48 protein-coding genes and 2 pseudogenes (2 of these 50 running past the window's edge) are annotated in these 57671 nt (G+C 59.7%); 27 read left to right on the top strand and 23 right to left on the bottom strand.

The window, feature by feature from the left end:
* From OYW20_RS17015 to acnA, 4 genes are all read right to left on the bottom strand, one after another.
* Positions 1–601, bottom strand: partial view of a hypothetical protein gene (locus OYW20_RS17015; RefSeq protein WP_268797107.1) — the 5' portion only. It extends 65 nt beyond the left edge of the window; only the first 601 of its 666 coding nucleotides appear in the window; the start codon lies at positions 599–601; the stop codon falls past the left edge of the window.
* A gap of 295 nt (positions 602–896) precedes the next feature.
* Positions 897–2462 carry a methyl-accepting chemotaxis protein gene (locus OYW20_RS17010; protein ID WP_268797106.1) on the bottom strand — a complete coding sequence of 522 codons (1566 nt, stop codon included), beginning with the start codon at positions 2460–2462 and terminating at the stop codon, positions 897–899.
* 102 nt (positions 2463–2564) lie between these two features.
* A complete protein-coding gene (locus OYW20_RS17005; protein WP_268797105.1) occupies positions 2565–3356 on the bottom strand; it encodes a CPBP family intramembrane glutamic endopeptidase in 792 nt (263 codons plus the stop codon).
* Positions 3357–3595: 239 nt separating this feature from the next.
* Positions 3596–6337, bottom strand: a complete 2742-nt coding sequence (acnA, locus tag OYW20_RS17000) for an aconitate hydratase AcnA (RefSeq protein WP_268797104.1) — start codon at positions 6335–6337, stop codon at positions 3596–3598.
* Positions 6338–6572: 235 nt separating this feature from the next.
* On the opposite strand from acnA, the gene rlmM reads away from it, so the two are divergent.
* The 3 genes from rlmM (at position 6573) to OYW20_RS16985 (ending at position 10240) form a co-directional block, all read left to right on the top strand.
* Positions 6573–7640 (top strand): 23S rRNA (cytidine(2498)-2'-O)-methyltransferase RlmM, encoded by a 1068-nt coding sequence (gene rlmM, locus OYW20_RS16995; protein WP_268797103.1) that lies wholly within the window; start codon positions 6573–6575, stop codon positions 7638–7640.
* Between the two features lie 498 nt (positions 7641–8138).
* The gene (locus tag OYW20_RS16990) at positions 8139–9554 is read left to right on the top strand and encodes an FAD/NAD(P)-binding protein (RefSeq protein WP_268797102.1); all 1416 of its coding nucleotides are present in this window, start codon (positions 8139–8141) and stop codon (positions 9552–9554) included.
* A 197-nt stretch (positions 9555–9751) separates the two neighbouring features.
* Entirely contained in the window at positions 9752–10240 is a 489-nt protein-coding gene (locus tag OYW20_RS16985) for a hypothetical protein (protein ID WP_268797101.1), read from the top strand.
* On the opposite strand, the pseudogene soxR reads toward OYW20_RS16985, so the two are convergent.
* Positions 10231–10693 (bottom strand): annotated as a pseudogene (gene soxR / locus OYW20_RS16980) (redox-sensitive transcriptional activator SoxR). The gene OYW20_RS16985 and the pseudogene soxR sit on opposite strands and share 10 nt — an antisense overlap.
* 205 nt (positions 10694–10898) lie before the next feature.
* Between soxR and OYW20_RS16975 the strand changes: the two are divergent.
* Positions 10899–11231, top strand: a complete 333-nt coding sequence (locus tag OYW20_RS16975) for an antibiotic biosynthesis monooxygenase family protein (RefSeq protein ID WP_268797100.1) — start codon at positions 10899–10901, stop codon at positions 11229–11231.
* A gap of 53 nt (positions 11232–11284) precedes the next feature.
* On the opposite strand, the gene OYW20_RS16970 is transcribed toward OYW20_RS16975, so the two are convergent.
* From OYW20_RS16970 to OYW20_RS16925, 10 genes are all read right to left on the bottom strand, one after another.
* Complete coding sequence (locus OYW20_RS16970; RefSeq protein WP_268797099.1) at positions 11285–12385, bottom strand: sigma-54 interaction domain-containing protein; 1101 nt, start codon at positions 12383–12385, stop codon at positions 11285–11287.
* Positions 12386–12390: 5 nt separating this feature from the next.
* A complete protein-coding gene (gene ssuD / locus OYW20_RS16965) occupies positions 12391–13527 on the bottom strand; it encodes an FMNH2-dependent alkanesulfonate monooxygenase (RefSeq protein ID WP_268797098.1) in 1137 nt (378 codons plus the stop codon).
* A 192-nt stretch (positions 13528–13719) separates the two neighbouring features.
* Complete coding sequence (locus OYW20_RS16960) at positions 13720–15336, bottom strand: inorganic phosphate transporter (RefSeq protein ID WP_268797097.1); 1617 nt, start codon at positions 15334–15336, stop codon at positions 13720–13722.
* A 132-nt stretch (positions 15337–15468) separates the two neighbouring features.
* Positions 15469–16485: a transporter gene (locus OYW20_RS16955; protein ID WP_268797096.1), complete on the bottom strand. Its 1017-nt coding sequence runs from the start codon at positions 16483–16485 to the stop codon at positions 15469–15471.
* Between the two features lie 251 nt (positions 16486–16736).
* Positions 16737–17558, bottom strand: a complete 822-nt coding sequence (locus tag OYW20_RS16950) for an aldo/keto reductase (protein ID WP_268797095.1) — start codon at positions 17556–17558, stop codon at positions 16737–16739.
* Between the two features lie 139 nt (positions 17559–17697).
* Positions 17698–19137: an efflux transporter outer membrane subunit gene (locus tag OYW20_RS16945; RefSeq protein ID WP_268797094.1), complete on the bottom strand. Its 1440-nt coding sequence runs from the start codon at positions 19135–19137 to the stop codon at positions 17698–17700.
* Entirely contained in the window at positions 19134–20048 is a 915-nt protein-coding gene (locus OYW20_RS16940) for an efflux RND transporter periplasmic adaptor subunit (protein ID WP_268797093.1), read from the bottom strand. The genes OYW20_RS16945 and OYW20_RS16940 overlap by 4 nt, the downstream gene beginning before the upstream one ends.
* Entirely contained in the window at positions 20045–20254 is a 210-nt protein-coding gene (locus OYW20_RS16935) for a DUF1656 domain-containing protein (protein ID WP_268797092.1), read from the bottom strand. The genes OYW20_RS16940 and OYW20_RS16935 overlap by 4 nt, the downstream gene beginning before the upstream one ends.
* Positions 20251–22266 (bottom strand): FUSC family protein, encoded by a 2016-nt coding sequence (locus tag OYW20_RS16930; RefSeq protein WP_268801167.1) that lies wholly within the window; start codon positions 22264–22266, stop codon positions 20251–20253. Before OYW20_RS16930 ends, OYW20_RS16935 begins: the two co-directional genes overlap by 4 nt.
* 128 nt (positions 22267–22394) lie before the next feature.
* Positions 22395–22847: a MarR family winged helix-turn-helix transcriptional regulator gene (locus OYW20_RS16925; RefSeq protein ID WP_268797091.1), complete on the bottom strand. Its 453-nt coding sequence runs from the start codon at positions 22845–22847 to the stop codon at positions 22395–22397.
* Between the two features lie 353 nt (positions 22848–23200).
* On the opposite strand from OYW20_RS16925, the gene OYW20_RS16920 reads away from it, so the two are divergent.
* The gene (locus tag OYW20_RS16920; RefSeq protein WP_408005420.1) at positions 23201–23782 is read left to right on the top strand and encodes a polysaccharide lyase family 7 protein; all 582 of its coding nucleotides are present in this window, start codon (positions 23201–23203) and stop codon (positions 23780–23782) included.
* A 150-nt stretch (positions 23783–23932) separates the two neighbouring features.
* Here OYW20_RS16920 and OYW20_RS16915 read toward each other — a convergent pair whose 3' ends face one another.
* A complete protein-coding gene (locus tag OYW20_RS16915; protein ID WP_268797090.1) occupies positions 23933–25327 on the bottom strand; it encodes a heavy metal sensor histidine kinase in 1395 nt (464 codons plus the stop codon).
* Positions 25300–25995: a heavy metal response regulator transcription factor gene (locus OYW20_RS16910; protein ID WP_268797089.1), complete on the bottom strand. Its 696-nt coding sequence runs from the start codon at positions 25993–25995 to the stop codon at positions 25300–25302. Before OYW20_RS16910 ends, OYW20_RS16915 begins: the two co-directional genes overlap by 28 nt.
* A 255-nt stretch (positions 25996–26250) precedes the next feature.
* Between OYW20_RS16910 and OYW20_RS16905 the strand changes: the two genes are divergently transcribed.
* From OYW20_RS16905 to OYW20_RS16895, 3 genes are all read left to right on the top strand, one after another.
* Complete coding sequence (locus tag OYW20_RS16905) at positions 26251–26856, top strand: hypothetical protein (protein WP_268801166.1); 606 nt, start codon at positions 26251–26253, stop codon at positions 26854–26856.
* A 132-nt stretch (positions 26857–26988) separates the two neighbouring features.
* Positions 26989–27612: a cytochrome b/b6 domain-containing protein gene (locus tag OYW20_RS16900; protein WP_268797088.1), complete on the top strand. Its 624-nt coding sequence runs from the start codon at positions 26989–26991 to the stop codon at positions 27610–27612.
* On the top strand, positions 27605–28375 hold the full coding sequence (locus tag OYW20_RS16895) for a molybdopterin-dependent oxidoreductase (RefSeq protein WP_268797086.1): 771 nt from the start codon (positions 27605–27607) through the stop codon (positions 28373–28375). Before OYW20_RS16900 ends, OYW20_RS16895 begins: the two co-directional genes overlap by 8 nt.
* A 372-nt stretch (positions 28376–28747) precedes the next feature.
* Here OYW20_RS16895 and efeO (OYW20_RS16890) read toward each other — a convergent pair whose 3' ends face one another.
* The 4 genes from efeO (OYW20_RS16890) to efeU form a co-directional block, all read right to left on the bottom strand.
* Complete coding sequence (gene efeO / locus OYW20_RS16890) at positions 28748–29572, bottom strand: iron uptake system protein EfeO (protein WP_268797085.1); 825 nt, start codon at positions 29570–29572, stop codon at positions 28748–28750.
* Positions 29573–29602: 30 nt separating this feature from the next.
* Positions 29603–30919 (bottom strand): iron uptake transporter deferrochelatase/peroxidase subunit, encoded by a 1317-nt coding sequence (efeB, locus tag OYW20_RS16885; protein WP_268797084.1) that lies wholly within the window; start codon positions 30917–30919, stop codon positions 29603–29605.
* Between the two features lie 65 nt (positions 30920–30984).
* Positions 30985–32196 carry an iron uptake system protein EfeO gene (efeO, locus tag OYW20_RS16880; protein WP_268797083.1) on the bottom strand — a complete coding sequence of 404 codons (1212 nt, stop codon included), beginning with the start codon at positions 32194–32196 and terminating at the stop codon, positions 30985–30987.
* An 8-nt stretch (positions 32197–32204) separates the two neighbouring features.
* Positions 32205–33074 carry an iron uptake transporter permease EfeU gene (gene efeU / locus OYW20_RS16875; protein ID WP_268797082.1) on the bottom strand — a complete coding sequence of 290 codons (870 nt, stop codon included), beginning with the start codon at positions 33072–33074 and terminating at the stop codon, positions 32205–32207.
* A gap of 562 nt (positions 33075–33636) precedes the next feature.
* Between efeU and OYW20_RS16870 the strand changes: the two genes are divergently transcribed.
* Entirely contained in the window at positions 33637–35820 is a 2184-nt protein-coding gene (locus OYW20_RS16870; protein WP_268797081.1) for a TonB-dependent siderophore receptor, read from the top strand.
* A gap of 150 nt (positions 35821–35970) precedes the next feature.
* Here the strand turns inward: OYW20_RS16870 and OYW20_RS16865 are convergent, their stop codons facing one another.
* The gene (locus OYW20_RS16865; protein WP_408005419.1) at positions 35971–36513 is read right to left on the bottom strand and encodes a cytochrome b; all 543 of its coding nucleotides are present in this window, start codon (positions 36511–36513) and stop codon (positions 35971–35973) included.
* A gap of 684 nt (positions 36514–37197) precedes the next feature.
* On the opposite strand from OYW20_RS16865, the gene OYW20_RS16860 reads away from it, so the two are divergent.
* From OYW20_RS16860 to OYW20_RS16810, 11 genes and pseudogenes are all read left to right on the top strand, one after another.
* Positions 37198–38211 (top strand): transaldolase family protein, encoded by a 1014-nt coding sequence (locus tag OYW20_RS16860; RefSeq protein WP_268797079.1) that lies wholly within the window; start codon positions 37198–37200, stop codon positions 38209–38211.
* A complete protein-coding gene (locus OYW20_RS16855) occupies positions 38208–38942 on the top strand; it encodes a sulfotransferase-like domain-containing protein (RefSeq protein ID WP_268797078.1) in 735 nt (244 codons plus the stop codon). The genes OYW20_RS16860 and OYW20_RS16855 overlap by 4 nt, the downstream gene beginning before the upstream one ends.
* Before the next feature lie 3 nt (positions 38943–38945).
* Positions 38946–39677, top strand: a complete 732-nt coding sequence (locus tag OYW20_RS16850) for an SDR family NAD(P)-dependent oxidoreductase (RefSeq protein WP_268797077.1) — start codon at positions 38946–38948, stop codon at positions 39675–39677.
* A 38-nt stretch (positions 39678–39715) separates the two neighbouring features.
* On the top strand, positions 39716–40954 hold the full coding sequence (locus OYW20_RS16845) for a hypothetical protein (RefSeq protein ID WP_268797076.1): 1239 nt from the start codon (positions 39716–39718) through the stop codon (positions 40952–40954).
* Positions 40863–41636: a class I SAM-dependent methyltransferase gene (locus OYW20_RS16840; protein ID WP_268797075.1), complete on the top strand. Its 774-nt coding sequence runs from the start codon at positions 40863–40865 to the stop codon at positions 41634–41636. Before OYW20_RS16845 ends, OYW20_RS16840 begins: the two co-directional genes overlap by 92 nt.
* 35 nt (positions 41637–41671) lie before the next feature.
* Positions 41672–42310: an adenylyl-sulfate kinase gene (cysC, locus tag OYW20_RS16835; RefSeq protein ID WP_268797074.1), complete on the top strand. Its 639-nt coding sequence runs from the start codon at positions 41672–41674 to the stop codon at positions 42308–42310.
* A gap of 89 nt (positions 42311–42399) precedes the next feature.
* Positions 42400–43071 (top strand): CGNR zinc finger domain-containing protein, encoded by a 672-nt coding sequence (locus OYW20_RS16830; RefSeq protein ID WP_268797073.1) that lies wholly within the window; start codon positions 42400–42402, stop codon positions 43069–43071.
* Between the two features lie 278 nt (positions 43072–43349).
* Positions 43350–43478 (top strand): annotated as a pseudogene (locus OYW20_RS16825) (DUF72 domain-containing protein); the annotation flags it as partial.
* Positions 43479–43615: 137 nt separating this feature from the next.
* The gene (locus tag OYW20_RS16820) at positions 43616–44410 is read left to right on the top strand and encodes an endonuclease/exonuclease/phosphatase family protein (protein ID WP_408005418.1); all 795 of its coding nucleotides are present in this window, start codon (positions 43616–43618) and stop codon (positions 44408–44410) included.
* Positions 44407–45660, top strand: coding sequence for a cardiolipin synthase ClsB (gene clsB, locus OYW20_RS16815; protein WP_268797072.1), 1254 nt, complete (start codon positions 44407–44409; stop codon positions 45658–45660). Before OYW20_RS16820 ends, clsB begins: the two co-directional genes overlap by 4 nt.
* 5 nt (positions 45661–45665) lie before the next feature.
* Positions 45666–46661, top strand: a complete 996-nt coding sequence (locus tag OYW20_RS16810; RefSeq protein WP_268801164.1) for a lysylphosphatidylglycerol synthase domain-containing protein — start codon at positions 45666–45668, stop codon at positions 46659–46661.
* A gap of 116 nt (positions 46662–46777) precedes the next feature.
* On the opposite strand, the gene OYW20_RS16805 is transcribed toward OYW20_RS16810, so the two are convergent.
* Positions 46778–47713: a MurR/RpiR family transcriptional regulator gene (locus OYW20_RS16805; protein WP_268797071.1), complete on the bottom strand. Its 936-nt coding sequence runs from the start codon at positions 47711–47713 to the stop codon at positions 46778–46780.
* Between the two features lie 286 nt (positions 47714–47999).
* Between OYW20_RS16805 and OYW20_RS16800 the strand changes: the two genes are divergently transcribed.
* The 7 genes from OYW20_RS16800 to OYW20_RS16770 all read left to right on the top strand — a co-directional run.
* A complete protein-coding gene (locus OYW20_RS16800; protein ID WP_268797070.1) occupies positions 48000–49937 on the top strand; it encodes a bifunctional 5-dehydro-2-deoxygluconokinase/5-dehydro-2-deoxyphosphogluconate aldolase in 1938 nt (645 codons plus the stop codon).
* Between the two features lie 52 nt (positions 49938–49989).
* Complete coding sequence (iolE, locus tag OYW20_RS16795) at positions 49990–50910, top strand: myo-inosose-2 dehydratase (protein WP_268797069.1); 921 nt, start codon at positions 49990–49992, stop codon at positions 50908–50910.
* A 2-nt stretch (positions 50911–50912) separates the two neighbouring features.
* Positions 50913–51722: a 5-deoxy-glucuronate isomerase gene (iolB, locus tag OYW20_RS16790; protein ID WP_268797068.1), complete on the top strand. Its 810-nt coding sequence runs from the start codon at positions 50913–50915 to the stop codon at positions 51720–51722.
* 164 nt (positions 51723–51886) lie between these two features.
* Positions 51887–53386 carry a CoA-acylating methylmalonate-semialdehyde dehydrogenase gene (locus OYW20_RS16785; RefSeq protein ID WP_268797067.1) on the top strand — a complete coding sequence of 500 codons (1500 nt, stop codon included), beginning with the start codon at positions 51887–51889 and terminating at the stop codon, positions 53384–53386.
* Between the two features lie 175 nt (positions 53387–53561).
* Positions 53562–55499, top strand: coding sequence for a 3D-(3,5/4)-trihydroxycyclohexane-1,2-dione acylhydrolase (decyclizing) (gene iolD / locus OYW20_RS16780; RefSeq protein WP_268797066.1), 1938 nt, complete (start codon positions 53562–53564; stop codon positions 55497–55499).
* A 138-nt stretch (positions 55500–55637) separates the two neighbouring features.
* Positions 55638–56657, top strand: a complete 1020-nt coding sequence (locus OYW20_RS16775; RefSeq protein WP_268797065.1) for a Gfo/Idh/MocA family protein — start codon at positions 55638–55640, stop codon at positions 56655–56657.
* Between the two features lie 553 nt (positions 56658–57210).
* Positions 57211–57671, top strand: partial view of a sugar ABC transporter substrate-binding protein gene (locus OYW20_RS16770; protein ID WP_268797064.1) — the start only. Its footprint extends 469 nt past the window's final position; the window shows 461 of its 930 coding nt (coding positions 1–461); its start codon is at positions 57211–57213; the stop codon falls past the right edge of the window.

The following is a 57671-nucleotide window of genomic DNA, read 5'->3' as shown; positions in this document are numbered from 1 at the left end:
CAAAGTATTCGATCAGTACACTTTCACTTGCCAAGCCCTCCAGATAAGCTCGACTGAAAACAATGGAAATGGGTTTTTCGAGGGTCTCCTCCATTGTCACAGTATGACCAGGACCCATCACGCCATTGCATAGTGTCCGTATAGAGTCTCCGATTTGCATATCTGAGTAACCCGCGATCTTGCCAATCAAGTCTTCTCCTAGTGTGACGTTGGGGAAAATAATAGGGGCTAGCATCGCTGCGCCTGGTGGGGTACGGTCGACTTTCAGTTCGATAGATTCGGAGACAACATGCTGTTCACTAAAGGGACTTGATGCTCGGAACGCCAGCTTATAAATGCCGTTAGATTCAAGCAGCTTTTCAGGCAGCTCGAAAGTCATTGTGTCGCCGGGTGCGTCGCTTTCTGTGATAGTCCTTGCATCTCCAATCAGCTGATCATCCAAGACAAGCTGGGCATAATAATGTGGCTCCGCTGCTTTCCAGACTTCGACATTAACCAGTATTGGCTGTGAAAGATCGACAGTCTGCAGTAACCCATCCTCTGGGTCGGAGCTTGGAACAAAAACCAAGGGTAATGGATATGATGTTTTAGCTGTATTCATGAGTTTTCCTCATTGGCACACACAAGCCTCACTCACAGTGCCATGCGTACCAAAGCCATTAATAATGAAGATCAGACAAGTACCGTCTCTGCGCGGTAACTATGTATCTAATCTGTATTTCAAATAATAGGAATGCGGCTGGGGTGTCAACCCTACATTTCACTGATCGAACAAAAAAAGCTCTAAGCACCAGCATCGTTACCAGCTACGCAAGCACTAATTCCTTCATTTAAAGCAGGCAAAAAAAAGCCCCGGCACAATCAGATGCCGGGGCTTTTGGTTTCTGCGTTGAGGCCTATCGATTAAACCGTTCTACCAACGAGTATTGGGTGTTGGCGGTTGCGGCCAGTTCGGCGCTGAGTGTGGCGGAGCGGCGAGCTTCCTCGGATGTCTGATCGGACAGTTGGGCAATGGTAGTGATGTTGCGGCTGACTTCTTCGGCCACCGAGCTTTGCTCCTCGGTCGCTGCAGCGATCTGGGTTGTCATTTCAGTGATGTTCGCAACGGCGTCGCTGATGCCCACGAGCGCCTTGTCCGCTTCCAGCACCCGTTCAACGCCTTCTTCGGCCTGGCGGTGTCCGATGCTCATGGTCTGCACGGCCGCGTTGGCAGTGTGTTGCAGCTTGGCGATCAGGCTGTGGATCTGGACAGTTGAGGCCGTGGTGCGTTGTGCCAACTGGCGCACTTCATCGGCAACGACTGCAAAACCGCGGCCCATTTCCCCGGCACGCGCGGCTTCGATGGCCGCGTTGAGTGCCAGCAGGTTGGTCTGGTCTGCAATGCCTTTGATGACATCCACCACACCGCCGATTTCGTCGCTGTCCTTGGCCAACTGGGTGACGGTCAGTCCGGTCTCGCCTACGGACGCAGAGAGCCGCTGAATGGCTTCACGGGTTTCGCTGGCGATGTCACGGCCTCGGCGGGTGAGGGCGTTGGCCTGCTGCGTGGCATCAGCGGTGCGTTGCACGTGGCTGGCAACCTCTTGAGTGGTCGCGGCCATTTGATTGATCGCGGTGGCAACCTGTTCGGTTTCCACACGCTGGCGCTCCAGCCCCGTGGAGCTGGCATGTGCGAGGCTGTCGGACTGTCTGGCTTGATCGGTGAGGTGTTCCGCCGTGTCCTGCAGGCGAGTCAGGCAAGTTTTCAAACGCGCCTCCTGGCTGAGGATCGACATCTCAAGACGTGCCTGCGGACCTCGGCTGTCGGTGTACATCTGGGCGATCAGCGGGTCAGAGGTGGTTTGTTCGGCAAGACGCAGCAAGCGCTTGATTCCGCGTTGTTGCCAGCTCAGGCCCAGCAGCCCCAGCGGCACTGACAGCACAGCAGCGAGCGCAAAGCCCCAGTGAGAGTTCAGGAATGCCCCAATCAGAAAGCTCAACTGGCTCACGAGAATAAACGGAAGCCAGTTCTTTACGACCGGTAGCCATTTGTCATGCCCAGGCACTGCCGGCTTGCCGCTGTTGATACGTGCGTAGAGCGCTTCAGCGCGGCGGATCTGTTCCGCCGTGGGTTTGATCCGTACCGATTCATAGCCCACCACCTGCTGTTTTTCGAAGACCGGCGTCACGTAGGCGTTCACCCAATAATGATCGCCGTTCTTGCAACGGTTCTTGATGATGCCCATCCAAGGCTGGCCCTGCTTGAGCGTGACCCACATGTGCTCGAATACTGCCGACGGAACGTCAGGGTGGCGCACGGTATTGTGGGGCGCCTTCAGCAACTCTTCGTAGGAAAAGCCGCTGATCTCAACAAACGCATCATTGCAGTAAGTGATCACGCCGCGTACATCGGTGGTAGAGATCAATCGTTGGTTGGCGGGAAACGTGCGGTCGCGTTGGGTGACGGGCTGGTTGTTGCGCATGAGCTATCTATCCGGGAAGGCTTTGAGTGGGTATCGGCGTGTCCTGACAAAAATTGAGGTTATTGTGATGAGCAGCCGTCAGCGCAGGCTCTGGCTCAAGCGTCATCGATTGAACATGGGGTAAGTGAACAGCGTCAAGTGCACCAGATTCAGGCCGAAGTGTGTCAATACAGCAGCCGTCAAACCTCCGAGCTTGAAGGCGATTCCGTAGCCAGCTCCGGCAAGTCCAGCCAGCACGACCCACTCCCAGCCTGCGCCGAAATGCGCCAGGCCGAATAATGCGGACGCCACAGCGATCGCCAGTACGTCACCGCCGGGGACGCGTTCAAAAAGTCGGCTCAAGCCTCCCTGAATGTAGCCCCGGAACAACAACTCCTCCGTCAGCGTAACAAGCAGTAGATTGTTGAATATCCAGATTCCAGCGTGCTCAGGCCATTTGGGTGTCCAGGCGATCATGCCAAGCCCCACTGCGGTGGCCATGCATATACCGGTGGTAATCAGCAGCACCACTGCGGTGGATAGCAGTGAGCGGCCCGTCGCGGCACGGTAAAACACCCACGGACAGGCGAGCACGACCCAAAAGCCTATCAGCGGTTTATCCAGATTGAGAAACATCGAAAACGGCGCTGCGTCCGGGCTCATGCGCACGGCCGCGATGGCGCGGGCGTTGAGAAAGCCCGGTAGCCAGTGACTCGCCAGGCCGATTGCTACTGCTATAAACAGGGCGTGGCCAAAGGCGAGAACGGCCCAGTGCCGAAAATGATTGACGCAGATGCCGGCCATGATCAGCAGACCCAGCGTCACTACAACAGGCAGGCTCAACTGCCCATAGATCAGTGCAACAACGTAGCCCAGCGTAAGCAGGGCAAGCGTCGTCCAGCGTAGCGCCGGCATGGCAACGTCCTTAAGCAGTGAAATGAGGCGGGGATTCTAGCGTTTAATAAACAGGCATGGCTGTCAGATGTGGATGAAAGTCGGCAGCAATTTTAGCCAGCCGTATGGCGACGCGCTGTAGGTTATTTCCGACGCAAAAGAACAGGGCCACGAGCGGGCCCTGAAAGGACTGGCTTTGCCAGCGATGCATGTCTGCGGCCAAGCGGTCCTCGCCTTGTGGGCAGGCGAGGACCGTTACCTCAAGACGCGATCAATTGGCGCAACACGTAGTGCAGAATTCCGCCGGCCTTGAAGTACTCGACCTCATTAAGGGTGTCGATCCGGCACAGCACATCGACATCCTCAGCCGCACCGTCTTCGCGCTCGATCTTGAGCTTGAGCGTCATGCCAGGCTGCAGGGTCGCACCGCTAAGGCCTGCGATGCTGATCGTTTCGCGTCCCGTCAGTCCCAGTGTTTTTCGGCTTTGGCCAGACGTGAACTGCAACGGCAGCACGCCCATCCCCACCAGATTCGAGCGATGGATACGCTCGAAGCTTTCAGCGATCACCGCCTTGACGCCCAACAGATTGGTGCCTTTGGCCGCCCAGTCACGGCTGGAACCGGTGCCGTATTCCTGTCCGGCGATGACCACCAGCGGCGTGCCTTCTTGCTGATAACGCATGGCGGCGTCGTAGATCGGGAGTTTTTCGTCCGTTGGCACGTGCAGCGTAAAGCCACCTTCTTCATTACCGAGCATTTCGTTGCGAATGCGGATATTGGCGAAGGTACCGCGCATCATCACTTCATGGTTGCCGCGGCGCGAACCGTAAGAGTTGAAGTCCTTGGGCTCGACGCCTTTGCTGCGCAGGTAACGTCCTGCCGGGCTGTCGGCCTTGATGTTACCGGCAGGGGAGATGTGGTCGGTGGTGACCGAGTCACCCAGAATCGCCAGCACACGGGCTTCTTTGACATCGCTGATAACCGGCAGCGGCCCTGCCACGTCATCGAAAAACGGAGGATGCTGGATGTAGGTCGAGTCTTCCTGCCACACGTAAGTCGCTGCCTGTGGCACCTCGATTGCTTGCCACTGCGCATCGCCGGCGAACACTTCTGCGTATTCCTTGTGGAACATCGCGGTGTCGACTTTCTGGACCGCGTCGGCGATTTCCCGGCTGGTGGGCCATATGTCACGCAGGTATACCGGTTGGCCTTCGCTGCCTTCGCCCAGAGGCTCCGAGCTCAGGTCAACCCTCACTGTGCCTGCCAGTGCATACGCGACGACCAGCGGCGGTGAAGCCAGCCAGTTTGTTTTGACCAGCGGGTGGACGCGGCCTTCAAAGTTACGGTTGCCGGACAACACCGAGGCCACGGTCAGGTCAGACTGCTGGATGGCTTTCTCGATGGGATCACGCAGCGGCCCCGAGTTGCCGATGCACGTGGTGCAGCCATAACCCACCAGGTCGAAACCCAAGGCGTCGAGGTATTGAGTGAGCCCGGCCGCGTTGTAGTAATCGGTGACCACTTTTGAGCCTGGCGCCAATGAGCTCTTGACCCAAGGTTTTCGCTGCAGGCCTTTCTCCACCGCTTTTTTAGCCAGCAAACCTGCTGCCATCATCACGCTGGGGTTGGAGGTGTTGGTGCACGATGTAATGGCAGCGATGACCACGGCACCGTTCTTGAGACGGTATTTATTGCCGTCGTATTCGTACTCCGCTTCGCCCACCTGATCGGCATTGCCGACCGCAACGCCGCCGCCACCTTCGCTTTCAAGACGGCCTTCGTCATGTTTGCTGGGCTTGAGTTGCAGACCCAGGAAATCATCGAACGCCTGGCCGACATCCGGCAGCGCAACGCGGTCCTGCGGGCGCTTTGGCCCTGCAAGGCTTGCGACAACCGTGCCCATGTCCAGCTCCAGCGCGTCGGTGAATACCGGCTCCTGGCCGGGCAAGCGCCACAGACCTTGAGCCTTGCAATAGGCTTCGACCAGTTGCACGGTTTCAGCGGGACGGCCGGATAGCCGCAGGTAATCCAGGGTCACATCGTCCACTGGGAAGAAGCCGCACGTCGCGCCGTATTCCGGAGCCATGTTGCCGATGGTGGCGCGGTCAGCAAGCGGCAGATCCGCCAGCCCGTCGCCGTAGAATTCGACGAACTTACCGACCACGCCTTTCTTGCGCAGCATCTGGGTGACGGTCAGCACCAGATCGGTGGCCGTAATGCCCTCATTGAGCTTGCCCAACAGTTTGAAACCGATCACTTCGGGGATCAGCATCGACACCGGCTGGCCGAGCATCGCCGCCTCGGCCTCGATGCCGCCGACGCCCCAACCCAGAACGCCCAGGCCGTTGATCATGGTGGTGTGTGAGTCGGTGCCCACCAACGTGTCGGGAAATGCGTAAGTACGGCCGTCTTCTTCTTTGGTCCAGACTGTTCGGCCCAGGTATTCGAGGTTCACCTGATGGCAGATGCCGGTTCCGGGTGGCACCACGCTGAAGTTATCGAAAGCGCTCTGGCCCCAGCGCAGGAAGGCGTAACGCTCGCCGTTTCGCTGCATCTCGATATCAACGTTTTCGCCAAACGCGTTGGCATCTCCGAACTTGTCGACCATCACCGAGTGGTCAATCACCAGGTCGACCGGCGACAGCGGATTGATTCGCTGCGGATCACCGCCGGCCTTGGCGACGGCGGCGCGCATGGCAGCCAGATCGACCACTGCCGGCACGCCGGTAAAGTCCTGCATCAGCACCCGTGCAGGACGGTATTGAATTTCGCGGTCGGATTTGCGTTCGGTCAGCCACGCAGCAATCGATTTAAGATCGTCGCCAGTGACCGTCTTGTCGTCTTCCCAGCGCAGCAGGTTTTCCAGCAGCACTTTGAGCGACATCGGCAGCTTGTCCAGGTCGCCGAGGGATTTGGCGGCGTCTGGCAGGCTGTAGTAGTGGTAGGTCTTATTATTGATGTCGAGTGTTTTTAGACTTTTCAGGCTATCGATGGAAGGCATGAATTAACTCCTTGACGAGTCCGCACGGCACGGACTTGGGGGAATCGGGCTAACCGGAACAGCGTTACAGGGGTGTGCGCGAACGCACTGGCCAGCGGCTGGTGTAGTACTGGACCCGCACGACGCGCCAGTGGTTCCTGATTGGGCTATCATGCGCCGCTTTTGCGTCGCTGAGGTTTGGCCTCACGTCATCGCTTGCGTCACGCGCCATCGCGGCCTGTGCAGAGGACCTCCAATGAACACCCTGTTTATGCACTGTCGACCTGGTTTTGAAGGCGAAGTCTGTTCGGAAATCAGTGAGCACGCAGCACGCCTTGATGTGTCCGGCTACGCCAAGGCCAAAACCAGCGCAGCCTGCGCCGAGTTCGTCTGCACCGAAGCAGACGGCGCCGAGCGTCTGATGAACAGCGTGCGGTTTGTCGACTTGATCTTCCCTCGTCAGTGGGCGCGTGGCGTGTTTCTGGAGCTGCCGGAAACCGACCGTATCAGTGTGATCCTCGCGCACATGCAGGACTTCGCTACGTGCGGCAGTCTGTGGCTGGAAATAGTCGACACCAATGACGGCAAAGAGCTGTCCACCTTTTGCCGCAAGTTCGAAGCCCCGTTGCGCAAGGCCCTCACCCACGCTGGCAAGTTAGTAGACAACCCGAGTCTGCCGCGCCTTTTGTTGACCTTCAAAAGTGGTCGCGAAGTGTTTCTCGGGCTCGCGGATGCGGACAATTCGGCGATGTGGCCGATGGGCATTCCACGCTTGAAGTTCCCACGTGAAGCGCCGAGCCGCTCCACCCTCAAACTTGAAGAAGCCTGGCACCATTTCATCCCCCGCGATCAGTGGGACGAGCGCCTGTCGGGTGACATGACCGGCGTCGATCTTGGCGCAGCACCGGGCGGCTGGACGTACCAGTTGGTAAGGCGCGGCATGCTGGTGACGGCTATCGATAACGGTCCGATGGCCGAAAGCCTTATGGACACCGGTCTGGTGCAGCACTTGATGGCTGATGGGTTTACCTACAAGCCGCGTCAGCCTGTGGACTGGATGGTGTGCGACATTGTCGAGAAGCCCGCCCGAAATGCCGCGTTACTGGAAACCTGGCTAGGCGAGGGTCTGTGTCGTGAAGCCGTGGTCAATCTGAAACTGCCGATGAAACAACGTTATGCCGAAGTTCGACGATTGCTGGACCGCATCGAAGAAGGCTTCAAGGCGCGGGGGATAAAGGTGGCCATTGGCTGCAAACAGCTTTATCACGATCGCGAAGAGGTCACCTGCCATCTGCGCCGGCTGGATATGAAGCGCAAGACATAGGTTGAGCCAGACAGCCTTGGCCGAGAAATGCTGCTTTGTCAGGAATGTGGTGATCTGACGCGTTTGCAGGCGCCGGTGTTGCCCAGGCGACAGCGGAACAGCGTTTTGCTGGCTTGTCGGTGCAAAACTCCCTGCCAAGCGGCGCTGAAACCAGGGGGCGAGGTTGTACCTGATCCACCGCGTTCGCAGGCGGAATCAAAAATCCCGAGAACGCCCCGAATCCCTGCCGCAAATCCCCTGTAGGAGCGCACGAGCACCGCGAGGCCGCGATGGGGCGCGTAGCGGCCCTGAAACCAGCCCCCCCCAAAAACTTAGCGACACGTCCCGGTTTTCAGGCACGCCATGTGCAGGGCCATCGCCGCCGCATCCTTTATACCGCAGCGGTTCAAGGCGACTTGTCTGAAACCTGCTCCACGCTCACCATGTCCAGACAGTCGATGATCAAACACATGAACAAACAGTCGCACCCCTTCCCAGACGCAGCCAGGGCACACGCCAATGACCTCCGACCACCTTCGACCTGCCGTTGACATTCTCATCGTTGGCGGCGGCCTGAGCGGGACGATGCTGGCCGTGCAGTTGCTGCGCCGGCCTGGCAAGCGCCGGATTCTGATCATCGAGCCGCGCAGTGAAGTTGGGCGCGGAGAAGCGTATAGCGCCACCGAACTGGGCCACACGCTGAACGGCAATGCGGCGCGCATGAGCGTCGACCCCGACAAGGTGGACGACCTCACGCAGTGGCTGACGGGTTTCATTGCCGATGGCGGCTGGCCTCAGTCTGATGAGCAACACCTGCCGGTCGCTGAACTGTTCCCACCCAGAGGCATTTTCGGTCTGTACGTGCAGCAGCGTCTCGCTGAAGCTGAGGCGGTTGGAGCCGTCCATGGCTCGACGGTCGAGCACATCAGGAGCGAGGCCGTCGACCTGAACGTTGATGACTCGGGCGTGCAGATCACCTTGGCTGACGGCACTCGCCTGAGCGGCAAGCGCGGCGTACTGGCCACCGGCATGTTCGCCGCAGCGCGTACTCCGCAGCGTGATGGCAATGAATTGAACGCGGCAGCGGTTGATCCTTGGGACGTCAGTGCGATGCGCCTGCTTGATCCTCAGGGCCGGGTGTTGATCATCGGTTCGGGATTGACCATGGTCGATGCGCTGGTGTCTCTTGATCAGGCCAGGCATCTTGGGCCGGTGGATGTGTTTTCCCGTCATGGCCTGCTGCCCCACGTGCGCAGGCAGCCTCCGTCCTGGCCCGACTTTCTGGGTGCCGATGACTCGCTTCGCAGCACGCGACAACTGATGCGGGCGCTGCGCGAGCAATGCGCCCTGGCGGTTGCGCAAGGCATCGACTGGCAGGCGCCGCTGGACACCGTGCGGGTGCATATTCCCAGGTTATGGAGTCAGGCGACTGACGCGCACCGGCGACAGTTCGTACGCCATGTGAGGCCATGGTGGGAGAGTCATCACCACCGTTCACCGCCGCCAAGCGCAGCACTGTTGTCGCGCTGGCTGGAAGAAGGGCGCCTGACGATTCATGCGGCGTCATCGCTGGGCGTTGAGCCAGCCGAGCCCGGTCATGTGAGCATTCGCGTACGCCACCGGGGCGAAACTGCTTCGACCCTGATCGGCGGCGCCGCGCTGATCAACTCCACGGGCATTCAATACGACTGGCGGCGGGTTGACCGTGCGCTGCCCCGGCAACTGCTGGCGCGTGGGCTGATTCAACCGGGCCCCTTGGCGCTGGGCATCGCTGCCGATCCGGGTGGTGCCGTGCTGGATGCCCACGGCAATGCGTCTGCGCGCCTGTTTGCAATGGGCCCTCCGCTGCGCGGCTTGTGGTGGGAAAGTACGGCCGTCACCGATGTTGCCCTGCAAGCCAAGGCGCTCGCCTTCAGGCTGGCTGAGCTGAATTAAACCCGGGTTGGACGCTGATAGATCGCGGATTAACGCGCGCAGCACCGACGCCCATTAAATGTGGCGCGATTGACACACTGTGCGCGCAGATCCTCAAGCGCAGCCTTCAGATGCCGACATGATGGGTTCAACCGGTCAATTCGTGGCGACCTTGCCGCGCACTCTGACCCGATGACGACAATGCTATGGAGGCGATCATGTTGAGCTTGAGCTTCAGAAATCCGGCGGAGGCCGCGACGCTCCTCACACCCGCAAAAGGACAGCAGACTGCAACGGACAACGCAGACCCCAAGGTCTCACCGGCTATCGAGCAGATCCGCGAAAGCGTCAAGGTCATGCTATCTGCCGAGTCGCAGCGTGAAGCAATCAGCACCGACAAAAACGCCGACATAGACGCCAGCGACTTGCCTGAGCGGGTCAAGGATCAGCTGAAACTCATTCGTGACCTGCAACAGAAGATCGCCAGAAAAATGCAGGAAATGCAGGTCTTCATGAACGATCACTCGCTGTCCCCAAAATCGCGGGACGCCAAGATCCGGCAATTGCAGATGGAGGCCATGGCCATGACCAATTCGCTGATCCAGGCCACCAACGGGCTGAATCAGACGATGCAACAGATGAAGTTGTCGACGTCCGATCGCGCCCTGGCCGGGACGTTGGTCAGCCCGCAGAACCTTCAATCCTGATAGAGCAGGCGTGGCCCCGCGCCTTCCGCCCCCAGCGCGTCGCCGCTGTTGCGCAGTGGGCATGCGCTCATCGACAGACAGCCGCAACCGATGCATCCCGATAATTGATCACGCAGGGCGGTCAGCTTGTTGATGCGCTCGTCCAGGTCTGCTTTCCAGCGCAGCGACAGGCTGCCCCAGTCTTCCAGTGTCGGGGGGGCGGTCTTGCGGCAGCGTCTCGAACGCCGCCTGAATGCTCGCCAGCGCAATACCCAGTTTCTGCGCGGTCTTGATCAACGCCACCCGGCGTAACACGTCGCGGGAGTAACGGCGTTGGTTACCGCTATTGCGCTGGCTGCTGATCAGGCCCCTTGCTTCGTAGAACCGCAGGGCCGTAATCGCCACGCCGCTGCGCGCCGCCAGTTGGCCGACCGTCAATTCGCGCACGATGACGGCTGAATCTGTTTTGCCCATAGGCGTCCCTTTCGATGGCGATCGGTGCTTGACCTCCAGTTAAGTGGAGGTTTTACCCTGCGCGGCGCATGACTGCAAACATGCTGAAGACAGCAGTCCGGCAATTAACCAGAGACGCCCGCGCCGCAACACACACACGTAGTTCGCGAAAGCTCGCGCAGGCAGTCGGGTGGTTCGTACAGAACGCCAATCATGGAGAACCCTCATGACGTCCCAGGACTTCAATCCTTTCAGTCAGTTCGTAGAGTTTGTGGTGGATTCACGGCATCAATCCGCGCTGGTCGCTGCGCTGGCCGAGCGTACCGAGCGTTTGACGCGCACGTCCCCAGGGTTTATCAGCGCCAGTGTTCAGGTGAGCGAAGACCGCGAGCGGGTGCTCAGTCACGTGCTCTGGCAGTCCAGAGCCGATTGGGAGCATGCGGTGGAAGATGTCGAGCGGGGAGGCGAGGATTTCTGGAACCTGATCCGTCAGCACCGGGCGACGGCGTTGACGTTCAATGCCTACCAGATGGTGAGTGAAACGGTTGGGCGCCGTTGAGCGAACGGTCAGGCGCGCATCCGGCGCATCCCGTCGAAAAGCTGCGCCCATCGCTAAACCGAGACCTGCACCACCCGGTCGCCCTGCAAGTGTTCTCCGGGCCTGCGTTTGTTGACCGCCAGTTCGCCGATCTTGATCAGTCGCGCGCGCGTGACGTTGCGGCTCAGGCCCAGCAGGCCTGCGGTGTGCACCTGATTGCAGTGGCTGAAACGGTAAGCGGCGCGAAGCAGGGCGTCCTCGACCTTCTCATGCAGCGCGCCGGCCTGTTCTTCGAACAGCTTCTGAAACGCCCGGTCCAGTAACGCCTGGGTTGATTCATCCACCGCAGGCGTCTCGTCCGCACGCTCTATGCGCAGGTTGGACAAGCGCAAGTCATCGCGCTGGATCACCCCGTCGCGGCAAATCAGTAGCGTGTGGTGAATCACGTTTTCCAGTTCGCGAATGTTGCCTGGCCAACTGTAGGTTTTGAGCTTGTGTTCGGCCTCCGGGCTGATGCGAATCGGCCCGTAACCCATGCGCTGGCTGTAGACGCCGATGAAATGCCGGGTCAACGGCATGATGTCGCCGGGGCGCTCGCGCAGGGTGTGCAGTTCGAGATTGACCACGTTCAGGCGGTAGAAAAGATCCTCGCGAAAGTGCCCTGCATTGATCGCGCGTTCCAGTTGCACGTTGGTGGCCGCCAGGACGCGCACGTCAATCGGCGTACTTTTGCGCGAGCCCAGACGCACCACCTCACGCTCCTGCAACACGCGCAGCAATTTGACCTGGATGGCCATCGGCAGATCGCCAATTTCATCCAGAAACAACGTCCCGCCGTTGGCTTCCTCGAACCAGCCTGCCTTGGCGTTCAAGGCGCCGGTGAAGGCGCCTTTTTCGTGGCCGAACAACTCGGCTTCAACCAGCGATTCGGAAAACGCCCCGCAGTTGACCGCCACGAACGGCCTGTGCCTGCGCGCGCTGAGATTGTGGACATGGCGCGCGATCAGCTCTTTGCCCGTCCCTGTTTCACCAATGATCAACACGCTCGCCTCGCTGGGCGCAACCTGCTGCACATGGGCCAGCAATGCCTGGGATTTAGGGTCTTCGAAGACCTGCGCGGTGGCGCGGATCGAAGTCGCCAGCGCGGGCGAGGGCGGTAAGGTCAATAGCTGCATGGGGATCACTTCTGCGGAGGCAAATCGTTGGCAATCATTTCGCCGAACGGGCCGGTCAGGTTGGTGATGCCGCGACCGGCGAGGCTGCGGTACGGCTCGGGCAGCAGCGGGAATACCAGCTCGGCGAAGCGATACGCTTCTTCCAGGTGCGGGTAGCCCGAGAAGATGAAGCTCTCGATGCCCAGATCAGCGTATTCCTTGATCCGCGCAGCAACTTCTTCGGGGTTCCCGACCAGTGCCGTGCCGGCGCCGCCGCGCACCAGGCCGACGCCTGCCCATAGATTGGGCGCGATTTCCAGGTTGTCGCGACGCCCGTCATGCAGTGCCGCCATGCGCCGTTGCCCCTCGGAGTCGAAACGCGAAAACGACTTTTGCGCGGCAGCGATGGTGTCGTCGCTGATGTGTTCGATCAGATGGCTGGCGGCTTTCCAGGCCTCTTCGCTGGTCTCGCGCACGATCACATGCAGGCGAATCCCGAACTTCACGGTGCGACCGTTGCGGGCAGCACGCTCGCGGATGTCGGCGAGTTTCTCCGCCACGGCGGCGGGCGGTTCGCCCCACGTCAGGTAAACGTCCACTTGCTCGGCAGCCAGTTCATGCGCCGCTTCCGAGGAGCCGCCAAAATACAGCGGCGGGTAGGGTTTCTGGATCGGCGGGTACAGCGCCTTGGCGTTCTGCACGCGCAAATGCTTGCCCTCGAAATCCACTGATTCCCCTTGCAGCACGCGGCGCCAGATTTTCAGGAATTCATCGGTCACTTCGTAGCGCTCGCTGTGATCCAGGAAGCTGCCGTCGCCACGGTTTTCGTCAGGGTCGCCACCGGTCACGACGTTGATCAACAGGCGCCCACCGGACAGTCTGTCCAGGGTCGCCGCCATGCGCGCGGAAACGGTGGGAGAAATGATCCCTGGGCGTATCGCCACCAGATAACGCAGCCGTTCGGTCAGCGGCACCAGCGCCGAGGCGATGACCCAAGAGTCTTCACAGGAGCGACCGGTCGGGATCAGTACACCGTGATAGCCGAGGTCGTCGGCGGCTTGGGCCACTTGTTTCAGGTAGTTCAACGTGACCGGGCGCGCGCCCTTGGTAGTACCCAGAAAATGGCCATCGCCGTGTGTCGGTAGAAACCAGAAAACATCCATGACGCATCCTTCAAGCAGAATCGGTGGCTGTGTATGTGGGCCTATTTATAGAGCGTGGGATTTATTCCGTAAAAGAACTGAATTCCATATTTTTAGATCGTTTGGAGATATGTCACGCAATGTGTCGCTTGAGCGGGCGGTACGCAGACGCAAAAAAGGGCGCCGAAGCGCCCTTTGAATGCACTGCCTGAATCAGAAAATCTGCGTGAACAACCAGTACAAACTCCCCGACAGAACAATGGCTGCTGGCAAGGTCAACACCCAGGCAAGTGCGAGGTTGCGCAGCGTGCGCATTTGCAGGCCGGAACCGTTGGCCGTCATGCTGCCCGCGACTCCGGATGACAAAACGTGCGTGGTAGAAACCGGCAATCCGTAGACGTCCGCTGCGCCGATGGTAAACATCGCCACCAGCTCCGCCGACGCGCCCTGGGCGTAGGTCATGTGGGTCTTGCCGATTTTTTCGCCCACGGTGATCACGATGCGCTTCCAGCCCACCATCGTCCCCAAGCCCAGCGCGATGGCCACCGCAATTTTCACCCACAGCGGAATGAAGCGTGTGGCATTGTCGATCTGCTGCTTGAAGAGCTGCACCTTGCTTTGCGTGTCGGCGTCGAAATTACCGATCTTGTCCTTGTCCATCAGGCGGATGGCCTCGGAGGTGAGGTACATGTCGTTACGTACGTTAGCCATGGCTTCTGCAGGCACTTTGGCCAGCGAACCGTAGCCGCCGACCTGAATGCCAATCTTGCCGGCCATGACCGCCAATGCCGGAACCAGGTCCGGGCTCGGCTTTTTATCGCGGATGTATTCAGAGAGTGTCAGGCGCGGGTCAGCCGGGGCGGGCTGTGTGGAATGGCGACTGAGTGCTTGCTGGGTGACTTCAGCCACGGCCGCAAATTGCGCCGACTGATCGGCTGGCATGGTGCGGTTCAGCGCGTAGGCCATCGGCAGGGTGCCGACCAGGATCAACATGATCAGCCCCATGCCTTTCTGGCCATCGTTGGAACCATGGGCGAATGACACGCCGGTGCAGGTCAGGATCAACAGGCCGCGAATCCAGAGCGGTGGTGGCGCGTTGCCTTCGGGCGCTTTGTACAGCGCGCGGTTCTTGATGAACAGGCGCATCGCCAACAGCAGCAGCGCGGCGCAGACAAACCCCACCAGTGGCGACAGCAGCAGCGAGTAACCGACTTTGGTCGCCTGCGCCCAATCCACTCCGCTGGTGCCGTCACGCCCGTGCATCAGCGCGTTGGCCACACCCACACCGATGATGGAGCCGATCAGTGTGTGCGACGAGGAAGCCGGCAGCCCCAGCGCCCAAGTGCCGAGGTTCCAGATGATGGCGGCGATCAGCAGCGCAAAAATCATCGCGAAACCTGCTGACGAACCCACTTGCAGGATCAGTTCCACAGGTAGCAGCGCGATGATGCCGAACGCCACCGCGCCGCTGGAAAACAGCACGCCCAGAAAGTTGAACAGTCCGGACCAGGCCACCGCAAAATTCGGCGGCAGTGAGTGGGTGTAGATCACCGTGGCGACCGCGTTGGCGGTGTCGTGAAAACCGTTGACGAACTCGAAGCCCAAGGCAATCAGCAGTGCCACGCCCAACAGCAGGAAGGGCGTCCAGGTCAGCACCACGACGCCCAGGTCGTCGACGTCTTGCTTGAGGCTGTACGCAGTGAACAACAGCCCCATTGCCAGTACGGCAAAGAAGATCACCATCGTCAGTGCGCCAGGCTTGCGCCCGAATTGGGAGCTTAGCCCCGGGCCGCTTGATGGAAGGCCCGAAGCCAGTGAAGGGGTCGCCATGATGCACAATCCTGTTCAGATGGAATGACCGCCATGATCATTTCAAAATGTTACAGAAGTGCGACATGGGTCAATAAAGCCGGATGTGTTGGGGTTTCTGGATACGGGGCGCGTCAAAATTCAGTCGAGCCATCAATAATCGCCGCGCTTCCTGAATGCCCATCGCCCGGCAATAAACGTGAATGTCGCGACCAGTGCCACTAACACCCAAAATCCGTGGGGGTCGCTGGCCAGTGGAATGCCGCCCACGTTCATCCCGAAAAAGCCCGCGACGATATTGATCGGCAGCGCCAGTACGGTGACCACGGTCAGCGTGAACAGGGTGCGGCTGCTCTGTTCGTTAAGGTTGGCAGCGATTTCTTCTTGCAGCAGTTTGATCCGCTCGCCCAGGGCCATGAGGTCGCTGATCACCAGCGCCGATTCCTCTGTGGATTGGCGCAACTCCTGTAAATCTTCCTCCAGTAACCAGTGCGGCGGTTTGTGCAGCAGGCGCATGAGCGAGCCCGGTTCCAGCGCGAGCAAGCGTTGCAGGCGCACCAGTACCCGTCGCATGGCGCCCAGCTCCGAGCGGTTATTGCTCAGCCTTTGAGACAGCAGCTGGTCTTCGATCTTGTCGACGCTGAGGCTTGTCTTGCGCATGAACTGCGTCAGCACTTCGCTCTGGTCGCGTAGCAGGTGCGCCAGCAATTCCAGTGGCGAGCGAAACAGTTCGCCGTGCTTGACCGAAGACCGCAGTTTGTCCACCGAGCGCAGCGGATGGTGCCGCGCGGTGATAAGCACGCCGCTGCGCACGCAGACCCACAGCGTGGCGATGTCGGTAGACACCCGGTTAAAGTCGAAGACCACGTCGTTGACCACCGCCAGCAGCGCCGAGTCGACGTGCTCGATGCGGGTCGAGCGCGAACCCTCATGCAAGGCTTCGAAGAACTCGTCGGGCAATTCCAGATGGGTCTTTAGCCAGCGTTCGCAGCCGGCGTGGGCGAGGTTGAGGTGCAGCCAGACAAACTCATCAGGATCGCCGGGGCTTTCCAGGCACTGCAGCGCGAGGGTAGACGAGATTTCACGGCCCGGCTCATCCGGACGAAAACGAAACGCGTAAAGCAATCCGAACAGGTCGGAGTCCTGATGATGGGCAATGCTTTGGTTCATGAAGGCTCGCAGGCGACAGGGTGCCAGTCCGTGGCACAGGATCGAAATCCGCATCATCGCAAGCGCGTTTGACAGTTATGTGACAGTTTGTGTCAGGGCAACGCTTTTCAAACGTACCCCTGCCGATGCAGCCGTCACGCTGCGGTTTTGTAGGGCGCAAACCTGTTGGCGAGGCGTCGTAATGGGTTCAATCAATCCCGACGCCCCGCGAATGAATTCGCGTCTACAGCTGCACGCCGTCGCTCAGGCGCCTAAACCATCGACAGTCGTTGCTTGCGATGTGGCGCCGGCCAGGCTTTGTCGATCAGCAGCTCATCATCAATGCTCAGTTCGATCTGCGCCGCCTTGGCGTTCAGCGCGATGTGAGCCGGGGTGGTGGCTTTCGGGATGGCGATCACGCCGTCCTGGCGCAACACCCAGGCGAGGCAGATTTGCGCAGCCGTCGCGTCGTGGCGGTCAGCGACTTCCAGCAGCGCAGGGTTGCTCAGCAAGTGTCCGGCCTGACCAATCGGGCAGTACGCCATCAGCGGCATATTGGCGGTTTGCAGCCACGGCAGCAGGTCGTACTCGACACCGCGCGCCTCGGGGTTGTACAGCACCTGATTGGTGGCGCAGGCAGTGTTGTCGAGTTCAAGCATGTCGGACACGTCGAAATTCGAGACGCCCCAACGGCCAATCTTGCCGGCTTCACGCAGTCGCTCGAAGGCTTCAACGGTTTCTTCCAGCGGGTACTGTCCGGGCCAATGCAACAAATACAGATCGATGTAATCGGTTTTCATACGCTTGAGGCTGCGCTCACACGCCTCCGGGATGCCTTTTCGGCTGGCGTTGTGCGGGTAAACCTTGCTCACCAGCATCACCTGATCACGCTGCCCGGCGATGGCGTGGGCGACCACTTCCTCGGCGCCACCTTCGGCGTACATTTCGGCGGTGTCGATCAGCGTCATGCCCAAGTCGATACCGAGCTTGAGGGCGCAAACTTCCGCCTCGCGCTGACGCGGATCTTCGCCCATGTGCCACGTCCCCTGACCGATGACGGGGACGGTTTTATCTGCCAGTTCTAGCGTGCGCATGGTCGCTCCTGCAACGATGGGGTGATGAGGAATCTGGCAGCAGATGGGCGTGGGGGTTCAATTGAATGGGGCAGCGGCAAGTTGCAAGCTTGAAGCTTCAAGCTGGAGCCTTGCTCCAACAAGGTCTTGGCAGCACGCACTATTTGCGTTGCGCCACCGCATCACTCCCTTCCCAACCGCCACCCAGCGCGAGAAACAGATCGATCTGTCCCATTGCCACCTGCGTGTCGGCGGCTGCCAACTGTGCGCGGACGTCGGTGTAGACGCGTGTGGCTTGCAGGTCGGCGAGGAAGGATTCGCGCCCTGCCTCAAAGAAACGGTGCGTCTGTTGCGCCGCTTGTTGGGCCGATGCCTGCGTGTCGGCCAATGCATCGCGGCGCTCAAGCAGCGCGGTGTATTGCGACAGGCCGGTCTGTGCTTCGCGGACCGCGTTCAGCACCACGCCGTCAAAACGCGCCAACGCTGCCTGACTGGAGGCTTCGGCGATGTGAATACGGGCGCGGGCGCCGTTGGACGGGATGGTCCAGTTGATGACCCCGCCGAACCCCCAGCGATTGGTCGATGGATCGCCCAGCTCATCCAGAATACCCACCGTCCCGACCGTCGCACCGATGCTGATGTCCGGGTACAGCTCGCCGGTGGCGACGCCAATGCCCGCCGTTGCCATCGCCAGCTTACGCTCGGCCTGACGCACATCCGGGCGGCGTTTGAGCAAGGCCGCGCCGTCGCCCACCGGCATCACCTGCGCGATGTGTGGTAGCTCGGCGCAATCGGCCACGCCTTGAGGCAACTGGTTCAGTGGCTTGGCCAGCAGCATCGACAAGCGATACAAGCCTGACTGACGCGCTGCCTGATAACGGGGCAAGTCCGCGCGCAAGGAGCGGAATTGCGTTTGCGAGCGTGTGACCTGGGTTTCGTCGCCACGGCCCGCGTCACGCAGGCGCTGGGTCAGGCTCAGGCTCTGCTGCTGCAGATTGACCGACTCCAGCGCAATGCCGTGCTCTTCGTTGGCGGCACAGACTTGCGTGTAAGCCCGGACTACATCGGCCACCAAGGTGATGCGTGCTGTGTCAACGGCCGCCTGCGCGGCGTCGGTGTTGGCTTGAGCCGCTTCGATGCCTCGTTGCAGCACGCCGAACAGATCGAACTGATAGGACGTGGTCAGGCCGACATCACCGACATTGGCGACCGGGACTTTTTCCGGCAGCAAAAACGCCTGACCTGCTTCCTGCAAGCGCTGCGCACCGGCCTTGGCGCTGTTGGTGAACCCGCCCGCAGCATCCGCTTCCTGGGACTGATACCGCGCACGTTGCAAGTTGGCCGCAGCCACGCGCAGGTCAGTGCTCGACACCAGCGCCTGACGCACCAGCTCATTGAGTTTCGGATCCTGATAGAGCTTCCACCAGTCCTGAGGAACCGGTGCGGACACCACATTCGACGACTCACCGGCCAGTTCGCCTTGCAAGTCCGCACGGTTGACGGCGGCGTCCCCGGGCAATTGGTAATCGGGGCCGACCACCGTACACGCCGACAGCAACAGGCCAAGGCCGACCGTCAACACGCGGGCGCTGTGTTTCATTGCACGGCTCCTTTGGCGGCGACCGCTTTGTCGCCGTGCAGGTCCGCGTCATCAATGATCGACACAGTGGCAGTGCGACCGGCAATCATGCGGAAGTCTGCGGGCACCTCGTCGAAGGCGATCCGTACCGGAATACGTTGCGCCAGACGCACCCAACTGAACGCTGGGTTGACGTTGGGCAGCAGGTTCGAGCCGCTGCTGCGGTCGCGGTCTTCGATACCGGCAACAATGCTCACCACATGACCGCGAAGGCGTGCGTTGTCGCCGATTACCCGGATGTCGACGCTGGAGCCGATATGAATGCCGTCCAGCTTGGTTTCCTCAAAGTAGCCGTCAATGTGAAAAGACTGGCCGTCCACCACCGACAACACCGGGCGCCCGACGGTGACGAATTCATGATCACGGGGTGCGCGGTCGTTGAGGTAGCCGTCCACCGGGCTGCGGATCACCGAGCGATCAAGATTCAACTGCGCGGCATCCACCATCACCTGCGCTTCATTGAGCGCCGACAACGCACGGGCTTCCTTGGACTGACTCTCTTCGAGCTGCTCGCGTGCCACCAGATTGCCCAGACCACGATTACGCTTGTTCTCGCGTTGCGCCTGCTGCCAGGTTTCCTTGCGCTCGGCCACAGTGGCTTGCGCCTGGCGCAGGGCGAGGCGGAAACGGTCCTGATCGATCACGAATAACACCTGGCCTTTGCTCACCACCTGGTTGTCGGTGACCGAGACTTTTTCGATCAGCCCGGACACATCCGGCGCGATCTGGATCACGTCGGCGCGGATATGGCCGTCACGCGTCCACGGGGCGTACATGTAGTACATCACCATGCGCCAGACAACGATGGCAGCGAAGGTGACAACCAGCAGAGTCAGGACCACGCGGCCCAATGTCAGTAAGGGTTTTTTCATTTCATCAGATATCGACTTAGCGTATCCACGGCGCCGAGCAACAGGGCGTATAGACCGACGTTGAACAATGCCCGGTGCCAGACCAGGCGGTAGAAGTGGGTCCGCGACAACACGGCATGCACCACCAGAAAAATCAGATAAGCGATGCCCATCAGGGCCAGGAACGTGGGCAGGAAGATCCCGCTGATATCCAGATCACCGATCATAGAGGCGCTCCGTCGATGCCATAGGGCGGTTGTTCTTCCTGCTCGGCTTGCGCATCGACAATCTCGACGCCGGGCAGCAAAGCCAGGCGCAGACCGCTCAACGCGTGCAGCAAATGCAGGCGGGGTGCCTCATCGCCCAAGGCGTCAAAGGTCAGCGCGCGGCGTGCACGGTCCATGGTCATCAGCAGACCTTTTGGTGCGGGCAGGCGTTCACGCGCCGTGAGGCACGCGTTGAAGTAGGCGCCGACCTCCGTCGTGACCTGACGCAGCAACTGCCGCGGTACAGCTGGCACGCGAGGCATATAAGCGAGCAGGTCGAGCATGTTCAGCGCCACCCGCAATTCGCGCACTGCGATGCCGGTGTCTTGTGCGGTTAGCGTCAGGCGCGGCAATTGCTGCATCAGCCGGTCGAGCATCTTCACGCCCATGCGCCGATGTTCGGCCAGGCTGGCTTGCTCGCCGAGGGAAACGATGTCACGCCAACTGAACCGCGTCAGGCGCTTGGAGGCCATCTCGGTGCCGAACGGCCGCACGATCAGCGTCCAGACGAATGCGAACGCAAGACCCGCAGGCCCGGCCAGGTTGGAATTGACGAAGTTCAGGAAGTCGGCGTCGTAGGCGCTCTGAATGCTGATGAATGACGAGGTGTTGACGATGGTCAGCAGCGTGCCGAGGTAAAACCGCGGCTGCACCGTCAGCGTACCCACGCAGATGAACGGCAGCGCAAAGGCCAGCACCAGCATTGGAAAGTCGTGCAGATTGGGCAGCACCACAAACAGATAAAGGCTGGCGAACAACACCGAGAGCATGGTCCAGAAAAAGAACCGGTAAATCTGCGGCGCCGGGTCGTCCATCGCTGCAAAAAAGCTGCACGACACCGCCGCAAGAGCCACAGCGCTGGCTCCGTCCTGCCAGCCAAGCAAAATCCACAGCACCGAGGCGACGATGATCGCGCTCACCGAGGTCGCGACCGAATACAACATCATGCCCTTGTCCAGAAACGGCGACAGCCGGCCCAGCCGCCAATGGCGGTAGACCGCTTTCCATGACCTGTGATCGTCAGTGACGATGGCGTGTTGCAGGCTGCGGCAGTCTTGCCACAGATCGATGAACTCGCCCAGGCGGTACAGCGCGTTCGACAACAGCAACTGACGACGATCATCCAGCTGCGCAGACGTCGGTTGCAGGCGTTCAAGCTCGCGGTGCAGCACTTGCCAGTAGGGGAGCGGCGCGCCATGGGAGGTTCGTTCGAGCCAGTCGCGGGTTTCGATCAGCAAAGGTCCCAGATCCGCCACCAGCTCCGGGGTACGGCGCTCCAGCGCCCACAGCGCATCGTCCAATGCATCAATGACGGGCAACAAGTGGATCATCCGCCCGCGCAGTTCCTTGGCGTTGCGCACGCGCTGCTTGTGCGCGCCTTCGTGCGGCAACTGGCCGATCATCAGCTCAAGGCTGTTGAACGTGCCGACCATCGCGGTGCGCAACGTGCCCACGGCCTCCGGGTTGGCGCTGCGCGACAAAAAGAGATCGCTGTAGGCCGAGGCGTCGTTGAACCACTTGCCGAGGGAGTCCACCAGCACCGGGGCCAGGCGACGGGGCCAGAACATGCTGCCGACCACGGCTGCGCAGACGATGCCGAGAAAGATTTCCTCAGTCCGCGACACTGCGATGTCGAACACCGCTTGCGGGTTGTCGACCACCGGAAACGAGATCAGCGGCATGGTGTAGCCCGCCAGCATCAGCGCGTAACTATTGGCCGTGCGCAGGTGCAGGGACAGATAAAGCAGGGTGCCGGTCCACAGGGCAATCACCACAGCGAGCAAGAATGGCGTCTGCACGAACATCGGCACCAGAATGACCGAGGCCGCTGCACCGAGGAACGTCCCCGCCGCGCGATACAAGGCTTTGGAGCTGGTGGGCGCGACGAAGGGGCTGGACACGATGTAGACCGTGGCCATCGCCCAGTACGGACGCGGCAGCTCCATCATCAGCGCGATGTACAGCGCCAGCATGGACGCGGCAAAGGTGCGCACGCCGTAGAACCAGTCGAGGGCAGGGGGAACGCCCTTGAAAAAATCGCTGCTGAAAAAACCCTGCGAGGTCTGGCCGTTGCCGGGGCTCTGCCTGTTGGAAGTCGTGCTCAAGACGGTGCCACCGCCAGCGCAGGCTTCGCGTCGGCGAACGCCTTGATCACGCGCAACGCCGCCTCAAGATCGGCGGGGTCCAGGTGGCCGAACACATCGCGACGCAGGCGGATCAGTTCGGCTTCTATCGATTGCGCCAGTGCCCGGCCATCGTCGGTGAGGCTCAGAGACTTGGCGCGTCGGTCGGTGGGGTCTTCGGTGCGGCATACCAGGTTGGCCGCGCATAGCTGATCGAGCAGGCGCACCAGCGAAGGGCTTTCAAGGCCGCACGCCTGGGCCACAGTCACCTGGCGCACGCCGTCGCCGATCCTTGCAACCATCAACAATGGGCCGGCGCAGGCTTCGGTGACGCCGTAGCTGCTGAGCGTGGTATGGCACACGCGGCGCCACTGACGCGAGGCTGCGACCACGCCGCCGGTGATGTGCATTTGCAGGGAGTCGAGAGTCATAAAAGGACCACTGAGTGCGTTCGATGTCTGGAGTGATAGGCGATGAATGATTAGGCTCAGTATTATTAGCTTGCTAACTATTAATATCCTGTAACAAAGCTTCTTCGTCAAACGGAAATATGCCGAACGGTGGTGGTGCGGTCGTCGCATCCGCGAGAGCGGGGGACGTTATGTTGGGGTCATCAATTCTGAGCAGTGCCAGGCGTTACCGCCCGTCAGCCAGTAGGTTTAGTTACGGAACTTGATCAATTAAGCGCCAAGGCCTGCCGATAGCAAGGATGACATGGACGGGCTGAAAGCACTGTTCCAGACACTTCCTTTGCTGGTGTGCAAGCCGCACCCATGAGCGCCGCATGATCGACCTCGCCACTTGGAATCTGTCCATCCCTGTCGGCACGCCTGCCACCATCATCGACACGCCGTCACTCTTGAACGGTTACGAGGATGGGTATTTTCGGTCAGGCAGCACGTTGTTCTTCTGGGCTCCGGTGACCGGTTCAAAAACCGAAAACGCTATGTATCCACGCACCAAACTGCGCGAAACCAACGCCAACGGGTCGGTCAAAAACTGGGCGTATTCCCAGGCGGATAACTTTTTGCGGGCCGCGCTGGAGGTCGATCAGGTGCCCTCCACGGGCAAGATCGTGATCGGTCAGATTCACTGCTACGGCAGCACTGAGCCGCTGATCAAGCTTGAGTGTCAGTACAAGGAGAAATTGGGCACGGGCAACCTGGTGGTGAAATTTCGCCTTACGCCGACATCAGAGCCCGAGGTCATTCAGGTCGCGACTGGCGTGCTGCTTATTCACTCGCGTGGCGGCGGGATCGGTTTGACGCGGAAAACGCTTCGCCAACAAGTTGGCTCCTACAGAGGCGTGAGGACGCCAAACATCTGTAGGCGCGAATTCATTCGCGCGGCGTTGGGATTGGTTTAACGCGGAAAACGTTTCGCCAACAAGTTGGCTCCTACAGGGCTGCGCGGTGCTGCAATCTGTAGACGCGAATTCATCCGCGCGGCGTTGGGATTGGTTTAACGCGGAAAACGCCTCGCCAACAAGTTGGCTCTACAGGGCTGCGCGTAGTGTTCAGGCGTGCGTGAACACTAGCGCAAAGCAGATACGCCCCGGTCTGGGCTGTTTCACGCTGACTTCACCGCCGTGCAATTGCATGATCGCGGCGACAATCGCCAGGCCCAGACCGTTCGAATCAGAACTCTGGTGACGCGAGGCATCGCCTCGGTAGAAACGGTCGAACAGCTTGCCAAGCGCCGCATCGGTCAGCACCGGACCCTGGTTTTCAACTTCGATTCTGCACTGGCCTTGCGCAAGGACCACACGCATCAGAATTTCGCTGCCTTCGTCTGCATACCGAATGGCGTTGGCCACCAGATTGCTCAGCGCCCGGCGCAGCAACAGCGGGTCGGCGCTGAGGGTCGCGTCCCCCGTAATATGCAAGGTCATGTGCCGTTCTTCGGCCAGGCCTTCGAAATAGCCGGCGATGCGTTGCAGTTCGTCCTCCAGCGACAAGGGCTGGCGCTCAAGCACCGCTTGCGCTTCGTCGGCACGGGCGAGGAACAAAATGCTCTCGATCATCCGTGAAATCCGCTCCAGCTCCTCAAGGTTCGAGGCCAGCAGCGCCTGATATTCATCCGCGCTGCGAGACTGGCGCAAGGCGACCTGACAATGCCCCATCAGCGAGCCCACCGGCGTGCGGATCTCATGCGCCAGATCGGCCGAAAACTGCATCAGCCGTTGATACCCGTTCGCCAGCCGATCCAGCATCGCGTTATAGGCGTCGCTCAATTGCTGCAACTCCACCGGCGTGTTTTCGCTGTCCATCCGGCTGTCGAGGCGGGCCGGTGTGATGTCCGACGCGTGCGCCGCCATTTGCCGCAATGGCTTCAAACCCCGGCGCAGCAGCACATACCCCAGCAGCGCTGTGATCAGAAACGCCAAGGCCACGGCCAGGTAAATGCGCTGACGAAACTCCGCCAGCATGGCCATTTCCTTGACCATCACGTGCGCGGCTATCAGGTGCACCTCGCGCCCGTCCGACACGGTTTGCACGCTGGCCACACGCAACGGCACGCCAGAGGGGGACACGCCGCTGCGCAAATCATTGACGCTCAAAGGTACGTTTTGCTTGACCAGCGGCATGTCCGGCAACTGCGCACGCAACGGATTGACGTTGATCACCGGAGCCTCGCCCGGCTCGGCGATGACAAAAATATCGTCTTCGCTGTCGAGCATGTTTTCGAAGATCTGCGGGCTGCGTTGTAGCTTGTCCAGCGTCAGGTCGTAATGCAGCAACTTGCGGAAATGGTCGAGCCGCGCCAGTACCGCGTGATCGCTGCGCTGCATCACCGAGGCTTTCATCGACTCGTACAAATAAAGCCCGGCACCGGCCACGGTGAGCATGGCCACCAAGGCGAAAGCCAGGGTCGAGCGCAGTGTCAGGGAAGGGGGGCGTCGGGTCCGCATGGCCGCACCTCGCACACATAACCGATGCCGCGCACGGTATGAATCAGCTTGGCGGGGTAGGGCAGGTCGACCTTGCTGCGCAACCGTTTGACTGCCACGTCCACCACGTTGGTGTCGCTGTCGAAATTCATGTCCCACACCTCAGAGGCGATCTGCGCACGGGACAGCACATCGCCCTCACGGCGTAAAAACAGATGCAGCAGGGCGAACTCCTTGTTGGTCAGCACGATGACCTGTTGCTGGCGCGTGACGCGACGGCGCAGCAGGTCAAGCTCAAGGTCGGCCAGGTGGAAGTGATCGGCTTCGCGCACGACACCCCGGCGCAGAATGGTGCGGATGCGCAACAGCAATTCGGTGAAAGAAAACGGCTTGACCAGATAATCGTCTGCGCCCAGTTCCAGCCCCCGGATGCGGTCCTGCAACTGGTCACGCGCGGTGAGGAACAACACCGGCACATCTTGCCGGGCACGCAGCACTTCAATGATCTGGAAGCCGTCGATGCCGGGCAGCATCACGTCCAGCACGATCAGGTCATAGCGCGCTTCCAGGGCCATGTGCAGACCGTCTGCGCCGTGCTGGGTCCAGTCGACTTTATAGCCGGATTCGCCAAGACCCTTTTTCAGGTACTCGCCGGTTTTGGTGTCGTCTTCGATCAGCAGGATGTGCATCGTCTGGGTTCGCTCGGGTCACACCGTTGTGGGTTTGCTGGGCGTGGTATGTGCAGGTTCCGGCGGCTGCCGGACCGCTGCACGCCGCGTCGGATGTGGAGTTTAACCAACGGCGCTCAATGCGTCGGTTACATTTTTGTCATTGATCGGCGGCGTTTCGCGAATGACAAAAATGTAATCCACCGGTCATTGTGCGGTGCCGGTTACGGGTGGAGGATGGCACCACATCCACCGCAAGGAATTGTGACAATGAAGATGAAGACTGCACTGTCCACCACGTTCGGCATGCTCATGCTCAGCGCCGCTGTCATGGCCGTGGCGGCCGATATGCCCATGGTCAAGCCACTGCGCGGCACGGTCGACAGCGTTGACAACAATACCCTGACGTTCACCACCCGTGCAGGCGCTCACCAGACCATCGGCCTGACCGACAAGACCGGCATTCGCCTGGTATCGAAGACCGACATTGATTCGATCAAGTCCGACAGCTTCATCGGCTCGGCCGCCATTCCGCAGGCTGACGGTTCGCTTAAAGCGCTGGAAGTCACCGTGTTCGAGCCAAGCCTCAAAGGCAGCGGCGAAGGTCACTACGGCTGGGAAAACGCTGACGGCACCACCGGCACCATGACTAATGGCACCGTGGGCAAGCTGGCAAAAGCCAACGGCCGCACGCTGACCGTGGGCTACAAAGGCGGCGAGAAGCAGTTGGTCGTACCGACCGATGTGCCGATTGCTTATGTAGAGCCGGGTAAAACCGAGCAGTTGGTCAAGGGCGCCAAAGTGGTGGTGTTCCCTGCCGATGATGGCAAGACCGCACGCGGTGTAGCGGTTGGCAAAGACGGCTTCCAGCCGCCGATGTAAAGGTTTTTGTTGGAGCCAGGCTTGCCCGCGATTGCAATATGTCTCACAACACAACGTTGGAGGACACAACGCTTTCGCGGGCAAGCGCGCTCCTACAGGCTTCACGCCGTTCTGTGGGATATGAGTAAAAAAATGAAAAAAACACGCATCCATCCCTGGCCCGTCCGCCTCACGCATTGGCTCAACGCCTTTGGCATGACCTGCATGTTCATGAGCGGCTGGGCGATCTACAACGCATCGCCTTTGTTCCCCTTCCGCTTTGCGCCTGAGTTGACCGTGGGTGGCTGGCTGGGCGGGGCACTGGCCTGGCATTTTGCAGTGATGTGGTTGCTGTTCTTCAACGGCCTTATCTACGTGCTTTACGGCATTTTCAGCCGCCATTTCAAACGCGACTTGCTGCCCATTACCGCCAAAGCGGTGAAACAGGATCTGGGTGACGCGCTGCGCTTCAAACTGGTTCATCAAAAGGGCGTTTATAACGCGGTGCAACGGCTGATGTACTGGCTGGTGCTGGCGGCAGGCGTGCTGATCGTTGTCTCCGGACTGGCGATCTGGAAACCCATTCAACTGCAAGAACTGGTGGCGCTGTTGGGCGGCTATGACGTCGCGCGCTACGTGCATTTCGCTGCCATGGCGGCTATCGGTGCGTTTGTCGTGGTGCATCTAGCGCTGGTGCTGCTGGTGCCCAAAACCCTTTTGCCGATGATCACTGGCGGCGTGCGGCCGATGCAAACCGGGAACCCCGATCATGATTGAGCCAAAAAAACGCGCCATTGCGCGCATCAAGCTGGAGCCTGCGCAACAGATTCAACTGGAGAGCATCCAGCGCCGAAACTTCCTGCGCGGCGGCCTGACCGTTGGCGCCATGGCGATGCTGACCGGCTGCAACCTGCAGGACGGCGACCAGGTGGACAAGGTGCTGTGGGCAATGTCGCGCTGGAATGACCGGGTCCAGGCCTGGCTGTTCAGCGGGCAAAAACTGGCGCCGACCTTCACCAAGGCGCAGATGACCACGCCGTTCCCGTTCAACGCGTTTTACGCCGAGGACGACATCCCGGAGGTCGATCTTTCCGATTACTCGCTGGCGGTGTCCGGGCTGGTTCGTGACAAAGCGCCCTGGACTCTGGAAGGACTGCGCAAGTTGCCGCAGCGCACCGACATCACGCGTCTGATCTGTGTCGAAGGCTGGAGCGCCATCGGGCAGTGGGGGGGTGTGCCGCTGAAGACATTCCTGGAGCACATCGGCGCTGATACCACGGCAAAGTTCGTCGGTTTCAAATGCGCGGATCGTTACTATTCCAGCCTCGACATGCCCACCGCGCTGCACCCGCAAACGCTGCTGGCGCTGGACTATGGCGAAGTCGCGCTGCCACCCGAATACGGTTATCCGTTGCGGGTTCGGGTGCCGACCAAGCTGGGCTTCAAAAACCCCAAGCACATCGTCGAGATCTTCGTCAGCAACGACTATCCGGGCGGGTATTGGGAGGATCAGGGGTACAACTGGTTCAGCGGGATTTAAGGCCCGTCGAGAGCTGCTTCTGGCCGCAGGCCGTGGGAGCCTTGCTTGCAGGCGATCTGCCGGGAACCGGCAGCCAATCCTATGACTGGGATGCTCTTGAAGCACCGCGTAGGGTGAATTCACGACCGGTTCCCGGCCGATCGTCAGCAAGCTGGACTCCCACGCCTTCGGCAGAAGCGGTCTGCGGGAGGTGACGCCTTTGGCGGAATCGGTGTGCAGGAAGTGACGCCTTTGGCAGAAGCGGTCTGCAGAAAGTGGCGACTTTGGTAGAACCGTTCCGCTTAATGGCATGCCTTTCAGAAGGGAATCGCTGACCCACAAAAAAGCCCGTCTACCGGTAATCGGCAGACGGGCTTTTGGTTGTAGCAGGGCTTAGTTCAGGCCGAGCTTGCCGCGCATTTGCGACAGGTCTTCAGCCAGTGTGTTGACTGGGCCGATCAGTGCTTTGCGGTCGTTTTCTTTGACTTTGTCGTAGGTCTCGTAGCCGCCGTCCTTGGTTTTGTACTTGGCCAGGATCTTGTCCACGGTGGCGAAGTTCTTGTCGACCTTGGCGACGAACGCCTTGTCCGACGCTTCCAGTTGCGGCTTGAACAGGTCGACGATTTTCTTCGCGCCGTCAACGTTGCCCTGGAAGTCATACAGATCGGTGTGGCTGTAACGGTCTTCTTCGCCGGACACTTTGGTCGCGGCCACTTCTTCGAGCAATGCAGCAGCGCCGCCGACGACTTTCTCAGGCGGGAAGGTCAGTTCGGCGATGCGCGCCTGCAAGTCCTTCACGTCAACCAGCAGTTTGTCGGCCAGTGCTTCCTGACCTTTGGTGGTGTTCTTCTCGAACAGCGCGTGCTCCAGGCGATGGAAGCCTGTGAAGTCATCGGCGTCTACGCCTTTCTCGTGGTCGTCCACGCGCGAATCGATCGAGGCGTCAAGGTCGCTGAACAGCTCGGCAATCGGCTCGATGGCTTCATAGCTGACACGTGTCGGGGCGTACAGCTTCTTGGCCGTGGCCAGGTCGCCCTTCTTGATTGCGTCAGTGAACTTCTGCGTATCGGTGGTCAGCTTTTCGACGTTTTCGGTGACGTAGATTTTGTAATCCGACACTGGAGTCACCAGGTCGAGTGGGGCGGTGACGGCAAATGCTGACATCGAGGTCTGCAACACACCAGCGCTGAGCAACAACGCGATAGACGACTTTTTCATAAAAAAACGCTTCCTGTGAGTAGAGAGTTGTCAGGCATTTATTGTTTTGGGAGCTGATGCAGCCAGCAGGGAACGGCCAATGAAATCCTGGTCGTCAACTACCCCTGGCAAGGTAAAGAAATAACCGCCACCCACCGGCTTGAGATACTCCTCCAGCGGCTCGCCGTTGAGGCGGGTCTGTACGGTGATGAAGCCTTTTTCGAGGTCCGACTGGTAGCAGATGAACAGCAGGCCCATGTCCAGCTGGCCGTTCTTGTTGACGCCGTTCGAGTAGTTGAAAGGACGGCGCAGAATCAGGTTGCGCTGGGTTTCGGCGGTGCGCGGATTGGCCAGGCGAATGTGCGCGTCGAGTTTAGTGATCTTGCCGGCCGGGTCTTTGTGGAAGTCCGGCACGTCGGTCTCGGCTTTGCCGTCCATCGGTGCGCCGGTAGGCTTGACGCGGCCGATGATCTCCTCCTGTTCTTGCAGCGGGGTGCGGTCCCAGCGTTCGACGAAATTACGAATGATCCGTACTGCTTGATAGCTGCCGTTGGCGGCCCAGACCGGCTCATCGCTGTCTGGCTGGACCCAGACCAGCGTGTTCATGGCTTTCTGATTATTGGAGTCGGGGTTGGCCGAGCCGTCACGAAAGCCCAGGAAGTTACGCGCGCTCTCGGCCGGTTGGCCCGGTTTCAAAGGTGCCTGGGCCGGCACGGTGCCTTCCTGTTTCCAGCGAACCAGCAACAGGTCCGGGAGGTTTTTGACGATGTCGCGCAGGGCGTGGATGTTGCTGTCCGGTGCGTTCGAGCAGAGCTGAATGCTCAGATCGCCGTGGCAGCATTCAGCTTCCAGCGCGTCATTGGGGAAACCGACCATGCGTTGCAGGCGCTTGGGCTTGACCGCTTCCAGGCCAAAGCGTTCGTCGAACAGCGAGTCGCCGACCGACACCGTAATGGTCAGGTTGTCCGGCGTCACAACCGGCCCGAGAATCCCGGAGTCCAGTGGCGGCAACTTGGGATCGACTTGCGGCACGGCGCCACCTGTCATCAAAAAGCTGATGCGTTCGTTCAGGGTTCGGAAAAGCCGCTCCAGGTCTTCGCGGTCCTGGGCCAGCACATCGAACGACACCATCATGCCGGCAGCCGGGCGCGGGTTGACGATGCCCGTCTGGTGCTCGCCATGGAACGCGTTGCGGTCCTGGGTTTTTTCGCTTTTGGGCGCGTCAGTCACTTGTGCGGGGGAAGGCGCGGCCAGCACGTTGGCGCTCAGGCTGCTGCCAGCGATGGCAGCGCCCGCTGCGCCGATGCCCATGAGTACACGGCGGCGCTGAGCGGAAATCGGGGCGTTGGACGGATCTAAGTCTTTCATGTGAGTTAGCTCTTCGCTCTGGTTCAAGGGCCAGGCGGGCGCGTTCTGCACCCGCCAGCGCACGCTTACAGGCCTGAAAGGCCCAATGCCGGATCGATTCCATCGAGTGCGTCGGCCAGTACCTTGGCCTTTTCTGCAATCTGCTTTCTTTGTTCGGTGCTGACCTGGTCGTACGGCATGTAGCCGTTATCGGTCTTGAGCAACAGCAACTGGTCGTCCAGCGCAGTGCTGGCCGCGTCAATTTTCTTCAACAGATCGGCGGAGGTTTTGGCCAGCAGCGGGCGCATTAGATCAATGACCTTGCGCGTACCTTCCAGGTTGGCGGCAAAACCGTTGACGTCCAGATGGCTGTAGCGTTCTTCTTCGCCGTTGCTGCGACCGTCAGCCAGGTTGCGCATGTTGCGCACCACCATGCTTGCCAGTTGCTCGGGCGCGATGCTGTTGGCCAGCAGGGCTTGCTTGAGGCTGGTAATGTCGGTTTGCAGACGCTCGACCACAGGTGTCAGGCCTTCGACCGAATGCTGCTGGAACAGGCCGAACTCGATGCGGTGGAAGCCGCTGAAGTCCGGGTCCTGTTCGCGTTTTTCGTAATAGTCGGCGCGGGCGTTGACGGCATTGTCCAGTTCGGCCAAGCGCTGTGCGGCCGGGGCGATACGCTGGTACGCCGCACGTGCCGGCGCATACGCGTCCTGTGCGGCCTTGAGATCGCCGCTTGCAATTGCTTGTTGCAGGTCACCCACTGCGCGCAGCAGAGCGCTGCTTTGCGTGCTCAGATAGACGCGGTATTCAGACAGCGGCCCAATGAACGCCACCATTGACGGGCGGGCCTTGGCAGCGGCATCGGACGCCGCGGTCGGCGTGACGTGCAACGTGCCACGCGGGTTGCTCAACAGGCCGCAGGTGATGACATAGTCGCCCGGTTGCAGGTTGGCGTTGATGACCTGGCTCAGGCCGGGCGCGATATTTTCACGCTCTTCGATCACCAGCACGCCGTCGAGGATCTCCCATTCCACCGCGCGTTCCGAGCGGTTGACGATGCGAAACGCATTCTTGCCGGCGGCCACAGTGATTGCATTCGGTTCGCAATTTTTGGCGTGAATGGTCACCACGGTTTCGCTGCTGTTATTGGCCTGGCGTTTTTTCTGCGCGCTTTGCGAGGCGTAATAAAACAGCCCGCCAGCGGCGACCATCAGGATCACTGAACCGGCAACGGCCAACCGCAAGGCGCGAGGAGGCTTGGCTTTCTTGGGAGGAAGCCCTTTGGGACTGATGGTCATGGGAGCCCTTATTTATGCGTAACTGAAGAAGAGTGACCGTGTTCGTGTGCCGGTCGGGTGGGCAAGCTCACCACCCGCGGCGCCGGCATGAAGAACAGCACCAGCGCGAAGATCAGGTACGCCAGATACACGGACAGCACGCTGACGGTCGGCGCATCCTGGTAGCCGAACATGCCTGCCAGCACCGAACCGGCGGGGCCGTCCATTGGCAAGGTCGAGCTGATATCGAAGACCACGGTCTGGAAGTGATTCCACACGCCAGCCTCGTGCAACGCCTGCACGGAGTTGGCCATAATGCCCGCCGCCACCACGAGGATGAACAGGCCGGTCCAGCGGAAGAAACGGGCCAGGTTCAGACGCATGCTGCCGCTGTAGATGGCAAAGCCTATACCCACTGCGATCAGCAGGCCGAGCAAGGCACCGATTGGCGCGTCTGTACCTTCGCTTTGCTGGAAGATCGCCAACAGAAAGAACACGGTTTCCAGCCCTTCGCGGGCCACGGCGAAAAACACCATGGCGATCAGCGCGTACGTCTGGTTTTTCGATCCGGCCAGGGCGGCATCGAGGGAGGCATGCAGTTCATGCTTGATGGAGCGGGCGACTTTGCGCATCCAGAACACCATCGAGCTGAGGATGATCACCGCGAGCAGTCCGACCAGGCCTTCGAACAGTTCCTGTTGCTTCTGCGGGAATTCAGCGCTGACCATTTCCAGACCGCCACCGACCAGCAGGGCCAGTGCGCAGGCGAGGAACACGCCGATCCAGACGGCTGGCATCCATTCGCCACGGCCGGTCTGTCTCAGGTAGCTGGCGATAATGCCAACGATAAGCGCGGCTTCAATCCCTTCGCGCAGCATGATCAAAAAAGGAACGAGCATGGATCACCGAATAAAGACTGATAAGGTGTTCGCCTGAATGCGTCATGGAGTCATTCGCATTCAAGCAATTTGTAACATAATGATACTCATTATTGAATGCGCATACTGGTTTTTTTGCAAAACCCGGGATTTGTGCAGGTGTTCAGGTGGCGTTCAGCCACATCTAGTTTTCGTTCAGCTCCCCGCGCTGTAGCAGCTGGCTTTTTGGCGAGGCTCTGGCGGTGTGAACCGCTCCGGCGCCTCGCGAATGAATTCGCTCCTACAGATGCGGTTCTGTGTGGGCCAGTTTGTTGGCGAAGCGGCTTGATGGGTCAATCCTGTCCCGGCGCCTCGCGAATGAATTCGCTCCTACAGACGGATGCGGTTCAGTAGGAGCCAACTTGTTGGCGAAGCGGCGTGATGGATCGAACCCATTCCGCCGCCATGCAGATGAATTCACGCCCGCTGCGCAATTATTTTCAACATTCGTGTGAGGTAAAAGGCCTCGGCTTACGTGTAGTGAGAATCAGATTCGTTTCCTAACGACCGTTTCTCCTTATAGACAGCCCAGGTTTACCTTGTCATGACAGCTCAATCCGGTGTTCGCAGGCCTATTCTTCACGCTTGTCCTGTTTCATTTCTCGGTGTGTGCTCGGCCACTGCGCTGCTGTGTTCGCTAGGGCTGGCATCAGGCGCTTATGCCCAAGAGCTGCAGCTGGATGCGGTCAACATCGACGCTGCCTCGCAACCACCGGAGCCTAGCGACGTCGAGCAGAGCAAAACCAGCTATCAGGCACGCCGCGCTTCGGTCGCCACACGCACCAATACGCCGCTGGTTGAAACCCCAGCCACGGTGAACGTGGTGACCAATCGGGTAATCGAGGACCGTTCGCCCAACAGCCTCGACGAGGCGATCAATGCGGTCAGTGGCGTCAAGGCGGGTAATACGCTGGGCGGCACTCAGGACGCCATTCAGAAGCGCGGCTTTGGCACCAACCGAGATAACTCGGTCATGCGTGACGGCATGCAGTCGGTGCAGGCGCGTAACTTCACGCCGACGACCGAGCGCATCGAGGTCCTCAAAGGCCCCGCATCCATGCTGTACGGCGTGCAGGATCCGGGTGGCGTGATTAACGTAGTGACCAAAAAGCCTCAACTGATGGCCGCGCATTCCGTTTCTGCGTTCGGCAGCAGCTTCGGCGGCGGTGGCGAGCAAATCGATTTGACCGGCCCGCTGGGCAGCAGCGGCCTTGCTTATCGCTTCATCGCCGACAAGCAGAATTACGATTACTGGCGTAATTTTGGCAGCATCGATCAGTCGGTGATCGCGCCATCGCTGGCCTGGTATGGCGACGACACCACGGTCTCGGTCGCCTACGAACACATGGAATACTCGGTGCCCTTCGACCGCGGCACGCAGATCAATCCCAAGACTGGCAAAGTCCTCGACATCCCGCGCAACCGGCGTCTGGACGAGCCGTTCAACGTCACCACCGGCCGCTCTGACGCGCTGGACCTGCGCGTCGAGCATCGCCTCAACGACATCTGGACCTTGCGCACCGGCTACGGCTACAGCCGCAACTATTACAACGACTACCAGTCGCGTTACATCTCGGCCAACTACAACACGGGTGCGGTCACCCGCCGGGGCGATGCCACCCGCGACGCCGTGCAGGTCGCGCACACCGCCACTGTCAATGCGCTGGGCGACCTTTACTGGGGCGGCGTCAGGCACGAGTTGTTGATCGGTGCCGACACGATGCAAAACGAACGCGACCTGGGCGATCTGTACCGCAGCACCAACAAGGCTGATTTCAACTACAACCGACCGGTGTATGGGGTTACGCAGCAACCGAGCACGGTCAGTGCCGCCAACAGTGATCAGAGCGATCATCTGCGCACCCACGCCTTCTTCATTCAGGATTCCATGCACCTGGGTGAACACTGGATCTTCCAGGCAGGCCTGCGTTACGACGCGTTCGACGAGATCACCGGCAAGGGACGACCGTTCGTGGTCGGTGCCGACGTCAAGGACAGCAAAGTGGTGCCACGTCTGGGCCTGGTCTACATGATCCAGCCGGACTGGTCGGTGTACGGCAGCTACACCGAGTCATTCCGCCCCAATACCTCGATTGCCGCACCGATCGGCGATTTGCCGCCGGAAGAGGGCAAGGCGTATGAGATCGGCACCAAGTTTCAGAATAACTACCTGACCGCGACGGTGGCGCTGTTCAACATCAATAAGAAGAACGTGCAGACCAGCGAGCAGTGCGGCACCGAGACGTGCACACGCGTCTCGGGAGAAGTGCAGTCACGTGGACTGGAGGCGGACATCACCGGGCAGATCAACGAGAACTGGAGCCTGACCGGCAGCTACGCCTACACCGATACCGAGGTGCTCGAGGATCCGATTCTCAAGGGCCAGCCGCTGGACGGCGTGTCCAAACACACGGCGGCGCTGTATCTGACGCGTGACTTCGGGCACGTCGGCATTGGCAACCTGCGCGCAGGTGCAGGCGCACGCTATGCGAGCCGCTGGGGGGTGAACGACGGTACGGGCGTCGAGTATTACTTGCCGTCCTCGAAAGTCGCCGACGCGTTTGTGGCTTACAAAATGAAGTTCGAAGAACGGGACCTGACGTTGCAGCTCAATCTCAAAAACATGTTCGACGAGCGCTACTACACCTCCGCCAGCGGCCTCGGCTCGCCCGCCATTGTCATCGGCGAACCCCGGCAGTTGGTGGCGCGGGCCAGGCTTGATTTTTGACCTCCCCGTGAAACGCAGAAACCTGCGCACAGGGCTTGGCAGGGATGACCCTGTGTCTGGTTATGGGGCCGCTGCGTGCCCCATCGCTGCCTCGCGCTGCTACAGGGTTTTACGGTGTTCCCGGTATGTGATCACCGTAATCCCCCGCCGTTACACCATCCGCTTGAGGGTGTTGTCCTTGCGCACGAAGTGATGCCAGACCGCCGCTATCACGTGGAGCCCAATCACGTAATAAAAGATCGTGCCCAGCAGCACATGGTAGTGCTCAAGGATTTCCGCAGTGTCTTTGGACAAACCAAAAGGCGACGGTATCGACAATTGCGTCAGCGGGATCGGCACTGCGCCTTTTTCCAGCAATACCGTAAACAGCCCCATTAATGGCTGTGCGAACAGGAATGCGTAGAGCGCGTAGTGCGAAACCGTCGCTGTCAGGCGCAGTACACCTTCGAGCGGTGGCGTGATGCCGGGCGGGGTGTGGCGATGGCGTTCGGCAATTCTGAAAAACGCCATGATCAGGATCACGATGCCCACCCAGAAGTGGCTCTGAACCACCAGCATTCGCAGATCGGAGCCACGGGCGAACTGGCTCCTGCTCAGGATCAGGATGTAAGCCAGCACGATCAGGCCAGCCATCACCCAGTGTAACCATCGGGCTTTTGAGCTGTAGCGTTGTGCGGTGGAAGGTGTTGTCACGTTCATGTCCTCACTTTTTTTAGTAGATGTCAGGCTGTTGGCAAGGTTAACCCAGTCGTCTGCTGCCTCTGAATGAAGAAATCCTCTGATCATCTCGCTAGCCGAGGCCCGCAGCACGCTGCCTGCTGATTGAAACAGCGGTATGAAACCAGCAGGCTCGACCGCCAACAAAGCTTGAAAGTCTGTGGGTTAGTTAATTTATATGCTTTTGAACTCATTCAACTGGAGGAAAAAATCGATTCAGTCAGCACGATTTTTAAACAGATATTAAAAATATTATATTAATAACAATTCGTGATAAATAAACCGTTAAAGTGCATTTGACAGGTATTGCTGTTAGATCCATCTTGTCGTCTGCGATTCATCTTTCCGATGAATGGCATAGAGCCATCAAGTGCCTGTTTCCAATTTTTGTACCTACATGCAGTTCAATAGGAAGTTTTCTCAAAGGGACCATTGAATATGGAAAATCAGGATTTCGTGCGCGTTTTAAAACACCAAAACCCCGATTCGCAAGTGTGGTTCGACGACTGCCCTGTGAGATATTCGGAATTCAGAACGTTAATGCTGAACCGTTATCCGCAACTTTCCGGTTATATATACCGTTTGTTGCCGGAATCTTTTTTCGATAGTCAAACAGGTATTAGCGGGGGCACGACCAACCCGAGGCTGGTGGCGCGAGCAGTGCTGGAATGCCCCAGTCATTGGCACGAGCAGGTGTCCGCCCTTGAGCCGCATCTGTTCACGAATGAAAAGTCCCGGGCTGTTTACGATCAAGTAATTGCTGAAAGCGCACGCCACTTTCACCCTTTATGGACATTGTCCCGACACAAGTACGGCTGGCTTTCTGCGCAAGTCGAAACAACTCATCTGCACAGTGTCGACACTGTCGTTGCCCGAGGTCTGGAACTGGCGCGCCTATCGCCCAATGTCATGGTCAAGGTGCCTGGAAGTCAGAACGGCTATCGGGCCATCGAGCGGCTCGTCGCCAACGGGTGTTCGATCAACAACACGCTGTGCTTCACCGTATCGCAGTTCAATGCCGCAATTGCTGCAATCCAGAGCGGTCGTTTGCTGGCGCGGCGCAAACACGTCGATTTGAGCAATGCGCAATACGTCATCACTTTCATGATCGGCAGATTTGGTGACGAGCCTGAGTTCGACCTTCAGGCCAGGCAGCGTGGCATTACCCTCACAGCGTCTGACAAGCGCTGGGCTGAAGTCGCTATTTATCAGGCGCTTCAGGCCTCGTTGCAATGCCGGTATACGCAGGTACAACTGCTGCTTTGCAGTGTGCGCGTGGACATTGACGAGGTCGGTTATGAACATTCCTGGCACCTCGAACGCACCGGGGCCGACGCAACGCTTTACACCCTGACGCCCGAAGTGATCGAGTTTCTGCTGCGTCGTCAGGCCAACGGTACGCCGGTCCTGCCGGCAGCGCAGCGGTTGCGTATCCCCGATGAGGTCCTGAGCAAGCTGCTGTGCATCCCGTATTTCGTGGAAGCCTATTTTGAGCGGGCCATCAAACCGGCGGCCTTCGAGCATCATCCGGCATTTATCAGGGCCCGCGATGAAGCGAGTGTTGCTCACAGCCAACTGCAAGCTTTCGTTGAACGCTCGGCGGTAGCGCTGGCGCACCCGATGCTCAACCCTGTTTTGAAAGCCGATGCAGCGCAGTTGGGTGCTTACCTGTGAACCGCATGATTGCGCTGTGGGCGCATCCGCGTTCGCGTTCGACGGCACTTGAGCGCGTTTTCATCGAGCGCGGTGACTTTGAAGTGTTCCACGAACCCTTCGCGCATATGGCGTTCGATGAGCAGTCAGCGATCCCGTTTGACGCGCCCGACCGTCGCATGCCGACGACCTACGAAGGCATCAAAACTGCGCTGCGCGATGCCCGCCTGCTGCGCCACGTGTTTCACAAGGACATGTGCTACCACTGCGTGGACGACCTGAAACTCGACGCGGAGTTTCTGCTGGAGCAGCAACACGTTTTCATCATCCGCGAGCCAGGGCGCGCCATTCTTTCGCACCACGCGATCTACCCGCAGATGCCAGTGCAATCAATCGGGCACCGGGCGCTTTACGAGATTTTCTGCCGGGTCACACGGCTCACCGGCAAGACCCCTCACGTGATCAACGGCGAGGAATTTGCGCGCAGACCGGAACACACCGTGCGCACCCTGTGCGATCACCTGCAACTGGACTTCCTGCCGCACGCCCTGAACTGGCAGGCCATGTGCCCGAGCCAATGGTTGCCGTGGCGCAGCTGGCATCGCGATGCCGAGCACAGCACCGGCATCGACACGCGCCACACCTGCGCGTTCGACGAAGCGCAAATTCAGGCAAACCCGCGTCTGGCGGGGTATTACGCCGTTCACCGTCCGTCCTACGAACGCATGAATCAATTCGCTCAGCAGGGGTAAGGGATGAAAAAAGTAGTGATCACCGGCGCTGCAAACGGCATCGGAAGGGCGACAGTCGTGGCGTGCCTTGAGGCGGGATTTTATGTGATCGCGGCTGACAAGGACGAGAAGGGCCTTGGTGCACTGGGGCGCGACCTGCAAAGCGAGCACCTTGAGCTGCACGTCGCCGACTTCTCCCGGCAGGAAGTCTTCAAAACGTTCATCCCCGACTTGTGCGGCAAGCACCGTCACGCCTCGTTGTATGCGCTGATCAATAACGCAGGCGTTTATCACGGCAAAAGCGTTTACGACTACACAGATGAGGAAATCGATGAAATCTGGGCGCTTAACCTCAAGTCGCTGGTGTACCTGTCCAAAGACTTCGCGCAGCAGACAGCCCAGACGGACGGCGCACGCTGCATCGTCAACATCGCCTCGGTGGCCGGTGAAGTGGGCAGTTTCGACGCGTTGTATGGCGCGACTAAAGCCGGCGTCATCGGGCTGACCAAGGCCAACGCCTGGAATTTTGCGCCCCGGGTGCGGGTTAACGCCGTCTCGCCTGCGTTGATTCACGACACCTCGATCTACGACCGCATTCCGGAACATCGTCGCAAGGAATACGAGCGCCAGGAAACTCTCAAAGACCCGATTTATCCAGCGGGAGTTGCGGACGTGATCATGTTTCTGCTCTCGGATCAGAGCCGGCACCTGACTGGAAAAGTCATCGCAGTGGACAACGGGGCCTACCCGAGATAGCGCGCACGCGCTCTGCCGTTTCATCTGGGAGATCAATCATGCAACGAAAAAAACTGCTTATCGTCGGCGGCGGGAATCTGTGCCTGCAAATCCTGCAGATCCTCGCCCCAGGTAATGCCTTTCACTTTCATGTGGCCAGCCGGGACGCTGAAAGTGCCGCCAGGTTATGCAACCTGGTCCGCCTTGGCGCGCTGCAACTCAACGCCAACCTGTCTATCCGGCCGTGGCAGATGAATCTGGTTGAAGCGCAGATCGAGCAGAACGCCGAGATCCTGAGCTACATCAAGCCTGACATCATCGTCAACTGCGCGTCGCTGCAATCCTGGCGGGTCATTACGCAACTGCCCAAAGCCGCCTTCAATACGCTGGATCAGGCGCAACTGGGCCCTTGGCTGCCCATGCATCTGGCGCCGGCCTATGCGCTGATGCGGGCCGTCAAACAGTCAGGCGTCAAGGCGATGGTCGTCAATATGGCGTTTCCCGATGCCGTCAATACGGTGCTGGACAAAATTGGCCTGGCGCCCCATGTCGGCGCCGGCAACCTCGCCAACCTGGTCCCGGCCACTCGCTGCGCCATTGCCATGCTGGCGCGCTGCGAGCCCGACGCTGTCAGAGTCAAGCTGATCGGCCAGCATTTCTTCAGCCACTTTGTGCCACGCGGGGGGCTGCCAGCCGTGGCTAACTTTCACTTGCGTTACTGGATCAATGGCGTGGAATCGACCGGCAGATTCAGCGCCGAACGCATCTTCGCCAGCGTCTCCACCGATTTTCGGCGGCTTGGTGGCGTCGACGGTCAGTTCCTCACCGCCACATCAGCCGTCAACGTCATCTGCGGCCTTCATGCGCTGGAGGAGACAGAAACCCATGCGCCCGGTCCACACGGTTTGCCGGGCGGCTACCCGGTGCGCATCGGCATGGGACAGATCGTGCTGTCGTTGCCCCACGGCATCACCCGTGCCGAGGCGATCTCCACCAATCAACTGTGCCAGCGGCAGGACGGCATTGAAATGATTCACCCCGACGGCAGTGTGTCGTTCGGGTCGGAGCAAATGGCGGTGATGGAGTCATCGCTCGGTTTTTTCATGGCAAAAATGCAAATCAGCGAGGCCTCCGACCGGGCCGCCGAACTGGCGGCTAAATACAAGGCTTTTGCTGACAACCTCGGTAAACAGGGAGTGACCGCTCATGTCGTACAATCTTTTAGAGCCTCATACGGACCAGGGCGATCAGAACTACGCCCATCAATACCCGCAGGAGTTCGTCAGCCGCTGGGATGAGTTGATCGACTGGGACAAGCGAGCCGCAGGAGAGGGCAGCTTTTTTACCGATCTGCTGCTGGCGGCGGGTGCCTGTACGGTGCTGGATGTGTCCACCGGCAGCGGGTTTCATGCCGTTCAACTGACTAAAGCGGGGTTCAAGGTGCGCGCCAGCGATGGCAGCCAGACCATGGTCGACCGCGCCAGGGCCAACATGGCCTTGCACGGCCTGAAGACACCGGTGGTTTGCTGTGACTGGCTTGACCTGGACTCATTGCGACTGGGGACGTTCGACGCCGTGCTATGCCTGGGCAGTTCGCTGTGTCATGTGTTCGATGAGGCCGAGCGCCTGGCGGTGCTGCGGCGGTTTCATTCGCTGTTGCGCCCTGGTGGTTTGCTGGTGGTGGATCAGCGTAATTTTCAGGCGATCCTGGAGGGGAATTTCAGCACGTCCGGGCGTTATTACTACTGTGGTAAAACGGCCCGCGTCACTCTGGGTGAAGTCAACGAGCAGCGCTGCGAATTCGTCTACACCTTCAGCGACGGTGCGACCTACCGCTTGCGCGTGGCGCCGATTCGCCCGCAAACCCTGGTTAAGGAGATCAAACAAGGCGGCTTCGCAACCGTGCAGTCGTTCGGCGATTTCAAGCCGTTGTACGACCCGATGCGCAGCGACTTCATCATTCATGTAGCACGCCGTTGACACCCAGACCGGTAAAACCCCCAAGGAAGGTAACCATGAACATTCACATCGGCACCCGGGCGCGCTCGGGCTCTCTTTATCCGTACCCCTTCACGCCGGTACTGAAGACAGGCGCAAGCCAGATGCCGCAGGTGGTCTGGCTGACAGGCTTGTCCGGGGCGGGCAAATCGACCATCGCCAACGCCTTGAATGAAGTGTTGCAATCGCGAGGGCTCAAGACCGCCATTCTGGACGGCGACTCAGTACGCGGGGGGTTGTGCCGCGATCTGGGTTTTAGCGTGCAGGACCGGGACGAGAACGTGCGACGGGTGGCCGAAGTGGCCGCATTAATGGCGGATGCCGGCCTGACAGTGCTGGTGGCGCTGATCTCGCCCACGTGCCAGTCTCGGCATCACGCAAGGTCTATTGTGGGCAACGAGCGGTTTGTCGAAGTCTTTGTCGACGCGCCGTTGGCGGTCGTTGAGGCGCGGGACCCGAAGGGCTTGTATAGAAAGGCCCGGCGCCGCGAGCTGCCAGGATTCACGGGGATCGACGCGCCGTATGAAAGGCCGGTCTACCCGGAAGTGCACGTGCGCAGCGATGAGGTGAGCGTTGCCGACGCCGTCCGCTTGATCGATGCCTGGCTGCAACGTTCGCGACAAGGTCTGCTTGACTCTTCTTGTCCCGGCAGTTGAAAGCGTGTTTGCAGGACGCATGACCTCGGCCGGCGTGCCGTGCTGAGCGTGCGTTCGTCTTTAATGCTGGTTTTGCCCTGGAAACCGCCATGTCCTACAGTCAAGCCAAGATCAATGCAATTCGCCTGGTGGGGGGGCTGCCTGCGCTCGACTTCCTCAACACATGCGACGGACGCAGGCCGGGCACGTCGCTCAGAGCAGTGGTCGACAAACTGTCGAGTCTGCAAGACATCGTTCACTGGTATGCGCACGCAGGATTGATCACGCCGCAGGAGCACCAGCGTTTCATCGGGTTGACGGACGAATCGACCTGGCACCACCTCGACGCATTCCAGCAGTTGATCGACTTTCGCGAAGCGCTGTATCGCCTGCTGCTCCCGGTGGCGTTGGGGCGCCGAATTGACGATGAAGCACTGGCGGCACTCAATCGGGAGCTGGTTCGCACAGGCCCGGAGCGCGTGCTTGTTGCTACGCCGGGCGGGGTGATCTGGCTTTGGTGCACGTGTGATTCGCTGGACGCGATGACCGCCAGCCTGATCGGGAGGGTAGCTGTGCAGGCTGCAGCGTTGTTGACCGGTCCGGATGTGGCGAGGCTCAAGGCATGTGGTACTCCGGACTGCGACTGGCTGTTCGTTGATATCTCGAAAAACGGCCGCCGTCGCTGGTGCCAGATGAACGTTTGTGGCAGCCGGGAAAAAGCCCGCCGTGTTGCGCACTCTGCTGATTCATCAACCGGTGGCCGCGATGCCGCCAGTGCGTAGGCTACGGCGGTCCGCCAACACGGCAAAGTCTGGGAAATACGGCACCCATCCTCGCTGGAGCCCTTCAAAACCTGCCAGCGTCCGCAACCTTCAACAACCCCATGGAACCAGCGCCACTGCCAGGCTTCATATGACGTGAACATTGGCCCTCGCACAGACGGTTATCAGCCCAAAGCGTTAACACGCCAATGGATTCGGGCGGCCTGAGCATCGCAAAGATGCACCGGCGCTCGCCGCAATCGCGACATTGATGTGACAGAACGCACGAGACTTCTTCCATGAGCGAGATTCGCATTGGTATTTCAGGCTGGCGCTACGTGCCTTGGCGCGTGGATTTCTACCCCGAAGGCCTGACGCAGAAGAACGAAGTCAAGTTTGCCTCGCGCGCGGTCAACAGCATTGAAATCCGCCACCAGAGTTTTTGCTCGCCAGACTTCATCAACGATTTGGTTTTCCTGAGCCTGCGTGGCGGCAAAAAACCTTACGCCAGCGGCTACACCGGCCCGGCGCTCACGCGTTGGGGCGAACTCCAAGGAGCCCTGTTTTGACCAGTGCATTGATCCCGCAACACACTTCAGGCCCGCATCAATCAGCGACTGCCGAAGTGACGCTGAACCTGCTCACCATGAACATGCACATGGGATTTGGCGTCTTCAATCGGCGCTTCATCCTGCCGGAGCTGCGTGATGCGGTACGCGAAGTGTCGGCTGATGTGGTGTTTCTGCAGGAAGTCCACGGCGAACACCAAAACCACGCCCAGAAGGTCAAGAACTGGCCGACGCTATCGCAGTACGAATTCCTCGCGGACAGTGTGTGGACGGATTTTGCCTACGGGCGAAATGCCGTTTATCCCCATGGTCATCACGGCAATGCGCTGCTGTCCAAATACCCGATCCTGCGCCATGAGAACCTCGATATCTCGATCCACGGCACTGAAGAAAGGGGCTTGCTGCACTGTGTGCTAGAGGTGCCGCACTTTGGTGAAGTCCATGCGATTTGCGTGCACCTGGGCCTGAGGGAAGTGCACCGTCAGCAACAGCTCAAGCTGCTCGCCGACCTGCTGGCTGGTTTACCGCAGGATGCGCCGGTCATCGTGGCCGGGGATTTCAACGACTGGCGGCAGAAGGCCGATGCCGCGTTGGCTCACACCGGTTTGCAAGAGGTGTTTGTCAGTACGTTTGGTGCGCCGGCCAAAAGTTTTCCGGCACGCTTCCCGTTGCTGCGCCTGGACAGAATCTACGTGCGAAATGTTCGCGTGCGCGCCCCCAGAGTGCTGTCCAGCCGGCCCTGGTCCCATCTTTCCGATCATGCGCCGTTGGCGGTGGAGATAACCCTATGAACGCCAAAAAGAATAAGGTCGGAACGTGGCATGAAGGCAACTCGGTGGAGTTGCTGATCAACGGTGACGACTTCTTCACCCAGGTGTTCGAGTCCATCGGCGCCGCGCAGCAGGAGGTGTTGATTGAAACCTTCATCCTGTTCGAAGACCGCGTAGGCGAGGCGCTGCAGCGCGTATTGATCGACGCCGCACAGCGGGGCGTGCGGGTGGTCATGACCGTTGATGATTACGGGACCAGCGATTTGAGTTCTGCGTTCGTCAGGGAGATGACCGACGCGGGCGTGCAGATCCAGCTGTTTGACCCGCGCCCCAAGCTCATGGGGATGCGCACCAACCTGTTCCGCCGTCTGCACCGCAAAGTCGTGGTGATCGATGCCCAACTGGCATTCATCGGTGGTATCAACTACAGCGTCGATCACATGGCCGACACAGGCATCACCGCCAAGCAGGATTATGCAGTCAAGGTGCGCGGGCCAATTGTCGCCGACATCTATCGCTCCACGACCGGCATGCTGGGGCCGGTTGTCCGCAAAAGCTGGTCGCCGCTGAAGGTCGTCACACGCCAGACCGGCAGCGCCAGAATGCTCTTGGCCGAGCGGGACAATCGCGAGCACACCACCGACATCGAAGAGCAATACCTGAGGGCGATGAGCACTGCTACCCAGCGCATCACCATCGCCAATGCGTATTTCTTTCCCAGCTACCGATTCTTGCGGGAGCTGCGCAGCGCGGCGCGACGTGGCGTCAAAGTGACCCTGATTCTTCAGGGCCAGCCGGACATGCCCTTTGTGCGCATGTGCTCGCGGCTCACCTACACATGGCTGCTGCGCGAAGGCGTGGTGATCCACGAGTACACCCAGCGCGCCTTGCACGGCAAAGTGGCCCTGGTCGATCAGGAATGGTCGACGGTGGGCTCCAGCAACCTTGATCCGCTGAGCCTTGCGCTGAACCTTGAAGCCAACCTGTTCATTCGCGACCAGCGCCTCAACCAGCAGTTGCACGAGCACCTCAAGGAATTGGCGGCGGCGCACAGCAAGCAGGTCAACCTCAAGGGCCTGGCGAAAGGGCAGTGGTGGCGGGCACCGATGATCTTCCTGAGCTTCCACTTTTTGCGTCATTTTCCGGCCATCGCCGGATTGTTTCCGGTTCACGGTTTGCGCCTCAAGCCCATGCGCGCGCCTCAGGCCTTGCCTGCAGCCGCCGAGATTAAAAACGAGGATGAGCTGCACGATCAGGAGAAGTCGGTATGAGTGCGATGTCCGAGACGTCAAACGCCAGGAGTCAGGACAAGCCAGCGGGCAAACACGCCACGTTGCTGAAATGGGCGAAGATCATTTTTACGCTTTTTTTCTTCATCGCTGTGCCGATCATGCTGTACCTGCTGGTGAAGAACCTTGACTGGAACGAGGTCAAGCACGCACTGCAGTCCTACAAAAGCAGTACGCTGGCGCTGGGTTTCCTGATCGCAGCCGGCAGCTACCTGACGTATTGCGGTTTTGACGTACTGGCGCGGCGCTACACCGAACACAAGCTGTCGGTGAAGCAGATCATCCCGGTGACGTTCGTCTGCTACGCCTTCAACCTCAACCTCAGTTCGTGGGTGGGCGGTATTGCGCTGCGCTACCGGCTGTATTCACGGCTAGGGCTGGACGTGCCCACCATCACGCGAATCCTGAGCCTGAGCCTGATCACCAACTGGCTGGGTTACATGCTGTTGGCGGGTATCGTGTTCTCGGGGCGTTTCATTGACATGCCCGAAGGCTGGAAGATCGGCGACACCACGTTGCAGTTGATCGGATTCGCGCTGCTGGCGTTGTGTCTGGCCTATTTCCTGGCATGCCGGTTTTCCAAGCGTCGCTCGTGGAAGTTTCGCAAACAGGAAATCGTCCTGCCGTCGCTGAATCAGGCATCGCGTCAGGCGTTGCTGGGGGCGTTGAACTGGGGGTTGATGGCGTTGCTGATTTACGTCTTGCTGCCTGAAAAAGCGTTCTACCCGGCGGTGCTGGGGATCTTGCTGATCAGCAGTATTGCGGGCGTGATCGCGCATATTCCGGCCGGGCTGGGTGTGCTGGAGACGGTGTTCATCGCGTTAATGCAGCATCAGTTCTCAAAAGGCCAATTGCTGGCGGCGTTGATTGGCTATCGGGTCATCTACTTTCTGGTGCCACTGATGCTGGCGCTGGTGGTGTACGTGGTGCTCGAAAAACGCGCGAAATCTATGCGTCAGAGCAACGAAGCTGCGGGGGTTTAAGCTTGCTGCGGTGGGCGTGCACACCGTCTCTCAAGGCCGCAAGCGAGACTAAACCCTCGCTTGTAGCCTCTCTGGCTTGAAGCTTGAAGCTTGAAGCTTGCAGCTCAAATCTGCCCCTAATCCTCAAACCCGACTTGTTCGGACATCTCGTCCACCTTCAGCTCCAGGCGGTAGGCGACGGCGATGAACAGCGCCTGGCACAGGCACAGGGTTGCGCTCAGCGAGCGGAAGGCGAAGGAACTGCCTTCGTTGACCAGCAACACGGCGTTGGCGCGTTTGGCCAGTGGCGACAGGTTGCTGTCGGTGATGATCAGGGTCTTGGCCTGATGGTGTTGAGCGATGCGCAGGCAGTGCTGGGTTTCTTTGCCGTAAGGCGTGAAGCTGATGGCGATCACTAAATCATTGGCACGCACGCTGCGCATCTGCTCGCGGTAGCTGCCGCCCAGGCCGGAAATCAAGTGAATGCGCTTGTTGGTGTGCTGCAGGTTATAGACCAGGTAGTCGGCCACCGCGAACGAGCGCCGTACGCCCACCACGTAGATATTGTCGGCGTTGACCACCAGATCAACGGCTTTGTCGAACGCCTCGTCGTCCAGTTCCAGTGCCAGCCGTTCCAGCCCTGACAACGTGGCGTGAACGCACTCGCGCGCAAGGTCGCCGCCGCTGGCTTTCTGCGACTTGTTGGCGATCATGCTGCGGATGCGTTGCTGGTAGTTCTGCACCGGGGAGGCTTTGTGGGTATACGCCTCGCGAAACAACGCCTGCATTTCACTGAAGCCGCTGAAACCAAAGCGCTGGGAAAACCGCACGATGGCCGAAGGGTGCACTTCGCATTCCCGGGCAATATCACTGATGCGGTCGACCATGATCCGGTCGCTTTGCTGGCTCATGTAGCTGGCAATACGTTTGAGCTGGCGCGGCAGGCTCTCGTATTCGGTGGTGATCAGCTTGAGCAGCGTCTCGGCGTTCACAGGCGAGCTGACCGGTGCGGCATCAACGCTGGACGTCTCGACGCTGTTGTCGGGCAAGGACGGCTGATCGGGGCTGGACATACGCTTGAATTCCTTTGGATTGTCCCTTTGGGGCGCGGATAGCCGATGCTGGCGATGACAGCGCTCCTAGAATTGAACGAAGCGCAGTTTACAGCGGTTCGGATTTATATCGCGTCTGTTTAACACGATGTGCCAGCATCTGGTACCGCTTGGAAAAAAAATTCCACATGAAAAAAAATTAGAATAATTGTTGATCGGTGTTGCAGGGCGTTCTAGTCTTCACTCCACCAAGAGCGTTTCGTGCACCCGTGCATGACGCAGGCTGATAAAAATAACAGGAGCCACTATGGGCCAGACTCGTTTTGCCGCCGGGCGTGAATTGGATGTGATTTGCCTGGGTCGCCTCGGCGTCGATCTCTACGCGCAACAGGTCGGGGCGCGTCTGGAGGATGTCAGCAGTTTTGCCAAATACCTCGGAGGGTCCTCCGCCAACATTGCGTTCGGCACTGCACGTCTTGGCTTGAAGTCCGCCATGTTGACCCGCGTTGGCGATGATCACATGGGCCGTTTTCTCATCGAGTCCCTGGCCGCTGAAGGGTGCGACGTGAGCGGCATCAAGATCGATCCAGAGCGCCTGACCGCAATGGTGTTGCTGGGCATCAAGGACCGAGAAACCTTCCCGCTCGTGTTCTACCGCGAGAATTGCGCCGACATGGCCCTCAGTAGCGAAGACGTGAGTGAGGCGCACATAGCCTCCAGTAAAGCGCTGCTGATCACCGGCACGCATTTCTCTACCGATCAGGTGTTCAAAGCCAGCAGCCAGGCGCTCGATTACGCAGAAAAACACAACGTCAAGCGCGTGCTCGATATCGACTATCGCCCGGTGCTGTGGGGGCTGGCGAGCAAAGCCGACGGCGCTACACGTTTCGTTGCCGACCAGAAAGTCAGTCAGCACGTGCAGCGCATCCTGCCGCGATTCGACCTGATCGTCGGCACTGAAGAAGAGTTTCTGATCGCCGGTGGCGACACTGATTTGCTGGCGGCGCTGCGTACTGTGCGCGAACTCACGTCCGCCACGCTTGTGGTCAAGCTCGGCCCGCAAGGCTGCACGGTGATCCACGGCGCGATCCCGGCGCGGCTCGAAGACGGTGCGCTCTATCCGGGCGTGCGCGTCGAGGTGCTCAACGTGCTGGGCGCGGGTGATGCCTTCATGTCGGGTTTTCTCGTGGGCTGGCTCAACGAGGAGAGTGATGAACGCTGCTGCCAGCTGGCCAATGCCTGCGGCGGCCTGGTGGTGTCGCGTCACGCCTGCGCGCCTGCGATGCCAACCCTGGCTGAACTCGAATACCTGTTCAACAGCCCGACACCGATTACCCGTCCTGATCAGGATCCTGTCTTGCAGCGCCTGCATCGGGTAAGCGTGCCGCGCAAACAGTGGAAACAGTTGTTCATCTTTGCCTTCGATCATCGCGGACAATTGGTCGAACTGGCGCAAAAGGCCGGACGTGACCTGAGCTGCATCGGTCAGCTCAAGCAGCTGTTCATACAAGCGGTTGAGCGCGTCGAAGGCGACCTTCAAAAGCGCGGCATCGAGGCTGATGTCGGTTTGCTGGCCGACCAACGATTTGGCCAGGACTCGCTCAACGCTGGCACCGGTCGCGGCTGGTGGCTGGCGCGCCCGGTCGAAGTGCAGGGTTCACGGCCGCTGGCCTTCGAACACGGCCGGTCTGTGGGCAGCAACCTAATGAGCTGGCCGCGCGAGCAGATCATCAAATGCCTGGTGCAATACCACCCCGATGACGAGCCGATGCTGCGACTGGAGCAAGAGGCGCAGATCAAGGGCCTGTATGACGCCGCTCAGGCGAGCGGGCATGAACTGCTGCTGGAAATCATCCCGCCAAAGGATCACCGGTCCACCTATCCCGACGTCATGCTGCGTTCGCTCAAGCGCTTGTACAACCTGGGCATCTACCCCGCGTGGTGGAAGATCGAAGCGCAGCCGGCGCACGTGTGGGAACAGCTCGACGCGCTGATCCAGGAACGTGATCCCTACTGCCGCGGCGTCGTATTGCTGGGCCTCAATGCGCCAGCGCCGACCCTTGCCGAAGGCTTCAGACAGGCCAGCAAAAGCACCACCTGTCGCGGCTTTGCGGTGGGGCGGACGATCTTTCACGAACCCAGCCGGGCGTGGCTGGAAGGCGAGATCGACGACGCAGCGTTGATTGCGCGCGTGCAGGCCAACTTCTGTTTTCTGATTGAATCCTGGCGTGACGCACGGGCCTGAACCTCTGTCACCCAGCTCACTTTGCAAGCAACAAAAATAAAAGGTGCAGAACATGCCCGCTTCCGCAATCCGCATTGGCATTAACCCGATTTCCTGGAGCAACGATGACCTGCCAGCACTCGGCGGAGAAACGCCGCTGAGCACCGCGCTGACTGAAGGCAAGGAGATCGGCTACGAAGGGTTTGAACTCAACGGCAAGTTTCCCAAGGACGCCCGGGGCGTTGGCGACGTGCTGCGGCCTTACAACCTGGCGCTGGTCTCGGGCTGGTATTCGAGCCAGCTGGCCAGCCGTTCGGTGGCCGAGGAGATAGAGGCCATCGCCAGCCATGTCGAGCTGCTCCGGCAGAACGGCGCTACTGTGCTGGTGTATGGCGAGGTGGCCGACTCGATCCAGGGGCAACGAATCCGTCTGGTCGAGCGGCCGCGCTTTCACACCGATCGCGCCTGGCAGGAGTACGCCGACAAACTCACCGAGCTGGCGCGTTTTACCCTGTCCCAAGGCGTGCGCCTGGCGTATCACCACCACATGGGCGCGTACATCGAATCCCCGGATGACATTGACCGCCTGATGGCACTGACCGGCAACGAAGTTGGCCTGCTGTTTGATTCAGGCCATTGCTATATGGGCGGCGGCGAGCCTTTGCAGGTGCTGCGCAAACACATTGACCGGGTCTGCCACGTGCACTTCAAGGACGTGCGCAAAGACGTCGTGCAGCTGGCGCGCAACAACCTGTGGAGCTTTCCGGATTGCATCATCAATGGCACGTTCACCGTGCCCGGCGATGGCGATATCGATTTTGCTGCGTTGCTGGAGGTGCTCTTGCAAGCCGGTTACTCCGGCTGGCTGGTGGTTGAAGCCGAGCAAGACCCGGCCGTTGCGCCCAGCTATATTTGTGCGCAGAAGGGCTATGAAACCCTGCGCAATCTGCTGGCTGCCGCTCAAGAGCAAAACCCCGCCCAAAGGAGTGTGTGAGCATGAACCTGTTGGTCAAAAGCAAACCCGAAGGACGTGACGTCGTGTCCCTCGCAGAAGGGGTGCTGGAGTACGTTGGTTTTTCTGCCCATCGCCTGACCGTTGGCGAGCGCCTGCCTGTCAGTGCCGGCGACAAGGAGCTGTGCCTGGTGCTGCTCAGCGGTCGGATCAATGTCTCCGGAGAAACGCCTGGGCAGGGGACGTTCAACTGGGACAACATCGGCGACCGGCACTCGGTGTTCGAAGAGAAATCTCCCTTCGCGGTCTACCTGCCGCCTGGCAGTGTGGCGCAGGTCACCGCGCTGAGCGCTGTGCAGATTGCGGTGTGCGCGGCGCCAGGTGACGTCAGCAAAAACCTGCCTGCACGCCTGATCAAGCCCGACAGCATGAAGCGCAGTGTGCGCGGGAAAGGCGCCAATACCCGTTACGTGTGCGACATATTGCCGGACACAGAGCCGGCCAACGCGCTGTTGGTGGTGGAAGTGCGTACGCCGTCCGGGCATTCATCGAGCTACCCGCCACATAAGCACGACACTGATGATTTACCGCACCAGAGCTTCCTCGAAGAAACCTATTACCACCAGATCAACCCGTCGCAGGGTTATGTCTTCCAGCGCGTGTACACCGACGATCGCAGCATCGATCAGGCCATGGCTGTGGAGAACAATGATCTGGTTACAGTGCCCAAGGGTTACCACCCGGTCAGCGTGCCCTATGGTTATGAGTCCTATTATTTGAACGTGATGGCCGGCCCGAAACGCGCCTGGCATTTCCATAACGATCCAGAGCACAGCTGGCTTCTGGATCTATAGGCTCTCCATGAAAGATGGCTGCGCGTCGGTGATGCTGCGTTAAAAACAGGCTCGGGATGCTCATTTAGGTACCCCAACTCCGCTTCCTCGCCTGTTTTTGCCTTGCCTGACCGTCGCTCACCGACCTTTCATGAAGACCCTACAACTTTTTTAAGGAGCAGGTCATGAGCAACGCCCCGGTTATCGGCCATTACATCAACGGCCAGATTGAAGAGCGCGCAGAGCGCTTCAGCGACGTGTTCAACCCGGCCACCGGAGAGGTGCAAGGGCGGGTTGCGCTGGCCACCGTGCAAACGGTGGATGACGCCGTTGCCGCCGCACAGGCGGCGTTTCCGGCATGGGCCGATCAGTCGTCATTGCGCCGCGCGCGGGTGATGTTCAAGTTCAAGGAGCTGCTCGAGCAGCACCACGACGAGTTGGCAGCGATCATCTGCCGCGAGCACGGCAAGGTGTTTTCCGACGCCAAGGGCGAGGTGGTGCGCGGTATCGAAATCGTCGAGTTCGCCTGTGGCGCGCCGACCCTGCTCAAGACCGACTTCAGCGACAACATCGGCGGGGGCATCGACAACTGGAACCTGCGCCAGCCGCTTGGAGTGTGCGCGGGCGTCACGCCGTTCAACTTCCCGGTGATGGTGCCGCTGTGGATGATTCCCATGGCGTTGGTTACGGGCAACTGTTTCATCCTCAAACCGTCTGAACGCGACCCTTCGGCCAGCCTGTTGATGGCGCGTCTGCTTAAGCAGGCCGGTTTGCCGGACGGAGTTTTCAGTGTGGTGCAAGGTGACAAAGTGGCGGTCGATGCGCTGCTTCAGCACAAGGGCATCGAAGCGATTTCGTTTGTCGGCTCGACCCCGATTGCCGAGTACATCCATCAGCAAGGCACCGCCAACGGCAAGCGCGTGCAGGCGTTGGGCGGCGCGAAGAACCATATGATCGTGATGCCCGATGCCGATCTCGATCAGGCTGCAGACGCCCTCATTGGCGCGGCGTATGGCTCGGCCGGCGAGCGCTGCATGGCAATCTCGATTGCGGTGGTGGTGGGCGATGTCGGGCAGAAACTGATCGACAAACTGTTGCCGCGTATTGATTCGCTCAAGGTCGGCAACGGCATGAACGCAGACTCGGACATGGGCCCGCTGGTGACGGCGGTGCACAAGGCCAAGGTCGAGGGTTATATCGACCAGGGCGTGAAGGAGGGCGCGAAGCTGATCGTTGATGGCCGCCATTTCAGCGTGCCGGGCGCGGAGCGGGGGTTCTTCGTGGGTGCCACGTTGTTCGACGAGGTGACGCCCGAGATGAGTATTTATAAAGAGGAAATTTTCGGCCCGGTGCTGGGCATCGTGCACGTCGCCGATTTTGCGGCGGCGGTCGAGTTGATCAACGCCCATGAGTTCGGCAACGGCGTGTCGTGCTTCACCAGCGACGGCGGCATTGCCCGGGCATTTGCGCGCAACATCAAGGTGGGCATGGTCGGAATCAATGTACCGATTCCGGTGCCGATGGCTTGGCATTCGTTTGGCGGCTGGAAGCGCTCCCTGTTTGGCGATCACCACGCGTACGGCGAAGAAGGTCTGCGGTTCTATAGCCGCTACAAAAGCGTGATGCAGCGCTGGCCGGACAGCATCGTCAAAGGCGCCGAGTTCAGTATGCCCACCGCGAAATAATCGACATTTCCCCGTGGGAGGGAGCATGTCTGCAGGAGCGCGCTTGCCCGCGATTGTAGTTTTCAGGCGCAGACAATGTGTGTCGGATGCACCGGCTTCATCGCGGGCAAGCGCGCTCCTACAAGTGATCGCATTTCAAGTCCACATCCACCTCCAATAACAACAAGGTGCGAGCATGACCACGACACGATTGACCATGGCCCAGGCCTTGGTGAAGTTCCTCGATAACCAGTACGTCGAAGTCGACGGCGTGCAGAGCAAATTCGTCGCCGGGATGTTCACCATCTTCGGCCACGGCAACGTGCTGGGGCTCGGCCAGGCGCTGGAGCAGGACAGCGGCGACCTCATCGTTCATCAAGGCCGCAATGAGCAGGGCATGTGCCACGCCGCCATCGGTTTCGCCAAGCAACACCTGCGGCGCAAGATTTACGCCTGCACCTCGTCGGTCGGGCCGGGTGCGGCCAACATGATCACCGCCGCCGCCACTGCATCGGCCAACCGAATTCCGCTGTTGCTCCTGCCGGGCGATGTCTACGCCAGCCGCCAGCCAGACCCGGTGCTGCAGCAAATCGAGCAGTTCCATGACTTGAGCATCAGCACCAACGACGCGTTCAAGGCTGTCAGCAAATACTGGGACCGCATCAATCGTCCCGAGCAACTGATGAGCGCCGCGCTGAACGCCATGCGGGTGCTCACTGATCCTGCTGAAACCGGCGCCGTGACCCTGGCGCTGCCGCAAGACGTGCAGGCCGAAGCCTACGATTACCCCAACACTTTTCTGCAAAAACGTGTGCACCGGATCGACCGTCGGCCGCCGAGTCAGGCCATGCTCGACGACGCGCTGGCCCTGCTCAAAAGCAAGCGCAAACCGCTGCTGATTTGTGGCGGCGGCGTGCGGTATTCCGCTGCCAACGACGCGTTGCAGGCGTTCGCCGAGCGCTTTGCCATTCCCTTCGCCGAAACCCAGGCGGGCAAGAGCGCGATTGTGTCGGCGCACCCGTTGAACATGGGTGGTATCGGTGAAACCGGCAGCCTGGCCGCCAACACACTGGCCAAAGAGGCTGACCTGATCATCGGTGTCGGCACGCGCTACAGCGACTTCACCACGGCGTCGAAATGGCTGTTCCAGAACCCCGAAGTGCAGTTTTTAAACCTCAACGTCGGCGCATTCGACGTGCAGAAAATGGACGGTGTGCAACTGCTCGCTGATGCCCGCGTGGCGCTGCACGCAATGACCGAGGCCCTGAGCGGCAGTGACTACGTAACCGCCTGGGGCGATCAGCCTGAAACGGCGAAAGCCGCGCTGGACGCCGAGGTCGACCGGATTTACGCCATCGAGTATCAGACTCAGGATTTCGTCCCTGAAATCAACGACACGCTGGACCCGGCGGTATTGCGTGAATTCATCGAATTGACCGGCTCGTGCCTGACCCAGAGCCGTGTTCTCGGCGTGCTCAATGAGCGCTTGCCAACGGACGCTGTGATCGTTGCAGCGGCGGGCAGTCTGCCAGGGGATTTGCAGCGGGCCTGGCGCAGCAAGACGGTGGGCACCTACCACGTCGAGTACGCCTATTCGTGCATGGGTTATGAGGTCAACGCGGCGCTGGGCGTCAAGCTCGCTGCGCCGGAGCGCGAGGTGTACGCATTGGTCGGCGACGGCTCGTACATGATGCTGCACTCGGAGTTGGCGACCTCGATTCAGGAACGACGCAAGATCAACATCGTGCTGCTGGACAACATGACCTTCGGTTGCATCAACAACCTGCAAATGGGCAACGGCATGGGCAGTTTCGGCACCGAGTTCCGCTTCCGCAACCCTGAGACGGGGTTGCTGGACGGTGGCTTCGTACCGGTGGATTTCGCCATGAGCGCAGCCGCATATGGCTGCAAAACCTACAAGGTGAGCACTGAGGCCGAACTGCTAGCCGCCTTGATCGACGCGCAGAAGCAAACGGTGTCGACGCTGATCGATATCAAGGTTCTGCCCAAAACCATGATTCACGGTTACTTGTCGTGGTGGCGCGTTGGGGTGGCGCAGGTCTCCACCCAGGGCGCAACGGCTGAGGTTTATCAGCGTTCCCAGGCTGAACTGGCGAAAGCCCGCCAATATTGAGTGCATAGGTGGGAGGGAGCTTGCTCGCGAATGCGATCAGTCAGTGACAAATGTTTTGTCTTATCCACTGCAATCGCGAGCAAGCTCCCTCCCACAGGGTTGCGCTTCAAACAGGACAGGTCGAACAAGGAGAGCAACATGAAAATCGGATTGGTCGGCTACGGCAAAGGCGGGCGCTATTTTCATGCGCCGCTGATTGCCAGCTTGCCGGGCGTTACGTTCGCCGGCGTGGTGACGCGTTCCCCCGAGCGCCGTCAGGAACTGGCCCGCGATTACCCGAAAGTCCCGGCGTTCGACACCCTGGCTGACATGGCAGCGGCCGGAGTCGAGGCCGTGGCGGTCTCGACACCGCTCGACTCCAGGCAAGCGTTGATCCTTGAGGCCATCGAACTGGGCGTCGCCGTGGTGAGCGATAAACCGTTTGCCCACGATGCCAAACAGGCCCGGGCGCTGGTGGACGCTGCTCAGCGGCGTGATGTGCGCCTGGGCGTTTACCAGAACCGGCGCTGGGATTCGGATTTTCTCACCGTGCGCAAACTCATCGAGCAGGGCGTGCTGGGCGACATTACGCGCTTTGAATCGAGGGTCGAACGCTATTCGCCCTCCTCGGTGGGCAAGCCCAGCGGCGGCGGCATGTTGCGCGATCTGGGCAGTCATCTGGTCGATCAGGCGCTGCTGCTGTTCGGGCCGGTGAAACGGGTGTACGCGGAGCTTGAGTTTGCTGGACCGCATCAGCCGGTGGATCACGGCTTTTTTGTCTCGTTGACCCACGCAAATGGCGTTGTCTCGCACTTGTGGGGCAACTGTTTGCAAAACGCTCAAGGGCCGAGGTTTCGGGTCAATGGTTCGCTGGGCTGCTACAGCGTGGACGGTCTGGACGGGCAAGAGGCCGCCGCGCTGGCCGGGCATTCACCCAAGTCCGAGGGCGAGCGGTGGGGCGTTGAAGAACATCGCCGCTGGGGTTGGTTCGAGCAGGGTGAACACCGGGAGCGTGTGCCTTCGGAGCGAGGCTGCTGGACCGAGTTCTATCGGCTTTTTCAAGAGGCTGTGGACAATGGCGGCCCGATGCCGGTGGATGCACAGGACGCTGTGAAATCAGCGGCTATTCTTGACGCTGCTCGGGTCAGCGCAATGGAGGGGAGGGTGGTCAGCGTGTGATCCAGACAAGGAGGGGGCGCGCGAAACACACCCCTTTTAAAGCGTGTCGCAGCGCTCAAATAACAGAATAGAAATAAATTCTAAAAGCTGTTGAATTAGAAATTATTTTCCAATAGAGTCATTTCCAGGTTGCCGACTGTCGTGGCAGGCGCGGGGTTCCAGTCACTTAAGACCCTTCGCCGGACTCGCGACACAAAAACAAAAAGACCAATAGTAGAAAGGTACTGTCGATGAAAACCTTTACTCATGGCCCCAAAGCCTGCCGCCCCGTTTTCCGTCCTGCCCGCTCCTTGTCTCACCTTCATCCCAAGGCCTCTGGCCTTGATTCGCAGAGCCCTCTGCGCACTGAACCCTCTTTTCTGCGCGCCCTGCGCCACGCATGCAATGCCCTCGCTCGCGCGCTTTGCATAGAGCGCAACGGGATGTTGATGTGCGCCTTGCCGGGCGCGCCGATCGTTCGTCTGCCGCACAACGCCAAGGGCTTTTGAGCGTCCCGCGGAAGCAGTCGCTACCCAATTCACTACAACAACAAGAATTTGGAGACAGACCGTTCATGAATATCAAGCTTCGTTTCACCTCGCTGGCATTGGCAATGATGCTCGGCAGCGGCGCCGTCATGGCGGCGGACCTGAAGATCGGCGTGGCCATGTCGCAGTTCGACGACACCTACCTGACTTACATGCGTGAAGACATGGGCAAGAAAGCCAAGGCCATGGGCGGCGTCGACCTGCAATTTGTCGATGGCCGCAACGACGTCAATAAACAGCTCGATCAGGTGCAGGAGCTGATTGGCAAGAAAGTCGATGCGCTGATCGTCAACCCGGTCGACACAGAAGCCACCGCACGTATCACCAAAGCGGCCACCGCTGCCGGTATCCCGCTGGTCTACGTTAACCGTCGCCCGGATGATCCGAAGCTGCCAGCAGGCGTCGCCTCCGTGACCTCTGACGATAAAGAGGCCGGCAGACTGCAAATGGAATACCTGGCGAAGAAAATGGACGGCAAAGGCACCAT

Source organism: Pseudomonas sp. BSw22131, assembly GCF_026810445.1.
In the GTDB taxonomy this organism is placed as follows: domain Bacteria; phylum Pseudomonadota; class Gammaproteobacteria; order Pseudomonadales; family Pseudomonadaceae; genus Aquipseudomonas; species Aquipseudomonas huanghezhanensis.
Note: the sequence above shows the minus strand (reverse complement) of the source record. Positions and strands in the feature narration are given on the sequence as shown.

Bases quoted from the DNA above. Each gene is read 5' to 3' on its own strand.
- efeB (WP_268797084.1), bottom strand. From the start codon at position 30,919: ATGAAAGACTTAGATCCGTCCAACGCCCCGATTTCCGCTCAGCGCCGC.
- OYW20_RS16805 (WP_268797071.1), bottom strand. From the start codon at position 47,713: ATGTCCAGCCCCGATCAGCCGTCCTTGCCCGACAACAGCGTCGAGACG.
- OYW20_RS16985 (WP_268797101.1), top strand. From the start codon at position 9,752: ATGTTGAGCTTGAGCTTCAGAAATCCGGCGGAGGCCGCGACGCTCCTC.
- OYW20_RS16970 (WP_268797099.1), bottom strand. From the start codon at position 12,385: ATGCAGCTATTGACCTTACCGCCCTCGCCCGCGCTGGCGACTTCGATC.
- OYW20_RS16960 (WP_268797097.1), bottom strand. From the start codon at position 15,336: ATGGCGACCCCTTCACTGGCTTCGGGCCTTCCATCAAGCGGCCCGGGG.
- iolB (WP_268797068.1), top strand. From the start codon at position 50,913: ATGAACCTGTTGGTCAAAAGCAAACCCGAAGGACGTGACGTCGTGTCC.
- OYW20_RS16940 (WP_268797093.1), bottom strand. From the start codon at position 20,048: ATGAAAAAACCCTTACTGACATTGGGCCGCGTGGTCCTGACTCTGCTG.
- cysC (WP_268797074.1), top strand. From the start codon at position 41,672: ATGAACATTCACATCGGCACCCGGGCGCGCTCGGGCTCTCTTTATCCG.
- OYW20_RS16990 (WP_268797102.1), top strand. From the start codon at position 8,139: ATGACCTCCGACCACCTTCGACCTGCCGTTGACATTCTCATCGTTGGC.
- OYW20_RS16830 (WP_268797073.1), top strand. From the start codon at position 42,400: ATGTCCTACAGTCAAGCCAAGATCAATGCAATTCGCCTGGTGGGGGGG.
- OYW20_RS16810 (WP_268801164.1), top strand. From the start codon at position 45,666: ATGTCCGAGACGTCAAACGCCAGGAGTCAGGACAAGCCAGCGGGCAAA.
- clsB (WP_268797072.1), top strand. From the start codon at position 44,407: ATGAACGCCAAAAAGAATAAGGTCGGAACGTGGCATGAAGGCAACTCG.
- OYW20_RS16785 (WP_268797067.1), top strand. From the start codon at position 51,887: ATGAGCAACGCCCCGGTTATCGGCCATTACATCAACGGCCAGATTGAA.
- efeO (WP_268797083.1), bottom strand. From the start codon at position 32,196: ATGACCATCAGTCCCAAAGGGCTTCCTCCCAAGAAAGCCAAGCCTCCT.
- efeO (WP_268797085.1), bottom strand. From the start codon at position 29,572: ATGAAAAAGTCGTCTATCGCGTTGTTGCTCAGCGCTGGTGTGTTGCAG.
- iolD (WP_268797066.1), top strand. From the start codon at position 53,562: ATGACCACGACACGATTGACCATGGCCCAGGCCTTGGTGAAGTTCCTC.
- OYW20_RS16905 (WP_268801166.1), top strand. From the start codon at position 26,251: ATGAAGACTGCACTGTCCACCACGTTCGGCATGCTCATGCTCAGCGCC.
- ssuD (WP_268797098.1), bottom strand. From the start codon at position 13,527: ATGGATGTTTTCTGGTTTCTACCGACACACGGCGATGGCCATTTTCTG.
- OYW20_RS16845 (WP_268797076.1), top strand. From the start codon at position 39,716: ATGCAACGAAAAAAACTGCTTATCGTCGGCGGCGGGAATCTGTGCCTG.
- OYW20_RS17005 (WP_268797105.1), bottom strand. From the start codon at position 3,356: ATGCCGGCGCTACGCTGGACGACGCTTGCCCTGCTTACGCTGGGCTAC.
- OYW20_RS16910 (WP_268797089.1), bottom strand. From the start codon at position 25,995: ATGCACATCCTGCTGATCGAAGACGACACCAAAACCGGCGAGTACCTG.
- OYW20_RS16920 (WP_408005420.1), top strand. From the start codon at position 23,201: ATGATCGACCTCGCCACTTGGAATCTGTCCATCCCTGTCGGCACGCCT.
- OYW20_RS16900 (WP_268797088.1), top strand. From the start codon at position 26,989: ATGAAAAAAACACGCATCCATCCCTGGCCCGTCCGCCTCACGCATTGG.
- rlmM (WP_268797103.1), top strand. From the start codon at position 6,573: ATGAACACCCTGTTTATGCACTGTCGACCTGGTTTTGAAGGCGAAGTC.
- OYW20_RS16935 (WP_268797092.1), bottom strand. From the start codon at position 20,254: ATGATCGGTGATCTGGATATCAGCGGGATCTTCCTGCCCACGTTCCTG.
- OYW20_RS16870 (WP_268797081.1), top strand. From the start codon at position 33,637: ATGACAGCTCAATCCGGTGTTCGCAGGCCTATTCTTCACGCTTGTCCT.
- OYW20_RS17010 (WP_268797106.1), bottom strand. From the start codon at position 2,462: ATGCGCAACAACCAGCCCGTCACCCAACGCGACCGCACGTTTCCCGCC.
- OYW20_RS16895 (WP_268797086.1), top strand. From the start codon at position 27,605: ATGATTGAGCCAAAAAAACGCGCCATTGCGCGCATCAAGCTGGAGCCT.
- OYW20_RS16915 (WP_268797090.1), bottom strand. From the start codon at position 25,327: ATGCGGACCCGACGCCCCCCTTCCCTGACACTGCGCTCGACCCTGGCT.
- acnA (WP_268797104.1), bottom strand. From the start codon at position 6,337: ATGCCTTCCATCGATAGCCTGAAAAGTCTAAAAACACTCGACATCAAT.
- OYW20_RS16840 (WP_268797075.1), top strand. From the start codon at position 40,863: ATGTCGTACAATCTTTTAGAGCCTCATACGGACCAGGGCGATCAGAAC.
- OYW20_RS16930 (WP_268801167.1), bottom strand. From the start codon at position 22,266: ATGCTGGCGCTGTACATCGCGCTGATGATGGAGCTGCCGCGTCCGTAC.
- OYW20_RS16850 (WP_268797077.1), top strand. From the start codon at position 38,946: ATGAAAAAAGTAGTGATCACCGGCGCTGCAAACGGCATCGGAAGGGCG.
- OYW20_RS16925 (WP_268797091.1), bottom strand. From the start codon at position 22,847: ATGACTCTCGACTCCCTGCAAATGCACATCACCGGCGGCGTGGTCGCA.
- efeU (WP_268797082.1), bottom strand. From the start codon at position 33,074: ATGCTCGTTCCTTTTTTGATCATGCTGCGCGAAGGGATTGAAGCCGCG.
- OYW20_RS16945 (WP_268797094.1), bottom strand. From the start codon at position 19,137: ATGAAACACAGCGCCCGCGTGTTGACGGTCGGCCTTGGCCTGTTGCTG.
- OYW20_RS16950 (WP_268797095.1), bottom strand. From the start codon at position 17,558: ATGCGCACGCTAGAACTGGCAGATAAAACCGTCCCCGTCATCGGTCAG.
- OYW20_RS16775 (WP_268797065.1), top strand. From the start codon at position 55,638: ATGAAAATCGGATTGGTCGGCTACGGCAAAGGCGGGCGCTATTTTCAT.
- OYW20_RS16955 (WP_268797096.1), bottom strand. From the start codon at position 16,485: ATGAACCAAAGCATTGCCCATCATCAGGACTCCGACCTGTTCGGATTG.
- OYW20_RS16800 (WP_268797070.1), top strand. From the start codon at position 48,000: ATGGGCCAGACTCGTTTTGCCGCCGGGCGTGAATTGGATGTGATTTGC.
- OYW20_RS16975 (WP_268797100.1), top strand. From the start codon at position 10,899: ATGACGTCCCAGGACTTCAATCCTTTCAGTCAGTTCGTAGAGTTTGTG.
- iolE (WP_268797069.1), top strand. From the start codon at position 49,990: ATGCCCGCTTCCGCAATCCGCATTGGCATTAACCCGATTTCCTGGAGC.